The organism is Ensifer sp. EB106-03-01-XG145, assembly GCF_058792075.1.
The window spans coordinates 1-41,724 of record NZ_JBYTEC010000030.1; the positions used below are offsets into that span (position 1 = coordinate 1).

Below are 41,724 nucleotides of genomic sequence, written 5' to 3' on the forward strand. Positions count from 1 at the left end.
GATCACTTTCGCTTATCACAACGGCGACGAGGCCATTCTAAAGGCCAAACGGGAGACTTCTTCAACAGCCTGCTAGGGCAGGGAGGGCGTCGGTTCTCCGCCCGCATCCCCTTCGTGTAGTTGCCTACTTCGCGAACTTTTTGGCGCCGGCGACGCAGAGCACGATGGCGCCGGTCGCTGCCAGCATGCTCCAGCTTACGGGCTCTCCGAGGAGCGTCGCGGCAAGTGCCAGGCCGAAGAAGGGCTGCAGAAGCTGCAGTTGGCCGACGCCGGCAACGCCGCCGAGCGCGAGGCCGCGATACCAGAAGACGAAGCCGACGAGCATGCTGAACACCGAGACATAAGCGAGGCCCGTCCAGGCGCCATGAGTGACCATCGCGAAGGAGGAAGGCAGCGTGAAGAGCGTGAGCGCGAGCATGATCGGCAGCGACAGGACCAGCGCCCAGCAGATGACCTGCCAGCCGCCAAGCTTGCGCGAGAGGCTGGCGCCCTCGGCGTAGCCGAGGCCGCAGAGGATGATGGCGCCGAGCATCAGGAGGTCGCCGATGGGCGACGCGGCGAAGCCCTGTACCAGCGCGAAGCCCACCACTGCGGCGCTGCCGAGGGAGGAGAAGAGCCAGAAGGCCGGGCGTGGCCGCTCGCCGGCGCGCAGTACGCCGAAGATGGCCGTTGCCAGCGGCAGCAGGCCGACGAAGACGATCAGATGCGCCGAGGTGACATGCTGTAGGGCCAGGGCGGTCAAAAGCGGGAAACCGAGCACGACGCCGAAGGCGACAATCGCCAGCGAAACGAGATCGGCCCGCGCAGGGCGCGGCTGACGGAAGATGAGAAGCAGCGCGAGCGCGAGCAGGCCGGCGATCGCCGCGCGCGCCACCGTCAGAAACACCGGATCGAAATCCATCACTGCGACACGGGTCGCAGGTAATGATCCGCTGAAGATCAGCACCCCGAGAAAACCGCTCATCCAACCGTCTGCCGTCTTGTCCATCGCATTCTCCTTTTTCGTCTGTATCGGCCGCAGAGGGTGGTCTTTCCAGAGACAATACGGTACAGTTTCGCCAAACTGTAATGGATGTTTGGACAGTACGGATGACGATGCAGGAGCTTGGGATTGGCAGCGAAACGCTGCTTGAAGGCGTTATGGCGACGATCCGGCAGCGGATCTCGGGGCGCGTTCTCACACCCGGCGCGAAGCTTCCGTCCATCCGCGCCTTCGCCAAGACCATGCGCGTTTCCAAATCGACCGTCGTCGAGGCCTATGAGCGGCTGGTGGCGGAAGGCGTCATTCGCTCGAAACCGGGCGCGGGTTTCTTTGTCTCGGCGCCGCTGGCGCCCTTGTCGCTGGCCGAGATTGGGCCGCGGCTCGACCGGGCCGTCGATCCGCTCTGGGTGTCCCGCCAGGCGCTGGAAACGGGCGACAACGTGCTGAAACCGGGCTGTGGCTGGTTGCCGCCGAGCTGGATGCCGGAGACGGCAATCCGCCGCGCGCTCAAGTCCGCAGCCAGGCTGGAGGCGAGCGGGCTGACGGACTATGGAACGCCGCTCGGTCATCGGCCGCTGTGCCAGCTTCTGGCGCGACGTCTCGGCGAACATGGGGTCGAGGCGTCGCCTGATCAGATCATCCTGACGGAATCGGGAACGCAGGCGATCGACCTTCTCTGCCGCTTCCTGCTCGAGCCCGGCGATACGGTCGTGGTCGACGATCCCTGCTATTTCAATTTCCATGCCTTGCTGCGCGCCCACCGGGCTGAGGTGGTGAGCGTGCCCTATACGCCCTCGGGGCCCGATCTCGAAAAATTCGCCGAGGTGCTGACGGCGCATCGGCCGCGGCTCTACATCACCAATTCCGCTCTCCATAACCCGACAGGCGCCACACTCTCTCCTGTCGTCGCCCATCGGCTGCTCAAGCTTGCCGAGCAGGCGGGGCTGACGATCATCGAGGATGATATCTTCGCGGATTTCGAGCATACGCCGGCGCCACGGCTCGCCGCCTTCGACGGGCTCGATCGTGTCGTACAGATCGGCAGCTTTTCCAAGACCCTCTCCGCCTCGATGCGCTGCGGCTTCATCGCCGCGCCGCGCGACTGGATCGAAGGGCTCATCGACCTGAAGATCGCCACCACCTTCGGCGGGCCGAGCCTTGCGGCGGAGCTGGTTTTTTCGATGCTCAAGGATGGCAGCTATCGCAAGCACATGGAGGCGCTGCGCCAGCGTCTGGCCCGCGTCATGAGCGAGACAGCGGCGCGGCTCGGTGTCATCGGCATCAAGCCATGGATCGAGCCGCAGGCCGGGATGTTCCTCTGGTGCTGCTTGCCCGATGGTGTCGATGCGGCCGACGTGGCACAGAAGGCGCTGCAGCAGGAGATCGTGCTGGCGCCCGGCAACGTCTTTTCCCATGCCGGCACGGCCAACGGCTTCATGCGCTTCAACGTCTCCCAATGCGAGGATGAGCGGCTTTTCAAAATTCTGCCCCTGATCATGCGCCAATGCGGTGTCGGGCGCGCAGGCTGAGCAGACCGGCGTGCTGAAGGCGATTGCTCGTTTTAGAGGCAATCGCCGGCGATTGCTGGGGAAGGGCCGTTGATCTCAGCCTTGCCACTTTGCTTTGCCGCGGAGTTGGGCAGGTTTTGCCTATTTTTTGCGCAATTCGCTTCTTCCTTGCGCTGTAGCGTCTGCTCGCCGGGGCTCCTGCCTGCCGCCAAACGCAAATTTCTCTGGATTCTCGGCGCTGAATTCGAGTTGGCACGATTAATGCTTCTTAACGGGCATCGGTCGTCGGGCAGCCGATCTGGATTGCCCAGCCGCTTCGGAACCCAGCCATTCCTGGCGTCATGTGAGAGAACGAAATGACAAAGTTTAAGCTCGAATACATCTGGCTCGACGGTTACAAGCCCACCCCGAACCTGCGCGGCAAGACCTTGATCAAGGAATTCGATGCTTTTCCGACGCTTGAGCAGCTGCCCTTCTGGGGCTTCGACGGTTCCTCGACGATGCAGGCCGAAGGCAGCAGCTCCGACTGCGTTCTGAAGCCGGTTGCCGTTTATCCGGATCCGGAACGCAAGAACGGCGTTCTGGTTCTCTGCGAAGTCATGATGCCCGATGGCACGACGCCGCATCCGTCCAACACCCGCGCCCCGATCCTCGATGACGAAGGCGCCTGGTTCGGCTTCGAGCAGGAGTATTTCTTCTATCAGAACGGCCGCCCGCTCGGTTTCCCGGAAGCCGGCTTCCCCGCGCCGCAAGGCCCCTATTACTGCGGCGTCGGTTTCAGCAATGTCGGCGATGTTGCCCGCAAGGTCGTCGAAGAGCACCTCGACATCTGCCTGGCTGCCGGCATCAACCATGAAGGCATCAACGCCGAAGTCGCCAAGGGCCAGTGGGAATTCCAGGTGTTCGGCAAGGGCTCGCGCAAGGCCGCCGACGAAATCTGGCTCGCCCGCTACCTGCTGCAGCGCCTGACCGAAAAATATGGCATCGACGTCGAATACCACTGCAAGCCGCTCGGCGACACCGACTGGAACGGCTCGGGCATGCACGCCAACTTCTCGACCGAATACATGCGCACAGTCGGCGGCAAGGACTATTTCGAAAACCTGATGGCCGCTTTTGCCGAAGCCCGCGCCGACCACATTGCCGTCTACGGCCCGGACAACCACATGCGCCTGACCGGCAAGCACGAAACCGCTTCGATCCACCAGTTCAGCTACGGCGTTGCTGACCGGGGTGCCTCGATCCGCGTTCCGCACAGCTTCGTCAACAACGGCTACCGCGGTTACCTCGAAGATCGCCGCCCGAACTCCAAGGGCGACCCCTACCAGATCGCTTCGCAGATCCTGAAGACGATCTCGACGGTGCCGACCGACGTCGCAAAGCGCGAAGCCGCCTGATTTTCCCTTGCCCGGCGCATACGAGGGCGCCGGGCAAACTCGACTATGTCGTGTCTCTCGCGACGACAAACAAAAACGCCCTGCGGATTGCGGGGCGTTTTTGTTTTGGAGTGATACGTGTGTGGCTCTGAGCTTTAGGCCGCGTGCACGAAATGGTCGGGCTCCACCTCGCGGATCGTCTCCTGCCTCGCCGCCGATCTGCGGCGTGTTTCGTCGGCCTCGGAGGCGCTGACCTGCGCGTTCGGATCGTCGAAGCGGATGTCGGGGTCGGGAACGGCCGAGAGCAACAGCCTGGTATAGGGATGGGCCGGATTGTCGATGACCTTGCCGGTATTTCCCCATTCGACGATCTGGCCCGCATACATCACCGCGATATCCTCGGCGACATAGCGGGCGGTCGCGATGTCGTGGGTGATGTAGAGCAGGCCGAGGTTCATCTCGCGCTTCATTTCGCTGAGCAGATTGAGCACGCCGAGGCGCACGGAAACGTCGAGCATCGAGGTCGGCTCGTCGGCGACGATGACCTCGGGCTTTGCCGCGAGTGCGCGGGCGATGTTGACGCGCTGGCGCTGGCCGCCCGAGAGCTCGTGCGGGTACTTCTGCGCGACGATATCGGGATCGAGCTTCACTTGCCGCAGGAGCGCCTTGATCTCCTCCGCGATTGCGGCGCCCTTCATGTCGGGGCGATGCAGCATCAGCGGCCGCTTGAGATGATAGGCGATCGTGTGGGCCGGGTTGAGCGAGGCGAACGGATCCTGGAAGATCATTTGCACCGATCGGCGATAGTCGGCGATCTCCTTGCTTCCCGCTGAAACGATGGGCTTGCCCTTGAAGAGCAGCCGCCCTTCGCTCGGTTCGTATTCGCGCATGGCGATGCGGGCACAGGTGGTCTTGCCGCTGCCGGATTCGCCGACGACCGCAAGCGCCCGTCCGGCATGGAGCGAGAAGGATATCGAGCGCGCGGCACGCACGGCGCCCGGTCCGTTGCCAAAGGTCTTGCTGACCTTGTCCAAGGTCAAAATGGGTGCGGATGTGTCGGTCATCGAAGAACACCTCCATGCAGCGAGGGAAAGGAGGCCCAGAGCTTCTTCGTATAGTCGTGCTCCGGTGTCCGGTAGATGACGTCGGCGGTGCCCTGTTCGACCAGCTTGCCGCCCAGCATGATGCCGATGCGGTCGCAGAACTGCACCATCAGCCCGAGGTCGTGGGTGATGAAGAGCACGGCGAAACCGAGCTTGCGCCGGAGTTCGTTGATCCGCTGCAGGATTTCGCGCTGGACCACGACGTCGAGCGCCGTCGTCGGCTCGTCCATGACAATGAGGCGCGGATCGAGCGCCAGGCAGATGGCAATCACGATGCGCTGGCGCATGCCGCCGGAAAACTGGTGCGGATAGTCGCGCATCCGGTCCGGCGAGATATCGACGAGCCGCAGCATTTCTGCGGTGCGGTCGCGTGCGGCGGCCCGGCTTATGCCCTTATGCGTCTTCAAGACGTCGTAGAACTGCTGCTCGATGCGCAGCACCGGATTGAGCGAGTTCATCGCGCTCTGGAACACCATGGCCACCTCGCGCCAGCGGAAGTCGGCAAGACCTTTCTGGTCGAGATCGAGCACGTTGCGGCCGTCGAGCAGGATGGCGCTTTCCTTGCGGATCAGCGCCGGCGGCTTGTGCAGCCGGCTGATGGCAAAGGCGATCGTGCTCTTGCCGCAGCCAGACTCGCCGGCAAGGCCGAAGACTTCGCCGGGCGCAACATCGAAGCTGACGTCGTCGACGGCGCGGAAGTCGGTGCTCTCGCCGATGTAGTCGATGGTCAGGTTCCTGACCGAAAGCAAAGGCGCGGTCACAGGCGGCCCTCCCCGGAGCGGATTAGGGCCGACCAGCGGCCGAGCCGGTTGCCGGTGCGCAGCCGCGGATTGGCGATCTCGTCAACGGCGAAGTTGAGCAGCGACAGGCCGATGCCGAGGAAGGCGAGCGCGAAGCAGGGCGTCAGGATGTCCCACCAGGCGCCGACCGAAAGGGCAGAGGCCTTCTGGGCGCCATAGAGCATGGTGCCCCAGGAAACGACCTTGGGATCGCCAAGGCCGAGGAACTCGAGCGTTGCCTGGGTGATGATCGCAAAGATCACGCTGCCGATGAAGTTGATGCCGACAATCGAAATCAAGTTGGGGAAGATCTCGAAGGTCATGATGCGCCAGCGCGGCTCACCCATCATCTCGGCGGACTTCACATAGTCCTTCTGCTTGACCGAGAGCGTTTCGGCGCGGGTGACGCGTGCGCCCCAGGCCCAAGAGGTGCCGCCGAGGATGAGGGCGATGACCCACGGGCTCGCCTGGCCGATGAAGGCTGCAAGCACGAGCAGCAGCGGCAGGTTCGGGACGACGAGCACCATATTGGTGAAGAAGCTGATGACTTCGTCCACCTTGCCGCCGCGGTAGCCGGCGATGATGCCAAGCGCGGTGCCGACGGCGGTGATCAGGAGGCCGGCGCCGAAGCCGACGGCAAGCGAGGTGCGGGCGCCATAGATCAGGCGGGCAAAGACGTCCTGGCCGATGCGGGTGGTGCCGAGCCAATGCTCGAGCGACGGCGCCTGGTGCGGCCGGCCGACGCGGGCGCTCGGATCGTAGGAGGTCAGCAGCGGGGCGGCGATCGCCACGAGCAGAATGAAGGCGACGATCAGCGCGCCGACCATGGCCTTGCGATTGTGGATCAGCGGAAGGGAGGTTTTCATATCACGCCCTCTTCAGTCGCGGGTCGAGCAGCACATAGCTGATGTCGACGACGAAGTTGGCGACGAGCATCGTGGCGGTCATGATCAGAAGCTGTCCCTGGATGACGGGGTAATCGCGGGCGAGGATCGCCTGGTAGAGAATGTTGCCGAGACCCGGATAGTTGAACACGACCTCGGTCACCAGCGAGCCGCCAAGCACCGTGCCGATGGCGATCGCAAGGCTCGAAACGGTCGGCAGCAGCGCGTTGCGCGCGGCATACCAGAGCATCACGCGGGTGTCGGCAAGTCCCTTGGCGCGGGCCATGACGATATAGTCCTCGCCGAGCAGGTTGATCATGTTGTTGCGCATGGTCACGGCGAAGCCACCGGTGAGCACGGCGCAGAGCGTCAGCATCGGCAGGATGCCGTGATAGAGCAGGCTGCCGATATATTCGAGCGTGAAGGCCGGATCGAGCGCCGGGTCGGCGGCATAGCCGGTCGGAAACCAGCCGAGCGTGAAGCCGAAGGTGAAGACGACGATCAGTGAGGTGACGACGGCCGGCACCGAGGTCGCGAAGATCGCGCCGACGGAAACGATGACGTCGAACAGGCTGCCGCGTCGCCAGGCGGCAAGAATGCCGAGGAAGGTGCCGAGCGCGAAGCTTACGAGTGTCGCCGTGCCCATCAGCCCCACGGTCCAGACGAGCGCATTGCCGAGAACCGTCGTCACCGGCAGCGGGAAATACTTGATCGAGCGACCGAGATCGCCGCTGAAGATGCTGCCGAGATAGGTGAGGTACTGCTGCCAGAGCGGGCCGTCGACGAAGCCGAAGGTCAGTTTCAGGGCCTGCAGGCTTTCGGGCGGCAACTCGGCGCCGGCGCTCGAAAACATGATCTGCACCGGATCGCCGGGCATCAGCCGCGGCAGGAAGAAGTTGATCGTCGCCGCGGCGACGAAGGCCGCCAGGTAGAAGCACAGGCGGCGTAGCAGAAAGGCCATCGGGAACTCCATCGACTGCGGCCGCCGCATGTGGGCGTCAGGCGGCAGGGCTGTCTTTTTGTCGGACCGTCCGAACGAGCAAAAGCCAGGACGGTCGCGTGGCGGACGAAGGGCGTCCGCCGCTGTTTCCGGATCAAGACAAGGCGCCCTCCCGGAGCATCGTCCGTGAGAGCGCCGCACCTGCGATCGGGTTACTTCACCGGTTCAAGCGCCAAAAGGTGCAGGAGACGCGCCGGGTTGTTGCGGGTGATCGACGGGTTGACGAAGGGGTTTTCCGCCGTCGCCCAGCCCTTGAAGCGCTTGGTGTTGTACTGGTACCAGTTCGGGTTGTTGAATACCGGCATCATCGGCATGTTCTCGGCGACGATGCGTTGTGCCTTGTTCATCGCTTCCTTCTGCTTGATCGGGTCAGCGGTCTGGGTGAACTCCGTCAGCAGAGCCTCGACGTCCGGATTGAACCAGCGCTGCGCGGTGAAGCGGGTCTTGCCCTTGTCCGAAGCGCTGAAGGCGCGCTTGTAGGGGTAGTAGGGCGAGGCCGATGCCGGCAGGCTGTTGATCGCCGCGTCGAAGGTGCCGTTGATGAGGTTACCGGTCCAGACAGCCTCTTCCGGCGTCTCGATCTTGGCGTCGAGGCCGACCGCCTGCAGGCCTTCGACCGCGATCGTCACCGTGTCGATCCAGTCGGTCCAGGAGCTCGGCACAATGATCGAGAAGGCGATCTTGCTGCCGTCCGGATTGTCACGGAAGCCGTCGCCGTCCTTGTCGGCATAGCCGGCTTCGTCGAGCAGCGCCTTGGCGGCGTCGGCATCGTACTTGCCGTATTTACCGAAGTCGGCCGCAACCGACGGATCGGCCCAGCTCTTGTAAAGTTCGCCCATGCCGGCCGGGTCTTCGTTGAGCGTCGGATAGCCGTAGCCGGCGACGTCAACCATGGTGCCGCGGTCGAGCGCCATCGAGGCGGCGCGGCGGAACTTCACGTCGTTGAAGGCCTTACGATTGTTCTCGTTCGCGGTTTCCTGGTTGAACAGGAAGGCGACCATGCTGCTTGGCGAGTACCAGAAGTGATAGTGCTCCGGGTCCTTGGCGACATAGACGTTCTCGATATCCGGGATGAAGGAAACGCCCCAGTCGAGCGTGCCGGAGGCCGTCGCCGTCAGGATCTGGTTGTTGTCGGCGAGCTGCGGGAAGCGCACGCAGTCGATCTTCAATGTTGCGGCATCCCAATAATGCGGGTTGCGGCACTGGTCGTAGGTCTGGCCGGTAAAGCGCGGGATCTCGGTCAGCGGGCCGCTCCCGACGGGCGTCTCGTTGGCGAAGGTCACCGGCTCGACGATGTCCTTCCAGACATGCTCCGGAACGATCGGCAGCTGCGCCAGCTGCTCGGCTGCGAGCGAGCTCGGATTGGCGAGCGTGAAGCGCACGGTCTCAGCATCCACGGCCTCGACGCCGGTGATGAAGGTCCAGATGCTGACGAAATCAAGCGCCGGGAACTTCTTCAGATAGTCGTAGGTGAACTTGACGTCGGTCGCCGTCAGCGGCTTGCCGTCCGACCACTTCAGGTTCGGCCGAAGCTTGAACTCGATCGACTTCAGGTCGTCGGCAAGCTTGAAGCTTTCAGCCAGGCGAAAGACCGGCTTGTTGCCGTCGAAGCGGTTGAAGACGACCAGCGGCTCGTAGATGAAATCGAGCGTGCTCTGGCGCGCCGAGGTCTGATTGAACGGGTTGAAGTTGCGTACCCAGGTGGTCGCCGGCTCGATGTTGGCGGTGAGCACGGTCTGTGCCGCGGCCGGGCCGGCGATGAGGGCAAGCGCGGTGGCCGCGCCGAGAAGCGATTTTTTCACGGTAGTTCCCCTTTTGATTTTCGGATTGGTCAGGCGACGAGGGCGCTGTTGAACATGTCCTCGACTTCGGCATGGGCTGCGCGCACGTCGACCTTCAGCGTGCCGAGGCGCGCCTTCCCGGCGTCGATCCGCTTCTGGGCGGCGGCGGTCAGCGGACTTGCCGCCTTGGCTGCCGCTTCGCTTTCAGCGAGCGTGCCGTGGCTGTGGAGCGCAATGTCGAAACCGGCGTCGAGCACCTGGCGGACACGCTCTGGCAGCGTACCGCGAAGCGATTCCATGAAGATGCAATCGGAAACGAGAACGCCGTCGTAGCCCATGTTGTTGCGGATGACGTCGTGCATGACCGGCGAGATGGATGCCGGCAGCTCCTTGTCGAAAGCGGAATAGACGACATGGGCGACCATGGCCCAGGGCGTGTCGCGCAGCGCGACGAAGGGCTTGAAGTCGGTAGCGGTCAGCGTCTCGCGCGAAGCGTCGACGATGGGCCGCTCCTTGTGCGAATCGAGCGTCGCCCGGCCGTGGCCCGGGATGTGCTTCATGACCGGCATGTTGCCGGTCTCAAGCAGGCCATCGACTACCTCACGGCCGAGCGCTGCGATGAAGTCCGGATCGGCGCCGAAGGAGCGGGCGCCGATCACCGAGCTGGTGGTTGCAAAAACGAGGTCGAGCACCGGCGAGCAGCCGCTCGTGAGACCAAGTTCGCTCATCATCGTGCCCATGGCCTGGCTCGAAAGGCGAAGCGCCTTCTTGCCGAGGGCGAAATCGCGGCGGGCGAGCTCGGCGAACTCGCCGAAGGAGCGAAACAGCGGCCAGGGACCGGCGTCGAGATGCTGGACGCGGCCGCCTTCCTGGTCGGTGAAGACAGGGGCATCTTCGCGGCCAACCGCTTCGCGAAAGCGTTCGATCAGCGCCCTTGTCTGCGCGGGTTCGCGCTGGTTGCGGCGGCCGACGAAGAGCCCGAGCGGATTGGTCTCGCGGAACAGCGCGAACTCGTCATCCGAGAGCGTGGGATTGGGTATGCCGACAAAGAGGGCAAGCGGGTTCGAGGACATTGGGAGGCTCCGATAGTGGAAATTACTTGGAAGGGCGGCGCAGCATGCCCTGGTAGATCCCCTTGTCGGGGGCGGGGATCGGCACGGCGCCGACGGTCTTTGCATAGAAATCGATGGGGCCTGCATCGCCGATGAAGGCATAGGCGTGGCCAAGCGTCTTCATGGTATCGAGGCAGCCGGAAAGCAGCGCCACGCCGATACCCTTGCCGCGGGCTGCCGGATCGACGCCAGTTGGGCCGAAGAAGCCCGGCGCCGTCGTGTCATAGCAGGCGAAGCCGACGAGCTTGCCGTCGTCGACGGCAATCAGGCAGGCGATAGGCCGGCGAGCAAAGGCGACGGTCACCTCGCTTGCCCAGTTCTCGCTGAAATTCTCCCGCACCCAATCGATGACCAGGCGCATTTCCGGCGGCAAGGCGGGACGGATCGTCACCTTGTCGGTTTCGGTTCTTCGCTTGAGTTCGACCAGGATCGGCGAATACAAGCTCACCAGCATGTCAGGCATGTGCTCCTCCATATATTCCGTTATTAAGGAATTACTGCCTTTGTAATGCAATAGATGGAGCTAACGCGACCAGCTTGTCAATCGCCAATCGTCAGATTCGGGGTGCTATCCTCTTTTCGCGCGAGCAGACATCGACCGATGAAACGTTCCAGCGGTGCAGCCTACGGCCGCTTATCCCGGCCGGCCTCGGGGTGCATGGGTGCGGTAGCGGTGCCGGGAAAAGGGTGGCCAAAAGGGCCGAGTAAAGCGCGTCGCTCTGGAAATTGCACGTTTGTACAACTTTGTTCTGGGGTTGTTCGAAATATATCTTGATTTACAAAAACACTAAGTATGAATATTCGTGCGCTCATGAAGTGCATGCTTAAGAAGAGCTCGCCATTTTCGATCGCGACCAAGTATTTCCCGAGAAGAAAAGTATTGTTTTCCTGCATGGACGGCGCGCAGGGTCTTGTCCCGCTGCGTTTTTGGCTATTCCGCCGGACGCGTCAGGATGAACAGTGCAGGAAGCGCCATCGACGCCGCGACGATCGCAGCCAGCGTCAGGCTCGGATTGCCGAAGAAAACGAAGAGTCCGAAGCTAGCGGCCATCAGGCTGACCGCACCGGTCTTGGCGCGCTTGGAGATGGCGCCTCTTTCACGCCATAGCCGCAGCGAAGCCCCGAAGACGCGGTGATTAAGCAGCCATTGCTCCAATCGCGGCGAAGCGCGGGCGAAGAGACCCGCCGCTAAAAGCAAAAACGGAGTCGTCGGCAGGATGGGGAGGAAGGCGCCGATGATACCCAACCCGACCATCAGCCACGCAAGGCAAAGACAGAGGATGCGAAGGGCGGGATTCATGCGATGGCTCCGGTGAGCGTCATGCTTCGGATGTCTCGACGATCGGCGCCGTGGCCGTCTCTCTCGGCGGCCAGCGGCGAAGCGCCTCGGCCCCCAGCTCCGTCAAGGCATAGATGCCACGGTCGATCCGCTCGAACCAGCCATAGACGTTGCTGAGCAGGATCTTGGCCGCGTCCGGAGCGACTGCGCGAACGTCGCGCGGGCGCTGCTGGCCGCTCTGCAGGGCGGCCGCACAGGCAAGCGCCTGCTGCCGATAGGCGGTCATGATCGGCGAACGCGTGGCACCGCCGGCGGTCGGGTCGCCCTTGCGGCGGCGGTGCTCGCTGATCAGGCGCGACCGCTTCCTGTTGTTCTTGCGGGGCATCACCGCGGAGGCTGCGAGAATGACGTCGACCATGCCGTTGTCGGCGACAGCCAGCATGCCGAAGCCAAGCCTGCGGCAGAGATCGCGGAACCGGCGATCGCTCTCCCGCCCCTTGCCTTTGGCCGAGACACGGGCGGCGATCCATACCTCGTCTCCGGCGGTAGCGCGGTCGACGGCCTGCAGGATCAGCTCGAGATTGAAGCTCAGCTTGAGCTCGCAGATGACGACAAGCGGCGGCTCGTCATCGCTGAGCGCCACCATGTCGCAGCCGCCGATCTCGCCCTTGACGCTGTAGCCGCGGGTTTCGAGAAAGCTCTTGATCGGCTGATAGAGGGTCGTCTCCAAACCCGGGAATCCTGTTCTGGTCGAAATCGGGGAGGCTCAAGCCGTGACGCATCATTACGAAAGGAGACTAGCAGATAACTCCGATCGCCGGACTTGTCATCACGTCGCAGCAGCAAGGCGAGCTGACCTCGTTGCTCCGAGGATCCAACCGATGCAGTAGCAAGCTCGCTTCGTCCTAACCTTGTGTTGTGCTATTATTGTTGAATGGACGTCCTTTTCGGAGGCGTCGGGCATGCGAGGTTTTGACGACGGATGTTGCGAATCCTCACGCTGTTGTTTGTTTTGATCTCATCATTCGCGTTTCCAGCTTCGCCGCAGGCCGAAAACGATCGTGTTGCCTTGGTGCTGCATGTCAACGGCGCCATCGGCCCGGCCACGGCCGAATATGTCAGGCGCGGCTTGACGAAGGCGGAACAGCGCCGCCTTCCGCTGGTGGTCTTGCAGATGGATACGCCCGGAGGTCTCGACACGTCGATGCGCGAGATCATCCGCGCGATCCTCGCTTCCCCCGTGCCGGTTGCGAGCTACGTCGCGCCGAGCGGTGCGCGCGCGGCGAGCGCCGGCACCTATATCCTCTATGCCAGCCACATCGCGGCCATGGCGCCGGGAACGAACCTCGGGGCGGCGACGCCGATTGCGATCGGCGGTGACATGTTCGGTCAGGAGAAGGATGGCGATACCGGCAAGGAGGGCGGCAAACAGCCGGCGGTTCAGAACGCTGCCGAGGCGAAGCTCGTCAATGACGCCGTGGCCTATATCCGAGGACTGGCCGAACTGCGCGGGCGCAATGCCGACTGGGCCGAGAAGGCGGTGCGCGAGGCTGCAAGCCTCTCGGCCGAGGCGGCCGTCAGGGAGAAGGTCGTCGATTTCACCGCCACCACCGTCGCCGATCTCTTGAAGCAGGCAAATGGGCGGACGGTGCACGCGGGGCAGCAGGAGATCGTGCTCGATACGGCGGGGCTTGCCGTCGAGGACTTCGTGCCCGACTGGCGGACAAGGCTGCTTTCGGTCGTCACCGATCCCAATATCGCGGTCATCCTGATGATGATCGGCATTTATGGTTTGATCTTCGAGTTCCTGTCTCCGGGGTCGGTGGCGCCGGGCACCATCGGCGGCATCAGCCTGTTGCTTGGGCTCTATGCGCTTTCGGTGCTACCCGTCAGCTACGCCGGCATCGGACTGATCCTGCTTGGCATCGGCCTGATGGTTGCCGAGGCGCATTCGCCGTCCTTCGGCGTGCTCGGCGCCGGTGGCAGCGTTTCACTGGTTCTGGGTGCGGCAATCCTCTTCGACACGGATACGCCGGGCCTGCAGGTCTCCTGGTCCGTGCTGGCGGCGCTTGCCGTCGCAAGCTTCGGCTTCAGCCTGCTGGTCGCACGGCTGGCGTTCAGCTCACGCCGCCACGCGGTGGTGACCGGGGGCGAACAGATGATCGGCATTGCGGGCAAGGTCGATAGTTGGACAGGCGCCGCCGGCTACGTCATCGCCCATGGCGAACGGTGGCAGGCGGTGAGCACGGAAACACTGTCGAGGGGTGAGGACGTGAAGGTTGTCGGGCGCAAAGGACTGACGCTCGAAGTGGTGCGCGAAGGTCAAAAGGCATAGCGCTCCGCGGGTCCTATGGGCGCAGGCGAAAGCGTCCGGAATGGAGGAATGGTCATGGACATGTTTGGGAGCCTCGCTCCTCTTGCCGCGTTGTTGGTGCTCGTCATTCTCATTATCGCCTATTCGATCCGGATCCTGCGCGAATACGAGCGCGGGGTGATCTTCACGCTCGGCCGGTTCACCGGCGTCAAGGGGCCAGGCTTGATCCTGCTGGTGCCCTATGTGCAGCAGATGGTGCGGGTCGATCTCAGGACCCGGGTGCTGGACGTGCCGAGCCAGGACGTCATTTCCCATGACAACGTTTCGGTCCGCGTCAGCGCTGTGATCTATTTCCGGGTCATCGATGCGGAAAAATCGACGATCCAGGTCGAGGATTTCATGATGGCGACCAGCCAACTGGCGCAGACGACCCTGCGCTCCGTGCTTGGCAAACACGATCTCGACGAGATGTTGGCCGAGCGGGACCGGCTGAACGACGACATCCAGAAGATCCTCGACAGCCAGACGGATGCCTGGGGCATCAAAGTGGCGACCGTGGAAATCAAACATGTCGACATCAACGAGAGCATGATCCGCGCGATCGCCCGCCAGGCCGAGGCCGAGCGCGAACGGCGCGCCAAGGTGATCAATGCCGAGGGCGAGCAGCAGGCGGCCGCCAAGCTGCTCGAGGCTGCCGAGATCCTGTCCAAGCAGCCTCAGGCGATGCAGCTACGCTATCTGAGCACGCTCAACGTCCTTGCGGGCGAGAAGAATTCAACTGTCATCTTCCCGTTCCCCATGGAGCTCGGCCGCCTGTTCGGGCTAAAGGCCGACAAGCCGCCCGGTCAAACGTGAACGCCGCGAAGGCGCTCAGGCCGCCGCCGTTTCAAGATTGGCGACCTTCATGAGGTCGTCGACTGCGCCGGGCGCAGCCGCCAAGACCGGAGACCAATGCGTCAAAGCCTCGCCGCGCGTCGGGAAGGGCAATGTCCAGCCGCCGGCTTCGTTCACCAGGCAGTAGCCACCGAGGCAATCCCAGGCATGCATGTAGGGCTCGTAGTAGCCGACGAGGCGACCGGCGGCGACATAGGCGATCATCAGCGCACCGGAGCCGTTGCGCATGAAGTTGCCGCCATTCGAAAGCAGGCGCTCGACGATGGCACCCATCTCGCCGGGTTTCACCTGATCGTTGGCGCCAAGCCCGGTGACGGCGTTGCGGATCGTGCGCGTCCCGTCGAGGCGAAGCGGCTTGCCGTTCAGCGTTGCGCCGCGGCCCGTTGCCGCCGCATAGACTTCCTGATGGCAGGGCGCGTGGATCACGCCGATGACCGGCTTTTCCGCATGCACGACGGCGATCGAGACGCACCAGTTCGGCATGCCGTTGACGAAGGGCGTGGTACCGTCGATCGGATCGAGCACCCAGGTAAAGCCGGATGTGCCGTCGAGAAGGCCATGCTCCTCGCCAAGCACGCCATCATCCGGAAACGCGGCGGCGATCTTGTCGCGGATCAGGGTCTCGACGTTGCGATCGGCGATCGAGACGACGTCGTGCGCATCGCGCTTCGTTTCGATGACGAGCGTTTCCCGCTTCAGGAAATAATCGTAGGCGAGCCGACCGGCCTCCTCGGCCATGGATTTGGCAAGTGCGAACCGGGCGTCGAGGCCGGCAATTTCAGCAGTCATGCAAGTGTCCTTCTCGTATCCAGTTGTAAAAAATCATGCGTCAATCAAAGCGAGGCCCCGGTTGCGGAAACCGATCGCGACCTCCGTTGCCGGAGATAACATGTCCTCGACGGCCTGATCGACAACAAACAGGAGGCCGGTTGCCGTTTCGACCTCGTATTCGACATGGCCGCCGAGATAGGCAGCGCTGCTGATCGTGCCGGCAAGGGCTGCGCCCTTGGCCGGCGTCAGGGTCACCGCATTGGGGCGGACCGCGAGCTTGGCAGGGCCGGGCCGCGTGTTCCTCGACGGCAGGCGATGTTCGAGACCGCCGACGCGGATCGTCGCCTGACCGGCTTCGGCTGCCGTCACCTCGCAAGGAAGCACATTGGCCTCGCCCATGAAGTCGGCGATGAAGGTCGAGGCGGGCGTCTCGTAGAGGTCCCGCGGTGCTCCTTCCTGCGCGATCGCACCATCCTTCATGACGATGATGCGGTCGGACACGGCAAGTGCTTCGTCCTGATCGTGGGTGACATAGACCGCGGTGAAGCCAAGCCGCTGCTGCAGCTCGCGGATTTCCGTGCGCACCTTGCGGCGCAGGCGCGCATCGAGGTTCGACAGCGGCTCATCCAGCAGCAGTACTTGTGGTTCGAGCACGAGGGCGCGGGCGACGGCGACACGCTGCTGTTGTCCGCCGGATAGCTCGGCGGGAAGCCGCTGGCCGAGGCCGCCAAGGCCGACGAGTTGCAGGCCTTCCTCAGCGCGCTCGCGCGCCTCCTTCTTCTTGATGCCGGAGGATTCGAGGCCATAGGCGACATTGTCGAGCGCCGACATGTGCGGGAAGAGCGCATAGGACTGGAACACCATCGAGACGTCGCGCTCATTGGCCGGCAGCATGGTCACGTCCTTGCCGCCGATCAGGATCTTGCCGGCGGACGGGTGTTCGAGGCCGGCAAGCATGCGCAGTGTTGTCGTCTTGCCGCAGCCGGAGGGCCCAAGCAGGGTCACGAGCGTACCGGGTTCGATGGTGAGCGATAGGTCGTGAATGGCGGTGAAGCTGCCGAACTGCTTGCGCACGTTTTGAAAGACGACCGAGCCGGTGCGCGGGGTGCTCATGTGGGTGCTCATGCGGTTTTCTCCTGGGAGATGGTGGTGGCGGACGAACGCGCCGGAGCGGCACTGAGGACGCGGTTTTCGCGCCTCAGCTTGCGTTCGCCGACAAGCAGTTGCAGGCCGGTGATGACGGTGATCATCACCAGGATGAGGGCCGAGGAATAGGCGATCGCAACACCGAACTCGCCGTTTTCGACAAGGCCGACGATATAGGCGGTGGCCATGTTGTATTCGGCGCTGACGAGGAAGACGACGGCGCTGATCGAGGTGATCGCCCGGACGAAGGAATAGACGAGCGCTGCGACGATCGCCGGCCGCAAGAGCGGCAGGATGACCTTTCGCAGCGTCCGGAAGCTCGTTGCCCGAAGCGTCAGCGACGCCTCGTCGAGGCTCTTGTCGAGCTGGCTCATGGCCGCGATGCCACCGCGCACGCCGACCGGCATGTTGCGGAAGACGAAGCAGGCGACGAGGATCAGCGCCGTGCCGGTCATTTCGAGCGGCGGCAGGTTGAACGCGATGATGTAGCTGATACCGATGACGGTGCCGGGAATGGCAAAGCTCAGCATCAGCGCGAACTCGAAGACACCACGGCCGGCAAAGCGCTGGCGCACGATGAGGTAGGCGGTCAGCAGGCCCACGAGTGCTGTCAGGGGTGCTGCAATCAGCGAGATTTCCATGGTCGTCCAGAAGGAGTTCCAGGCAACACCGGTCCAGGCGATCGCGCCGTCGGCAAACGAGATCGAGAAAGCCTTGGCGTAGTGATCGAGGGTCAGCGAGTTGTCGAGGCCCCAGGTCTTCACGAAACCGCCGAAGAGGATCATGCCGTAGACGACGACTGTGAAGATCATCCACGGGATGACGACGGCGTGGACGCCGATCGACAGCGAGCGTGGAAGCGCGCTGTGGGCGCCGGAGTCGCCCTTGCCGGTAACGGTCGAATAGTTCTTGCCCGCAAGCCAGTAACGCTGGGCAAGGAAGGCCGAGAGCGTGAAGCAGAGCAGGATGATCGCGAGTACCGCTGCGCGGGACGGATCGTTCTGGGCGCCGACGACGGCGAAGAAGATCTCGGTCGAAAGCACGCCGTGGCTGCCGCCGAGCACCAGCGGGTTGCCGAAATCGGCCATGCTTTCGATGAAGCCGATGAGAAAGGCGTTGGCAAGGCCGGGTTTCATCAGCGGCAGGGAGACGTTCCAGAAGGTGCGCCAGCGATCGGCGCGGAGCGTCTGCGACGCCTCTTCCATCGACGGGCTGACGCCCTCGACGACGCCGATCAGCACGAGGAAGGAGATCGGCGTGAAGGAGAGAACCTGGGCGATCCAGATGCCGGTAAGGCCGTAGAGCCAGCGGCCGGGCTCGATGCCGAAGGCATCGGACAGAAACTCGGTGACGACGCCGGCGCGGCCGAAGAGCAGCGTCAGCGCCAGGCCGATGACGAAGGGCGGGGTAATGATCGGCAGCACCGTCAGGAGCCGCATGCCCTTCTTGAAGGGAAAGCGCGTGCGGGTGGCCACAAGCGCGAAGGCAAGGCCAAGGAGCGTCGAGCCTGATGCGGTCATCAGCGCCAGCCACAGGGTGCGCCAGGCGACGCCGCAGCGGCCTTCGCCGATGACGCAGCTCAAGCTCCAGATCGAGCCGTCCTGGATGTTGCGAATGAAACCGTCAGGCTTGAACGAGCCGTCGAAATCCTGCACGGACGCCGCGAACATGCTGCCGACCGGATAGAAGACGAAGACGATGACGAGGCAGACGAGCAGCGAAATCGCCGCGACGATGAAGGCGTCGCCCTTGAGCACGCCACGCTCCGCAAGCCCGAAGGCGAAGAGCAACACGAAGGTGAGTGCCGCGATCACGGCGCCGGCGCCCATCGAGGGTTGACCGTCGGAGAGAGGGCCGAACAGGGCCTCGGTGATCATCCAGGTCCAGCCGGTGAAACCGATCGCCAGTCCCTGAAGCGCGAGAAATACGACACCGGCGGCGCCGGAGATCGCGAGCACCAATCCGCGGCGGCCAGGGTCGCGGATAAAGCGTGCTGCCGCCGAGACGGCCAAGAGCAGAAACGCCACGCCAAGCCAGGCGCGGCCATGGGCGAAGATCTGTGCCAGGCCGGGGGCGACGGCGGGGTCGGATGGGAAGCTGGCGAGCCAGCCAAGGCCGAAGAAGCCACCTTCGATGCGATACCAGGGGACCAGCAGGAAAGCGGCCAGTCCGAGCCCGAGGGTGAGGTCGAGCCTGCGGTTGCGATGTTCCATGATGGTCCTCGCGTGAATTGAGATGAAAATGGAATGCCGTTAGGGCGCCCGATCAGATACCGGAGCCGACGAACTAACGTCTATGCCGGGGTGCCGGCCGGATCGCTTTTCCGGCCGGCCGATCCTGCGATCAGTTGGCGCTGGTGCCCACTTCGCGATCCCAGCGCTCGAGCAGCGCCTTGCGCTTCTCGGCGTCGCCGAAGGTGGCGAAGTCGTAGTCGATCAACTTGATGTCCTCGAACTTCGGCGCTTCCTTCGGCACTTCGGCCGACTTGTTGGACGGCAACTGGAAGGACTTGGCGTCCTTCATGCGCGACTGCACTTCGGGCTTCAGCGCCCAGTCATACCAGGCCTTGGCGCTCTCCAGATTCTTGGCGCCGCGGATGATCGACATGGAGCCGATCTCGTAGCCGGTGCCTTCGCAGGGCGCGACCGACTTGACCGGGAAGCCTTCGGCGGTCTGGGCCACCGCGTCGTGCATGAAGACGATGCCGAGGCCGGCTTCGCCACGCGCCGCCGCCTTCACCGGTGCGGAACCCGACTTGGTGTATTGCGCGATATTGCCGTTGAGCTTCTTCAGATAGTCGAAGGCCTGGTCTTCGCCCATGATCTGCACCAGCGAGGCAAGCGCAGTATAGGCGGTGCCGGACGAGTTCGGGTTCGCCATCTGGATCTCGCCCTTCAACGATGCGTCGAGCAGGTCGGCCCAGCACTTGGGTTCCTTCAGCCCCTTCTTCGAGAAGATCTCGGTGTTGTAGCCCCAGCCGAGCGCACCGGCATAGACGCCGACCGTGCGATAGCCCGAGCCTTCGGCCTGCTTCTTTGCCCAATCCTGAAGCTGATCCAGCATCGGCGACTTGTATTCGAGCGTCAGGCCGTCGGAGGCGGCCTGCAGATGCGGGTCGCCGGTGCCGGCCCACCAGATATCGGTCTTCGGGTTGCGGGCTTCGGCGCGGATCTTGGCATAGGTCTCGCCGGACGACAGGCGAACCATGTTGACCTTGATGCCGGTCTCCTTCTGGAAATCGCCGGTCATCTGCTCACAGATCACCACGTCTGCCGAGCAGATGAGGTTGAGGCTGCCGGCGGCTTGAGCCGGAAGCGCGGCGAGCGCCGTGCCGGCAAAAAGCATGAGGGAAAGGGTCGTTGTTTTCATTGGGGCATCCTCCTGTTGCCTGTTCTGAAGCTTGGCGTGAACGAGACACGGCGCTGCCATCGGCTGCCCGCCAGGCGGCACGTTCACGATTTCGGATTTGTGGTTTGCTGGAGCGAGATGAGGAAAAGTCCGTGCGGTTATCCGCGCCCATCCTGACCCAGTTTATGCGGCCCGGTCAGTTCGTCGCTGTGATCTCCGCGTCGAACCTTTTGAGCAAGCGACTTCGCTCTTCCGGCGAGCCGAAGGTGGCGAAGTCGTAGTCGACCATTTTGATCATCGAGATATCGGGTGCGGCGAGCGGCAGGCTCGAGCGCGCATTGGACGGCACCTGGTTCTGGCCCGAGGCCGCGCCGGTGCCCTGGCCCTCCGGGCTCAGCGCGAAGTCAACGAAGCTTTTCGCCGCCTCCAGATGACGGGCACCCTTAACGATGCTGACGGCGCCGATTTCGTAGCCAGTGCCCTCGCAGGGCGCGACGATGACGAGCGGCGAGCCAGCCTGCTTCTGGGTGACCGCGTCATGCATGAAGGAAATGCCGATCAGCGTTTCCCCGCGCGCTGCCGCTTTGACGGGGGCGGAGCCGGCGGTCGTGTATTGGTCGATGTTGCGATTGAGCGCGAACAGGAAACGGAAGGCTTCGTCTTCGCCGAAAAGCTGCACCAGGGTTGCGAGCGTGGTGAAGGCGGTGCCGGAGGAATTCGGGTTGCCGCTGCGGATGCGGCCGCGGTAGGCGTTGTCCGCGAGATCCTTCCAGCAGGTCGGGGCCGGCAGCTTCAGGGCATGCAAGAGGTCGGAATTATAGGCAAAACCGAGCGCGCCGGCATAGATTCCCGCCGATCGGCCGCCGGAAATGGCGAAGAAGTTTTTCGCCCAGGGCAGCATGTCGCGTTCGTGCGCCGGCTTGTAGGGTTCGAGCAGGTTCTCGGATCCGGCCTGCAGATGGGTGTCGCCGGTGCCGCCCCACCAGACATCGACGGTCGGCGCGTCTTTCTCGGCCCGCAGCTGGTTGAGGATGTCGCCGGTGCTCTTGCGGGTCATCGAGATTTCGAGGCCGGACTTCGTCTCGAACGCCGTCTTCATCGTCGCGCACCATGCTTCGTCGACACCGCACAGCACGGTGAGTGCCGGCGCCGTCATGCCTGTTGTGGCGGTGCACAGCCACAGGGCCACGCACCCGCCGATAGCGGTGATGCCTCTCACGATGTCCTCCCATTTGGAACGCTGCCGTCCCAATCTCCGCAGTCAGGATGTCGATATTCCCCGCCTGCCGCAATCGGAGAATGGTTACCGTTCTTACAGCCTTGGGCGCTCTCCGCCGGTTCAAAGTTACAAAGATTACAAATATGACAAATCACATAATGCGAGCCGCTTTGAACATTGGGACGGCCCCGCCTATGATGGGGGCGGGAGGACGTGCATGCTGAGTGACAGGATACGGATTCTGATCGTCGAGGACGATCCGGACATGGCGGAGCTTATTTCCGATCTGGTGGAGGCAGAAGGTTGGCTGCCCCTGACCGCGCCGTCGGCGGAAGCAGCAGCCAATGTCCTGGCGCGCGAGACGGTGCATCTCGTGCTTGTCGACCACAATTTGCCGGGCACTTCGGGCCGCACCTTTGCGCAAAGGCTGCGGGCCCGCACCAATATCGGCATCGTCATGGTGACGGCGGCAGGCAGTGCTGCGGACCGGGTGCTGGGTTTGGAGACGGCGGCGGATGACTACGTCGTCAAGCCGTTCGAGCCGATCGAGTTGACGGCGCGCATCAAGGCCGTTCTTCGTCGCACTAATCCCTCGTTCAAGCCGGAGCGGGAAAGCGAACGCGAGACCGAGCCGGCATCGATGAAGCTCGGCGACTGGTCGATCGATCTCAGGAGCCGCCGGGCGATTTGCCTGACCGATCCGTCGAGGTCGCTGACGAGTGCCGAGTTCGCGCTTCTCGAAATCCTCGCAGAGACGCCGAACATGCCGGTCGGCCGTGCGCAGATCCTCGACCGCCTCGGCGCCGAAAGCGACCGCTACATTGACCGCAACGTCGATGTGCTCGTGCTCCGGCTCCGGCGCAAGATCGAGCGCAATCCCGACCTGCCGCGCCATATCAAGACGAGACGCGGCAAGGGCTACGTGCTCGATACCGACGACGGCGAGCCGAAGTCGTGATCGTTCGCCCTTTTCTCTCGTCGATTGCCTTCCGGCTCCCGTTCGCTATCGCCTTCATCTGCGTGCTGGTCTTCGGCCTTGCGACGGTCGCAGTTTTTGGTCTGCAACGGGCGCGTGACGAGATGGCGGCCTACGGGCTGCAGGCGTTCACCAGCCTTGCCAAGGCCTCGCTCGTGTCGCGCCAGGTTTCCGATCTTGTGTCGAGCGCGCCGTTTCTGATGAACGCCACTTCGCCCTACCGGGTTTCGAGCGAAAGCCACTCGGTGGTCGCGCAGGTCGATGCGCTGTTGCGCGCCATGGCGCCGCAGAACGGCGATGCGGCGGTCAAAGGTTTTGCCAGCGGGCATATCGTCGAGCTTCTGGAGACCATCCGCACGCAGACGATGACGCTCGCCGGCGACGCGGAATCGGCGCAGCAGCACAAGGCCGAAGCGGCAGCCGCACTTGGCGAGATCGCGACCGGCAGCGGCATGGCCGATGCCGATTTCCGCCGCCGCCTCAATGGGATCGTGCAATCGGCATCCAACTCCGACAGTCTGTTCCAGCTCGGCGAATTGCGCCGCCGCTACATTGCCGAAACGGTGCCGCGCCTTGAGCATGCGGCACCCGATATCCGGGTCTCCGCCAACGAACTCGCGCCCTATGAACGGGTCTTCGAAGCGCAGACCCAATACCTCCTGGAGATGTTCGCCATTCGCGCGGCCGTCGCGCGATTGCACACCGTGTCGCGCGACCTCTCGCATGCGACGGAAACACAGAGCGAGGCCGTCGCCCGCGGCCTCAATGATGATCTCGTTTCGACCTCCAATGCTCTGAGCCGCCTGCTCGTCATCGTCGCCGTCGCGGCACTGCTCGTGCTTGTCATGGCGATCTTCTCCATTCGCTCGGTCATGCGCGTGTCGCGAGGCATCGTTTCGCTATCCAATGGGATGAACGCACTTGCGGAGGGGCGCCGGGACGTCGATGCGCCGACATACAAGGGGACGGAAACGGAGCTCGTCCGGCTGCTCGAAGCCTTCAGTGCCTTTCGCGAAAGCGTCGAGCGTGTTTCGCGGCTCCGACGTACGGCCGAGGCCGCCGCACGCACCATCCGCTCAACCTTTCGCAACATGAACGAAGGCATCGCGCTCTTCGATCCCAGCGGCAGACCGATCACGATGAACCGCCGCGTCATGGAGCTTGTCGGCTGGCCGGGCTCGGCAAGGAAGCTGCCGCTGCGCAATTTCGTGAGCCCGATGCCCGAGATCGACCCGGCTCTGCTGCCCGCCGATCGCGACGCGGGCACACTCGGCGACCGACTTGTCCTGCGGCATCGCTCCGACGCGGGCCGCGTGACAGAGGTCTCACTGTCGCGGCAGCCGGATCGCGGCATCGTGCTGCTGGCCAGGGACGTGACCGACATGGACCGGCAGGAGGCCGAAGCGGCAAAGGCGCAGCGGCTGGACGGCATCATGCGCATGACGCATCAGGTGAGCCACGAAGTCGGCAACATGATCGGCATCATCACCGGCAGCCTGGGGTTGCTGGAACGGGACACCGGTTTCAACGATCGGCAGAAGCGTCACATCGCCCGCATTCGCAAGGCCGCCGATCGCGGGCGCTCGCTTGCGAGCAGCATGCTGTCCGTCGGCAGCCAGCACCCGATCCAGCCGGGCGCGCTGGAGGTCGGCGCTGTGTTGCGTGGGATGGCGGACGTGTTGGAAATCGCCGTCGGCGAAAAATGCCGTCTCGCCTTCGAAATTGCCGAAGGCCTGCCCAACGTGCATCTCGATGCCGCCCTCTTCGAGCAGGCGATCCTCAATCTCTGCCTCAATGCCGTTGCCGCGATGCCTGAGGGCGGGACGATCCTGATCCGTGCTGCGGGAGTGGAGACCGATGTCGTTGTGTCGGTCACCGATAATGGGATCGGCATGTCTCCAGAGGCCGTGGACAAGGCGTTCGAGCCCTATTTCACCACGCGTGACGAGGAAGGTGGCGCCGGTCTCGGCCTCGCCGTTGTCTATGGCTTCGTCCGGCAAAGCGGGGGCGACGCCCGTATCCTGTCCCAGCCCGGGAGGGGAACGACCGTTGAGCTGATCTTTCCGAGCTGACATTGACATCGAGCGTCGGCGGCCTTCGGATTTTGCCTCCGAGCCATTGGACGGCGGCATCGATGCGTTCGCCATTGTCGGCGAAGACCGCCCAGAGCCACGTCATCAGCCACAGCATCAACAGCCAGGCGAGCACGACGTCGGAGAGGAAGTGAGCACCAAACACGATCCGGTTGAGCGAGAAGGCGAGGATCAGCGGGATGAGCGCGATGACCACCAGGCGTCGCCACGGAAGGGGCAGAAGCAGCGCGAGCGCTATGAGGGCAATCGCCGTTGCGGACTCGCCTGACGCGAAGGAACAGCTGCGCGAACAGGCGCTTGAGACCTGCCAGGCGGGCGTGAACGGCAGGGTGCCACCGAAATCCGTGATGTCGTAGGGGCGGGCGCGGCCGATCAGCCGCTTCAGGGCCTGGATGAGCAGCCCGGGGCCAATGGCGTAGAAGGTGAGAAAGAACAGTGCCTTGTGCGGCCGCAGCAATCGGCGGCGCGGTGCAATCGCCTGCATGGTCAACAGCGCCAGGACGCAGGGCAGAATGAAGAAGGGCAGGACGCGATTGAAGTCGCGAAGTGCCCTGAGTACGGGCTCCCGGGAAAGCGGGAAATCACCTGCCGCGGATGCGGCCCAGCGCGAAACGACGAGGTCGATGCCGGGAAAGGCCATGAAGACGAAGGCGGCACAAATGGTCAGCGCGCCGGCAACGGCGATGGGCTGATCTTCAACGCGGGCACGGGCTTGCCCAGCCCATTGACGCGGGCTCGCGCGCAACCATCGGATGCTGTTTGAAGATGTTACTGTGGAGGGAAAGAAGCTGGGCATGCCGGTCGCTCGTAGGTTGTCGGTGTGTGCGGGCCGGACATTTGCTTTGCTCTGTCAAGGCTAGGTGGAGGATCAGGGAGAGCTTGACGCGCAGAGCAGGGTGATTGTTGGCTACAGCTTTTGGTTGTCGCTGGCGGCGCCACCTATCAGTGTGCCGGACGCCTCGGTGCCGATTGTCAAGAAACAGCGGAGATTTGTCGGGGGCTCTATCCGGAAGGTCAGGTAAAGGGCGGCAGTGCTGCCCGGACGAATTGCAACTCGAATCTATTCAGCCCATAAGCTGCTGATCACAACATCGGGCCAGGGAGTTGCTTTATGGTCGACAAGGGTCTCATCCTTTTGGCGGAGGACGAGCCGGAGATCGCGCAGATCCTCGACGCCTATCTGGTGCGCGATGGTTTCAGGACGGTGCGTGCCGCCGATGGCGAGACGGCGTTGACGCATCATGCGGTGCTGTCGCCCGACCTGGTATTGCTTGACGTGCGTATGCCGAAGCTCGATGGCTTCGAAGTCCTCGCCCGCCTTCGACGTGAAGGCAACACGCCGGTCATCATGGTCACGGCTCTGGCCGAGGATCTCGACCGGCTGACCGGCCTGAGACTTGGGGCCGACGACTATGTGGTCAAGCCGTTCAATCCGCAGGAGGTGGTGGCACGCGTCAACGCGGTGCTCCGGCGCACCCGAAATGGTGCCGGCGCGACGGTGCTTCGCTTCGAGAATGTGGAAGTCGATCTCGATGCCCATGTCGCCTTCGTCGAGAAGAGCGGCCACCGCCACTCGGTGCCGCTGACGCTCAGCGAGTTCCGCATCCTGGCCCATATGATCCGCCGCCCGACGCATGCCTTCGACCGCGCCGACATCCTCGACGCCTGCCTGCCGGACAGCGATGCGCTGGCCCGCACGGTTGATACCCATATCGCCAATCTCAGGCGCAAGCTTGAAGATCTCGGCGCCAGCGGCCTCTTCAGCGCAGTTCGCGGTGTCGGCTATCGTTTCGTGGAGCCAAGATGAAGATCAGCCTCTCGCGCTTGCCGCTCGGCATTCTCACGGCCCTGGTGACGATCGTCCTGCTGATCATCAGCGTGTTCATCATCTATGCCGGCGTCGACTACATGGAGCCGCGGCTGGAGGCGCGGCTCTTGGAGCGGATGCCGCCGGAAGCGGCTCAGGCCTATACCGATTTCAATTCCGGCAAGCTGCCGAGCCAGGAATCGCTGCAGAAACTGCTTTCGACCATGCCCGAACTCGAGGAGTGGGCAAACTGGGAGGTGGACAAGATCATCCTCGGCTTCGGGGCGACCGCGGTGACCTTTTGCGGTCTCGCCGGCTACTGGCTGGCGCGCAAGATCAGCCGGCCGCTCGAGGTGCTCGCCCAGGCGACGCAAAACCTCAGGGCGGGCGATTTCGCCGTGCGCGTCGGATCGATCCGCAAGGGTGCAAAGGAGGTGGCAACGCTCGTGAAGACCTTCGACGAACTGGCGGCCGAGCTTGAAAACATGGAGAGCCGGCTGCGTTTCAACACGATGGCGGTGGCCCACGAGCTGCGCACGCCGCTGACGATCCTTCAGGGCAACCTTCAGGGCATGGCCGACGGCGTCTTTCCTCTCGAACAGGAGAGGATCCAGCAACTCTTGCTTCAGGTGGAGGGGCTTTCCGCCCTGGTCGAGGACTTGCGCACCCTTTCGCTCGCCGCCGGCCAGAAACTGGTGACGCAATGTCAATCGGTCGATCTCGCCGCCGAGGCGACCCAGGTTCTCGGCGCGTCCTGCACCTTGCTCGGCTCCGCCGGCATGTCGGTCGAAACGGCGCTGGAACCGGTCCGGGTCTCGGGAGATTCGCAACGCCTGCGCCAGGCTCTGCTGGCACTGATCGAAAACGCCACCCGCTACGCGGCAAGCGGCGGTGTGCTGCGGTGCGAGACGGGCCGACGCGGCGCCGACGAGGCCTTCATCCGGTTACTGGATCGCGGTCCCGGCCTGCCGGACGATGTCTCGACCCATTCGATCGATCTTTTCTGGCGCGGCGATGCCTCGCGGTCGCGGGCAACGGGAGGCACCGGCCTCGGTCTCTCCGTGGTGCAGGCGATCGCCAAGGCGCATGGCGGGCGGCTGGAATTCGCGTCCCGCGCCGGCGGTGGCGCCGTGATCACGATCGTCCTGCCGCGCCCCATCCCAGCCTAAGGCCCGGCGCCGGCAGTGCCGCTTCCTGGCGCCGAGCGCGGAGGGCGTCAGCTCCTCCGGACGTGGCGCCCGGCCCGCAGGTACCGCGCTCAATTGCCGACCACTTCTCCGCAAATCCTTGACAGTCTACGGGCAAACCGAGGCTGGCCGAATAATCCGGCCGGCAGAGTTTGCTCTCAAGGATTGCACCATGTCCCTGGAAATCAGGCAGGAATACAGCGCCGATCTGCGGTTGCCCGCTCAAGACAACACGACTTTTGGCGGTGAGCCGCTATCGTCTTCCGGACGCTCGGTTTCTGGGCCGGTCGTCAGGGATCGGTCGCAAGCCAAGGTATCGATCCTGGGTCACGTCCTGACGCTCGGCCTCCGGGTGAGCCTGAAACGTGCCGTCGTCTTTTCGATGCGATTTGTGCGCCACCCCTTGCTTACGGCGCGCTGGATCGCCTTTCTCGGCGAGTTCGGCGAACGCTATCGCCTGGGGCTGCCGCACGACGATCTCGTGCGCAAATCGATCCCGACCTTCTTCCTGAACGGTGCATCCTCGTCAGAGCGGCTCGACTTGATGCTCAATCATTTCGACGTTGCAAGCGAAGTCCTCTCGCGCCGCTCGCTGATGGCGCTCTGGCGCGGTGGCACGCTGGAGATGGGAACGGTCTCCGGTCGCAGCGAAAACTATCGCATTCAGCTGCAATTGGCGGATCATTGCGGTGCCCGCCACGAAGGCGCCTTTGCAATCCGGCTTCGTCGTCAGAGTGACGAATACACGCTTTGCACAGTCGGTTTCGTCTTCGTCCGCTGTAACGACGATACATACAGCCTTGCGATGGGCGGCATGCAGGGGCCGAAGGGCGAAGACGCGAAACGAGCGCTGATAACGGCAACACGCGATCTTGGCGGTCTGCGCCCCAAGGATGCGGCACTGCTCGTCCTCCAGGGGCTGGTGGCGGAAGGCCACACGGCCTCAATCCATGCGGTTTCGAACGAAAGGCATGTGATCAATCGCCGTCGCCTCAAGCGACGGAAGATGATGATGGCTGATCTCGATGCCTATTGGTGCGATCGTGGTGGGGTGCCGTCCGAGCCCTTCGGTTTCCGTCTTCCCGTTGCCGACGGCAAAGCTGCGCCCGAGGGCAACCGACGCGACCAGAGTAAGCGGGCGTTTCGCGACATCGGCGCCTGGTTCTATTGAACCGGGCGCATTTCGCCCCCGCCCCTCGGCTTTCTTTGGCGGCCTATGCAACGAACGGTAGGCGCATTTCGAATCATGTATGCTGCTGGAGATTGGCCTATGGCGACCGTTGCCGCTGGGAAGAAGAAACCGCTTTTCACCGGAGGCTGCCTCTGCGGAGCAATCCGCTTCGAGGCCAAAGGGGCGTCCGGCAAGCCGCACACATGTTCGTGCAAGATGTGCCAGCGCCATTCGGGCGCGCTGACGGTGGCGTGGGTCGAATTCGACAAGGACGTGATTGCGTGGACCGGTCCGGGCGGCGCCCCTTCGGTCTACCGCTCGTCCGACTATTCCAGCCGCGCCTTCTGCCCGGCCTGCGGCAGCAGTATTGGGGCGATCGACGATGCACCGGTCGTTGCCTTGCTGCTCGGCATCTTCGACAAGACGAATTCCGCCGACTTGATCCCGACCGGCCACAGCTACCGCTCCGCACGGCCCAAGTGGTGGCACGTGGAGGCCGTGAAGCCCGCGACTTGATGAGAAACGCGGCCAGGCTGCGCCAACTGTTCTAGACCAACCCCTTGGCGGCGGCGGCGATGGCGATGATGCCGAAGGCGATCAGGACCAGGCCGGAAAGGCGCGACACCCAGGCGACGAAGCTGTCCGGCAGCCGTGTCCGGGCGATCGCCACCCCGCCGCTTAGGAAAAACCACCAACCGAGCGAGCCCAGGAAGACGCCCACGACGACGATGGCGGCGCTCAGCGCATCGCCTGCTTCGGCAAGGCCGAGGCCGGCAAAGATCGCAGCGAAGGAGAGGATTGTCGCCGGGCTGGTCATCGTCAGGAAAAAGGTGGCGATGGTCGTGCGGACGAGATCGCGTCCGCCGACGTCGGCCGCGGCCGTCACCGGTTTCGGCCGCAATCCGCTCCAGCCGAGCCAGATCATGAACAGTCCGCCGGCGAGGCCGAGCGGCGTTGCGATCATGGAAAGCACCGCCGCAAAGGCGGCAAAACCGATCGCGGCAAGGGCTGCATAGGTGGCATCGGCGGCGGCTGTTCCCAGCCCACCGGCGACGCCCGCCCAGAAGCCGCGCTCCAGCGTACGGTTGATGCAGAGCGCTCCGATGGGGCCGAGTGGGGCCGCGACCGCGAGACCGACCAGGAGGCTTTTTCCAAACAGCAACGTAGACATGGGCATAGGGCTCCGGCCGCACCATGCTCAATCCATCCAGATCAAGGATGGAACATGTGCGGCAGTTCAAAAATGTTTCAGCAGTCTTTACGCGTCCGTTCAGGCGCGCGGCGCGGTCGTTGCCAGGCTTTCCCGCACGGTCGACAGCGCGATCACCGTTTCGCTTCGCGCCAGGAACCGGCGTCGCTTCAGTTCGGCAAGGAACGGCTCAAGGTCGCCGAGCGACGGCATCCGGACCTTGACGCAATAGGACCAGGCGCCGGTGACGTGGTGGCATTCGGCCACGGCCGGATGATCGGCCATGAAAGCGCGGAACGCCGCCTCGTCCGCATCGGGCGCCAGGCCGACCCAGACGAAGGCAAGCACGTCGAGGCCAAGCGCGCGATGGTCGACTTCAAGCGTGAAGTTTCGGATCACGCCATTGGCGACGAGCCGACGAATGCGCTCGTTGACGGCGGAGGGCGAAAGCTCCACCGCGGCGCCGATGTCGGTCAGCGACCGCCTTGCGTCTTCAGCGAGAATTTCGATGATTTTTCTGTCTACTGTATCCACTGCCAATTAATACGTGGAATTTTGTAAGTTGTACAGAGGATTTTTTGTAAAATGATGTGCTTGACCGAGGAAACGCTGGCCGGGTGATTTACTCGATGTCCTTTAGTGACCGCCCATTCTGCCGGATGACGAGATGGAGCGGGTGATCGCCCAGATGCGCAGCATGAGCTACGGCCTGGCGCCCGATGACGAGGGCGTCAACGACGTTGCCCGTCCAGGCGCTGCGGTTTGCGGCGCCGCCCGAGACTTGCACGAACTGCCTTGTTCGTCCGTTGTCGCAAAGGTATCAGGAAGGTTCAGTGCGACGGATGCAAGGAGCGAGGTGCAGCCCATGTCGAACGACCATACGTCAAAGCCTGGCGTCCGCCTGACATTTCCCGGTTCAATCCTGGTGATGGGTGTGTCTGGTACCGGCAAGACCTCGGTCGGTGAGGCCATCGCCGTCGCCTGCGGTTACCGTTTCGTCGAGGGCGATGCGCTGCATCCCGAGGAAAACATCCGCAAGATGTCGGCGGGCATTCCGCTCAGCGATGCAGACCGCTGGCCGTGGCTGGAGGAGATCGGCCGGCAGCTGGCATCGGGTGATGCGCCTATCGTCGTCTCCTGCTCGGCGCTGAAGCGCAGCTATCGCAATCTTCTGCGCGAAGGTGCCGGTAAGCCCGTCGCTTTCGTCTACCTGCACGGCGATCGCGACGTCCTTGTCGGGCGGATGCAGCGCCGGACGGGACATTTCATGCCCGCCTCGTTGCTCGACACGCAGCTCGCGACGCTGGAAGACCCTGTCGGCGAGCCTTTGACCGTGACTGTCGACATCGCTCCGCCGCCGCGGGACGTGATCCATGCTGCGCTCGCTGAGCTTGCCCGACTGGACGCCGCGGACGGCCGCTAGCGCCCGAAGTAGCTCCGGTCAGTTCCGGCAGCCACCATCGGATTTCCTGGAGCGGCTCAACGTGGCCGAGGCGCGTGCCCGATTGGTGAACGCCTCCCAACTCAAACAATATGAGACCGTGATCTCGGTCGCCGCCAGTTCGTCGAGCCTTCTCAGCTGCTCGGAGGTGGATGTGCTCTGGCATGTCGCCCAGGCCTTGGCCGAGACCTCAAGGCCGCGGTTTCCGCGACCAAGTCGCGACAGAGCCAGGGGCGGGTTGAAGAGTTGCAGACGGCCATTCTGGCCGATCGCGCAATCGCGGCCTTCGACGCGGAGCGTTACGGCGAGGCGATCCCGTTTCTCGACCAGCTCGGGCAGATTTCGAGCCGGCGCCAGGACCTCATGGTGCTGCGCAGCTATGCATATATGAATCTCAAGCGCTATGACGAGGCGCGGCGCATCTTCGAGGCACTTGCGGCCACGGGCAATCGCGATGCCATGCAGGGCCTGGCGGCCATTGGCGATACCCAGGAAATCTGGCCGAACAAGAACTGACCCGCCGCCATCTCTAAACCAACCGCAGGATTCTCAGTCGGTTTCCGAGCGGGCGATCCATGCCGGTAGCGGCAGCGCGAGCGCCCGGTGACCGCTTCACGCACAGGATGCAATCGGTGGGCGCCTCCGGATTTTCATATCGTGCTTGGCTTCGCCCCTCTTTGGAAGGAAATTAGCGGAACGCGGTGCTATCGTCCGGCCATGTCGCGGCGTTGATATCATTGCATTCGCCGCGATCCGCGTAGAGGATGGAGCGTTATCGTACGGCCGCTGTGGGAGGAGACCGCGCGGCAGGCACGATGGGAGGATAAACATGTTTCAGGGCGGATTGAGCTTCGCACTTGGCGAGGACATCGACGCATTGCGCGAGAGCGTGCGACGCTTCGCAATGGACCGCATCGCGCCATTGGCGGATGAAACCGATCGCAACAACGCATTTCCGATGCAGCTCTGGCGCGAGATGGGCGAACTCGGCCTGCTCGGCATCACCGCTGGCGAGGAGCATGGCGGTGCCGGCATGGGCTATCTCGCCCATTGTGTGGCGATGGAGGAGATCAGCCGCGCGTCGGCCTCGGTCGGCCTCAGCTACGGCGCCCACTCCAATCTTTGCGTCAACCAGATCAACCGCAACGGCAATGACGACCAGAAGGCGCGTTACCTGCCGAAGCTGATCTCCGGCGAATTTGTCGGCGCGCTTGCGATGTCGGAGCCCGGCGCCGGCTCGGACGTCGTCTCGATGACGCTGAGGGCCGACAAGCGCGGTGACCGCTATGTGCTCAACGGCAACAAGATGTGGATCACCAATGGCCCCGACGCCGACGTGTTCGTCGTCTATGCCAAGACCGATCCGGCGGCCGGTCCGCGCGGCATCACCGCATTCCTGGTCGAAAAAGGCTATGCCGGATTTTCCACCGGCCAGAAGCTCGACAAGCTCGGCATGCGCGGTTCCAACACCTGCGAGCTGATCTTTAAAGACTGCGAGGTTCCGGAGGAAAACGTGCTCGGCACCATCGGCGGCGGCGTCCGCGTACTGATGTCTGGGCTCGACTACGAGCGCGTCGTGCTTTCGGCCGGTCCCCTCGGCATCATGGCCGCTTGCCTTGATGTCGTCGTCCCCTATCTGCATGAGCGCAAGCAGTTCGGCCAGGCGATCGGCGAGTTCCAGCTGATGCAGGGCAAGCTCGCGGACATGTATGTGACGGCGAACGCGGCACGCGCCTATGTCTATGCGGTGGCGGCGGCGTGCGATCGCGGCGAGACGACGCGCAAGGATGCGGCGGGTTGCATACTCTACGCGGCCGAGAAGGCGACGGCGCTCGCGCTCGAGGCGATCCAGGCGCTTGGCGGCAACGGTTATACCAACGACTACCCGGCGGGTCGTCTGCTGCGCGATGCCAAGCTCTACGAGATCGGTGCCGGCACCAGCGAAATCCGCCGCATGCTGATCGGCCGGGAACTGTTCACCGAGACGAGCTAGAGCGGGATGAGACGAAAGCGGCCGAACTCGATCCAATGAGGACCTCATGACCGTTCTGAAATCTCACATCTCACCGTCCTCCGAAACGTTCAGGGCCAATCAGGCGGCCATGGCCGAGGCGATCGTGACGGTCGAGGAGGCCGTGAAGCTTGCGGCCGGCGGCGGCGGCGATGCCGCGCGCGAGCGCCATGTCAGCCGCGGCAAGCTTCTGCCGCGCGACCGGGTGGCCAATCTCATCGATCCCGCAACGCCGTTCCTCGAAGTCGGCATGACGGCCGCGCACGGCATGTACAATGGCGATGCGCCGGCGGCCGGACTGATCACGGGCATCGGCCGGGTGTCGGGCCGCGAATGCATGATCGTCTGCAACGATCCGACGGTCAAAGGCGGTACCTACTATCCGCTGACGGTGAAGAAGCACCTCAGGGCGCAGGAGATCGCCGCGGAAAACCATCTGCCGTGCATCTATCTCGTTGACTCCGGTGGCGCCAATCTGCCGAACCAGGACGAGGTTTTCCCGGACAGGGATCACTTCGGCCGGATCTTCTACAACCAGGCCAACATGTCGGCTGCCGGCATTCCGCAGATCGCTGTGGTGTTGGGATCGTGCACGGCCGGCGGCGCCTACGTGCCGGCGATGTCCGACGAAACGATCATCGTCGAGGGCCAGGGTACGATCTTTCTCGCCGGCCCGCCGCTCGTCAGGGCGGCGACCGGCGAGGTGGTCTCGGCGGAGGATCTCGGCGGCGCCGATGTGCATACCCGCCTTTCCGGCGTGGCCGATCACTTGGCGCGAGACGACGCCCACGCGCTGGCGCTGGCGCGTCGGGCTGTCGCCGCGCTCAACCGGCACAAGCCGCTGTCGGTCGAACTCGCGGCATCTGAACCGCCGCTCTACGATCCGCACGAAATTGCCGGCATCGTGCCTTCCGATCTGCGCACGCCCTACGATATCCGCGAGGTCATCGCCCGCGTCGTCGACGGCTCCCGTTTCGACGAGTTCAAGGCGCGCTACGGCACGACGCTCGTCTGCGGCTTCGCCCATGTCCATGGCATTCCGGTCGGCATCATCGCCAACAACGGCGTGCTGTTCTCGGAATCCGCACTGAAGGGCGCGCATTTCGTCGAGCTCTGCGCTCAGCGCAAGATCCCGCTCGTGTTCCTGCAGAACATCACCGGCTTCATGGTCGGGCGGAAGTACGAGACAGAAGGCATCGCCAAGCACGGCGCCAAGCTGGTGACGGCGGTGGCGACGGCGCGGGTCCCGAAGGTGACCATGCTCGTCGGCGGCTCCTTCGGCGCGGGCAATTACGGCATGTGCGGCCGCGCCTTTTCGCCGCGCTTCCTCTGGACCTGGCCGAACAGCCGTATCTCGGTGATGGGCGGCGAACAGGCGGCCGGCGTCTTGACGACCGTGCGCAGCGAGGCGCTGAAGCGGGCGGGCACGCCCTGGAGCGAAGAGGAGGAGGCGCGTTTCCGCCAGCCGATCCTCGATCTCTTCGAGCGCCAGAGCCATCCGCTCTATGCCTCGGCAAGACTTTGGGACGACGGTGTCGTCGATCCGCGCAAGACGCGCGATGTGCTGGGCCTGTCGCTTTCGGCAGCGCTCAACGCGCCGATCGAAGACACGCGCTTCGGCCTCTTCAGGATGTAGGGATGAACTGATGAAGCGCGAGAACATCAACGCCAAGAATGCACCTCAACCGCGCGGCGGCTATTCGCAGGCCGTGTGCCTTGAAGATTTCGAGCGCCTGCTCTTTGTCAGCGGCCAGGTGCCGCTGACGGCCGAAGACGCATTGCCGGAGGGTTTCGAGGCGCAGGCGCGCCAGGTCTGGGCGAACATTGACGCCCAGCTGACGGCGGCGGGTATGACGAAGTCCGATATCGTCAAGGTGACGGTCCTGCTTGCCGACCGCCAGTACACCATGGCCAACCGTGCTGCCCGCCAGGAATATCTGGGCGCGCTCGCACCCGCCATGACCGTGGCGATCGCCGGCATTTTCGATGCCGGCTGGTTGCTCGAAATCGATGTGATCGCTGCGCGATAGGGGCCGAGGATGCCGATGTTTTCCAAACTCCTGATTGCCAATCGCGGTGAGATCGCCTGCCGGGTGATGCGCACCGCCAAGCGTCTCGGCATTCGTACGGTCGCCGTCTATTCCGATGCCGATGTCGGTGCGCTGCACGTGGCGCTCGCCGACGAAGCGATCCGCATCGGCCCGCCGCCGGCACTCGAAAGCTATCTGTCGGCCGAGCGCATCATCGCTGCCGCACGCGCGGTCGGTGCGGATGCGATCCACCCGGGCTATGGTTTTCTCTCGGAGAATGCCGATTTCGCCGACGCCGTCGAGGCGGCCGGGATCACCTTCGTCGGGCCATCCGCGCGGGCGATCCGCGCCATGGGGCTGAAGGATGCCGCCAAGGCGCTGATGGAGCAGTCCGGTGTGCCGGTCGTCCCCGGTTATCACGGCGAGCGGCAGGATGCGGACTTTCTCGCGAACGAAGCCGTGAATGTCGGTTATCCGGTGCTGATCAAGGCACGCGCCGGCGGCGGCGGCAAGGGCATGCGGCGCGTCGACAGCGCCGCCGAGTTTCCAGCCGCGCTCGAGGCGGCGCGCCGCGAGGCGGAAGCCGCCTTCGGCGATGGCTCGGTGCTGATCGAGAAATACCTGACGAAACCCCGGCACATTGAAGTCCAGGTCTTCGGCGACCGGCACGGCAATATCCTGCACCTCTTCGAGCGCGACTGCTCGCTGCAGCGCCGCCACCAGAAAGTGATCGAGGAAGCGCCGGCTCCCGGCATGACCGCAGAAGTGCGGCGCGCCATGGGCGATGCTGCGGTTCGCGCAGCCCAGGCGATCGGCTATGTTGGCGCCGGCACAGTCGAGTTCATCGCTGACGTGACGGACGGGCTCTGGCCGGACCAGTTCTATTTCATGGAGATGAACACCCGTTTGCAGGTGGAGCATCCGGTGACGGAGGCGATCACCGGTATCGATCTCGTCGAGTGGCAGTTGCGCGCCGCCGCCGGCGAAGCGCTGCCCAAACGCCAGAGCGAGATCGGCATCGACGGCTGGGCGTTCGAAGCCCGCATCTACGCGGAGGACCCGTCACGCGGCTTTCTGCCGGCGACCGGGCGGCTGACGACGCTGAGCTTTCCGGAAGATGGCGTGCGTGTCGATGCCGGTGTGCGGCAGGGCGACCGGATCACGCCATTCTATGATCCGCTGATCGCCAAGCTGATCGTTCATGGCCCGAACCGATCGGCAGCGTTGGCAAAGCTAGAAAGCGCATTGAGGGCGTGCCGCATCGGCGGCACGGTTACCAATCTCGATTTTCTGGCGCGTCTTGCCGCCGAGCCGGATTTTCGCGCTGGGCATCCCGATACCGGCCTCATCGACCGTTCCATCGATCAGCTCACGGCAACGAAGGCGCCAAGCGACGCGGCGCTGGCACTGGCGGCGATCGTCTCCACCGGCGCCTTGCTGCCGGATGGATCTGCCGATCCATGGTCGTCACTCGGCCATTGGCAGATCTGGGGCGACGCCAGCAGGAACGTCACGATAGAGCACGCAGGCGGCCGGGCGATTGTGACGCTCGCCGCCCGCGGCCGCGACCAGTTTGCGGTCCACACCGGAACTGCGGCTCTGCCCGTGGTGATCCTCGACCGGTTCACCGATGGCGCCCGCGCCGAAATCTCCGGCGCGCAGCATGAGTTCCGCTTCCTGCGCGAAGGCGAGCAGATCACCCTGTTCCTCAACGGTGACACTTATGTCCTGCGCCTGCCCGACGCGCTTGGCAGCGGTCATTCGAGCGAAGTGGCCGACGACGAGGTGTCGGCGCCGATGCCCGGTATCGTCAAGCTCATCCGGGTCCGCCCCGGTGATACGGTGGAAAAGGGGCAGGCGCTTGCCGTCATGGAAGCAATGAAGATGGAGCTTACGCTGTCCGCCTCCCGTGCCGGCGTGGTCGAGAGCGTACTGGTCAGTGAAGGCGAGCAGGTGAGCGCCGGCGCCGTGCTGGTGATGCTCCAGGCGGAGAGCGCAGAATGAGCGGAGCGGTGCCTGAGCATGTGACGATCGTCGAAATGGCGCCACGTGACGGGCTGCAGAATGAAAGCCGTATCGTTGCGACTGCCGACAAGATCCACCTCGTCGATCTGCTATCCGACTGCGGCTATGAGCGGATCGAGGTGACGAGCTTCGTCAGCCCGAAATGGGTGCCGCAGATGGCCGACGCCGCCGAGGTGATGGCCGGCATTGTCAGGCGACCCGGTACGCGCTATGCCGTGCTGACGCCCAATATGCGCGGGCTTGAGGGAGCACTTGAAGTTGGCGCCGACGAGGTGGCGATCTTCGCCTCCGCTTCCGAAACCTTCTCGCAGAAGAACATCAATTGCTCGATCGCCGAAAGCATCGCGCGGTTTCGCCCGATTGCCGACGCCTGCCGTGAGCGCGGGCTTTTGCTGCGCGGCTATGTCAGTTGTGTGGTCGAATGCCCCTATGAGGGTGCGATCGCGCCGGCCAGTGCCGCGCATGTCGCCGGCTTGCTCGATGATCTCGGCTGCTACGAGATCAGTCTCGGCGACACGATCGGTCGCGGCACACCGGAGGCGGTCGATGCGATGCTGGCGCTGGTGCTGGAGCGCATTCGGTCCGAGCGGCTTGCCGGACATTTCCATGATACGTCCGGCCGCGCGCTCGACAATATCGCCGTGGCGCTCGACCGCGGTTTGCGGGTCTTCGATGCCTCGGCCGGCGGTCTCGGCGGATGTCCCTATGCGCCTGGAGCGGCCGGCAATGTCGACACACTCGCCGTCAACGCCTTCGTCACCGGCAAGGGGTTCTCGACTGGCCTCGACACGGCGAAGCTCGAACAGGCCGCCGCTTTCGCGCGGACCTTGAGGACAAGATCATGACCCTCGAAACGATCCGGATCGCGACCGACGCACGCGGCGTCGCGCGGCTGACGCTGGCACAACCGCAGAAGCACAACGCACTGTCGGCGAAGATGATCGGCGAATTGACCGAAGCCGCTCATTCGCTTTCGGACGATCGCTCGGTCCGGGCCGTCATACTGGAAGCCGAGGGCCGCAGCTTCTGCGCCGGCGGCGATCTCGGCTGGATGCGTGAGCAGTTCGATGCCGATCGGGCGACCCGCATCGCCGAAGCGACGCGGCTGGCGATGATGTTCAAGGCGCTGAACGAGATCGCCAAGCCGGTGATCGGCCGCCTGCACGGCAACGCCTTCGGCGGCGGCGTCGGCCTCATGAGCATCTGCGATGCGGCCGTCGCTTCGGCCGACGCCAAATTTGGTTTGACCGAAACGCGCCTCGGCTTGATCCCGGCCACCATCAGCCCCTATGTCGTCGCCCGCATCGGCGAGGGCAAGGCGCGGCCGCTGTTCATGTCCGCCCGCCTTTTCGGTGCGGAAGAGGCGCGGGCCCTGGGGCTCGCCACGGCCGTTGCTGCGGTCGATGCACTGGACGCAGCGGTCGAAACGGAGATCGAACCCTATCTGGCAGTGGCGCCCGAGGCGACCGGGCGGGCCAAACGGTTGGCCCGTTCGCTTGGACCATCGATCACCGGGGACACCATTGCCGCGACCATCGAGCAGCTTGCTGATTGCTGGGAATCCGACGAGGCCCGCGAAGGTGTCGGCGCTTTCTTTGACAAGCGCGAGCCATCCTGGCGGCAATAGGCCTTCCTTGAAATGGGCGCCTTTTGAGCTTATTTTGATTGCATGATGATCAAAAAGGGCTCGGATTCTGCCATGGCTGCTGTCAGTTTCAATGTTTCTGCCGCCCACTACGGCGAGAGCCACTCGTCCTTCCTCTCCGCAAGGCTGGTCGCCGATCGCCTCGGCGTGACGCTTGCGGAGCTCGCGAAGTTGATCGGGGTCGCGCGCAACACGCTGACGGCGAAGTCCAGCGCCCGCAAGGTCGATGCGGCGTTAAGCAACGTCGTGCGCATCCTCGCCATGGCCGGCGAGATGGCGGGGGACGACAGCCGCGCGGTGATCTGGTTCAAGCACCAGCCGATCCCCGGCTGGGCCGGCAAGACGGCCTATGACCTTGTCGGCCAAGGCAAGGCCGACAAGGTGCTCGCCTATCTCGAGGCCGTGCGTTCCGGTGTCTACGCCTGATGGCGGGAGGCGAGCCGGTGCGCCTGTGGCGCGCCTATGTCCCGCGCTGGGCACATGCGCCGCTCTCCGGTGAGGGTGCTGCGCGCTTCGGCGGGCGGTGGAATCCAGTTGGGACGCCGACGATCTATGCGGCCCGCGAACTCTCCACTGCCTGGGCGGAATATAATCAGGGATTCGTTCAACACCCGGCGCTGATCGCGCAGCTCGAGCTGCGCTATGCGCGGCTCGCCGATCTGACCGCGGCGGATGAACTGGCCGTGTTCGGTGTCACCGCGGATATCCACCGTTGCGAATGGCGCGACGCGCTTGATCGAGGTCACGTGCCGGAGACGCACCGCCTGCAGGCGGAGCTCAGCGCCCAAGGCTTCGCTGGCCTGATTTATCCTTCGTTCATGTCGCCCGGCGGCACCTGCGTCGCGCTCTGGCACTGGAACGAAGGTGAAGGCCCCGAGCTGAAGGTCATCGATCCCGAGGGGCGTCTGCCGAAGACACCGGCTTCCTGGCTCTGAAGCCGCCTCTCTGAAAGGCGCAACTCCGGACGGAAAACCGCTTCACACTTTTCCTGGAGTTGCTTCAGAGCACCTTGCCGGGATTGAGGATGCCGTTCGGATCGAGCGCGTGCTTGATCCGCCGCATGAATTCGAGCTCGGCGGGGCTGCGCGAATGGTCGAGAAAATCGCGCTTCAACGTGCCGATGCCGTGTTCGGCCGATATCGAACCTTTGTAACGTCGTACGATCTCATAGACGATGCCGTCGACAATGTGCGGCGTTTCCGCGTCACTGTCCGATTGCGAGAAGGCGATGTGCAGGTTGCTGTCGGCGACATGGCCGAAGAAGGAGACGTGGGCGGCCGGGAAACGCGCGGAAAGCGCCTTGCCGCATTCCGCGGCGAAGCGGCCGATATCGCCGATCGGCAGGCTGACATCGAGGTTGATCAGCGCGGGCAAGAGTTGGTCCATCGCGTGGCCCTCGCGGATGTTCCAGAACGAGCGGCTTTCCTTCTCCGATTGGGCAATCAGCGCGTCGCTGATGATGCCGGCTTCGAGCGCTTCGCCGAGAAAGGCTTCGAACGCACCGCGCTCGCTGTCGTCACCCAGGAGATCCTGTTCGACGATCACGGCGAAAGGCGGAATTTCATCAAAAAGCTTCTGCTTTTCGGCCTCGGCGTTGAAGCGGAAATAGTTCTGCCACATGGCCTCGAAGGCCGAGAGCCCCGGCAGGCGGCGCTGGCAATATGTGAGGAAGGCAACCACATTATCAAAGCTGTCGAGGGCACAGAGCGCCGTCAGCCGGCCGGCTGGCAGCGGCCGCAGACGGAGGACCGCGTGGGTGATCACGCCGAGCGTTCCCTCGGAGCCGATGAAATACTGCCGGAGATCGTAGCCGGTGTTGTTCTTGATCATCTTGTTGAGCGACGAGATGACAGTCCCATCGGCCAGCACGACTTCGAGGCCGAGCACGTTGTCGCGCGTCACGCCATAGCGCAGCACACGGATGCCGCCGGCATTGGTGGCGAGATTGCCGCCGATCTGGCAGGAGCCGCGGGCACCAAGATCGATCGGCAACAGGAAGCCGGCCTCTTCTGCAGCGCGCTGCGCCACCTCGAGCGGCGTGCCGGCGCGCACTGTCATGGTCCCGGCCTGCGGGTCGATCTCCTCGATACCGGTGAAACGTTCGAGCGAAATCACCACCGCGTCGCTGCCGGCATTGGCGCCGCCGGCAAGCCCGGTCAGGCCGCCCTGGACTACAACTGCCTGGCCGTTCTCGTTGCAGAGGCGGAGGACTGCGGCGATCTCTTCGCTGCTTGTTGGTCGGATAACGGCCTTCGGGAGTTCGCGGCCGGTCAGGCTGGCGTCGCTGCGGTGGCGTTCGCCAATCTCGGTTCCGGTCAGGACGATGTCGCCGAGGGCTTGTTTCAGGTCGTCGACGATCGTCATGCGCTTCTCCCGTTTCCGCGGCAATGGTTTGCCGCGGGCGTCCCTGCTTAGCGCATATCGAAGCAAACCGAAATCGGCCGACGAAGCTCAGGCGCGCTTCGTCGGCGGGTGGCCGGTGAGATCAGGTGCCCGTCCGGGCAAGCTCGAAGGCTTTCGTTTCGGCGCTCTCCTCGGCTTCTTGCTGCTCGGCCCTTGCCGGTGCGGTCGTTGCGGCCTGCTCTGTGTTGTCTCTGAAGAGTTTCCACTTTGTCGGCCGGAAGGCGATGCGGCTGTGGTCGCCGGCGGCGGC

37 protein-coding genes and 2 pseudogenes are annotated in these 41,724 nt (G+C 63.9%); 20 read left to right on the forward strand and 19 right to left on the reverse strand.

The genetic code is table 11. The features are described 5' to 3' along the window. Positions 1-124: 124 nt before the first annotated feature. Positions 125-988: a DMT family transporter gene (locus AC3WWH_RS31680; protein WP_058323136.1), complete on the reverse strand. Its 864-nt coding sequence runs from the start codon at positions 986-988 to the stop codon at positions 125-127. A gap of 80 nt (positions 989-1,068) precedes the next feature. Here AC3WWH_RS31680 and AC3WWH_RS31685 point away from each other — a divergent pair, with 80 nt between their 5' ends. Continuing rightward, a complete protein-coding gene (locus AC3WWH_RS31685; RefSeq protein WP_058323135.1) occupies positions 1,069-2,511 on the forward strand; it encodes an aminotransferase-like domain-containing protein in 1,443 nt (480 codons plus the stop codon). Positions 2,512-2,846: 335 nt separating this feature from the next. Next, positions 2,847-3,887, forward strand: coding sequence for a glutamine synthetase beta-grasp domain-containing protein (locus AC3WWH_RS31690; protein ID WP_057255488.1), 1,041 nt, complete (start codon positions 2,847-2,849; stop codon positions 3,885-3,887). 134 nt (positions 3,888-4,021) lie between these two features. On the opposite strand, the gene AC3WWH_RS31695 is transcribed toward AC3WWH_RS31690, so the two are convergent. From AC3WWH_RS31695 to AC3WWH_RS31735, 9 genes are all read right to left on the reverse strand, one after another. Further along, a complete protein-coding gene (locus tag AC3WWH_RS31695) occupies positions 4,022-4,930 on the reverse strand; it encodes an ABC transporter ATP-binding protein (RefSeq protein WP_113398836.1) in 909 nt (302 codons plus the stop codon). Beyond that, positions 4,927-5,730: an ABC transporter ATP-binding protein gene (locus AC3WWH_RS31700; protein WP_492377477.1), complete on the reverse strand. Its 804-nt coding sequence runs from the start codon at positions 5,728-5,730 to the stop codon at positions 4,927-4,929. Before AC3WWH_RS31700 ends, AC3WWH_RS31695 begins: the two co-directional genes overlap by 4 nt. Next, positions 5,727-6,614: an ABC transporter permease gene (locus tag AC3WWH_RS31705; protein ID WP_058323132.1), complete on the reverse strand. Its 888-nt coding sequence runs from the start codon at positions 6,612-6,614 to the stop codon at positions 5,727-5,729. The genes AC3WWH_RS31700 and AC3WWH_RS31705 overlap by 4 nt, the downstream gene beginning before the upstream one ends. Position 6,615: 1 nt before the next feature. After that, positions 6,616-7,593 carry an ABC transporter permease gene (locus AC3WWH_RS31710; protein ID WP_058323168.1) on the reverse strand — a complete coding sequence of 326 codons (978 nt, stop codon included), beginning with the start codon at positions 7,591-7,593 and terminating at the stop codon, positions 6,616-6,618. 191 nt (positions 7,594-7,784) lie between these two features. Continuing rightward, on the reverse strand, positions 7,785-9,434 hold the full coding sequence (locus AC3WWH_RS31715) for an ABC transporter substrate-binding protein (protein ID WP_058323131.1): 1,650 nt from the start codon (positions 9,432-9,434) through the stop codon (positions 7,785-7,787). Positions 9,435-9,463: 29 nt separating this feature from the next. Continuing rightward, complete coding sequence (locus AC3WWH_RS31720) at positions 9,464-10,486, reverse strand: glycoside hydrolase family 3 protein (RefSeq protein WP_113398838.1); 1,023 nt, start codon at positions 10,484-10,486, stop codon at positions 9,464-9,466. A gap of 22 nt (positions 10,487-10,508) precedes the next feature. Further along, the gene (locus tag AC3WWH_RS31725) at positions 10,509-10,988 is read right to left on the reverse strand and encodes a GNAT family N-acetyltransferase (RefSeq protein WP_113398839.1); all 480 of its coding nucleotides are present in this window, start codon (positions 10,986-10,988) and stop codon (positions 10,509-10,511) included. Between the two features lie 468 nt (positions 10,989-11,456). Continuing rightward, on the reverse strand, positions 11,457-11,825 hold the full coding sequence (locus AC3WWH_RS31730) for a YbaN family protein (protein WP_058323128.1): 369 nt from the start codon (positions 11,823-11,825) through the stop codon (positions 11,457-11,459). Positions 11,826-11,844: 19 nt separating this feature from the next. After that, positions 11,845-12,534: a DUF2161 domain-containing phosphodiesterase gene (locus AC3WWH_RS31735; protein ID WP_058323127.1), complete on the reverse strand. Its 690-nt coding sequence runs from the start codon at positions 12,532-12,534 to the stop codon at positions 11,845-11,847. A 252-nt stretch (positions 12,535-12,786) separates the two neighbouring features. Here AC3WWH_RS31735 and AC3WWH_RS31740 point away from each other — a divergent pair, with 252 nt between their 5' ends. Both AC3WWH_RS31740 and AC3WWH_RS31745 read left to right on the forward strand, forming a co-directional pair. Next, positions 12,787-14,139, forward strand: a complete 1,353-nt coding sequence (locus AC3WWH_RS31740; protein WP_058323126.1) for an NfeD family protein — start codon at positions 12,787-12,789, stop codon at positions 14,137-14,139. Between the two features lie 54 nt (positions 14,140-14,193). Further along, positions 14,194-14,973 (forward strand): slipin family protein, encoded by a 780-nt coding sequence (locus AC3WWH_RS31745; protein WP_058323125.1) that lies wholly within the window; start codon positions 14,194-14,196, stop codon positions 14,971-14,973. Between the two features lie 15 nt (positions 14,974-14,988). Here the strand turns inward: AC3WWH_RS31745 and AC3WWH_RS31750 are convergent, their stop codons facing one another. From AC3WWH_RS31750 to AC3WWH_RS31770, 5 genes are all read right to left on the reverse strand, one after another. Then, positions 14,989-15,801: an inositol monophosphatase family protein gene (locus AC3WWH_RS31750; protein WP_112947880.1), complete on the reverse strand. Its 813-nt coding sequence runs from the start codon at positions 15,799-15,801 to the stop codon at positions 14,989-14,991. A 33-nt stretch (positions 15,802-15,834) separates the two neighbouring features. After that, positions 15,835-16,896, reverse strand: coding sequence for an ABC transporter ATP-binding protein (locus tag AC3WWH_RS31755; RefSeq protein WP_058323167.1), 1,062 nt, complete (start codon positions 16,894-16,896; stop codon positions 15,835-15,837). An 8-nt stretch (positions 16,897-16,904) separates the two neighbouring features. Next, the gene (locus AC3WWH_RS31760) at positions 16,905-19,142 is read right to left on the reverse strand and encodes an ABC transporter permease (RefSeq protein WP_058323123.1); all 2,238 of its coding nucleotides are present in this window, start codon (positions 19,140-19,142) and stop codon (positions 16,905-16,907) included. Between the two features lie 130 nt (positions 19,143-19,272). Then, a complete protein-coding gene (locus tag AC3WWH_RS31765) occupies positions 19,273-20,298 on the reverse strand; it encodes an ABC transporter substrate-binding protein (protein WP_058323122.1) in 1,026 nt (341 codons plus the stop codon). 175 nt (positions 20,299-20,473) lie between these two features. Then, positions 20,474-21,496: an ABC transporter substrate-binding protein gene (locus AC3WWH_RS31770; protein WP_492377478.1), complete on the reverse strand. Its 1,023-nt coding sequence runs from the start codon at positions 21,494-21,496 to the stop codon at positions 20,474-20,476. 217 nt (positions 21,497-21,713) lie between these two features. Between AC3WWH_RS31770 and AC3WWH_RS31775 the strand changes: the two genes are divergently transcribed. Continuing rightward, positions 21,714-22,454: a response regulator transcription factor gene (locus AC3WWH_RS31775; protein WP_058323120.1), complete on the forward strand. Its 741-nt coding sequence runs from the start codon at positions 21,714-21,716 to the stop codon at positions 22,452-22,454. Next, complete coding sequence (locus tag AC3WWH_RS31780) at positions 22,451-24,544, forward strand: two-component system sensor histidine kinase NtrB (RefSeq protein ID WP_492377479.1); 2,094 nt, start codon at positions 22,451-22,453, stop codon at positions 24,542-24,544. The genes AC3WWH_RS31775 and AC3WWH_RS31780 overlap by 4 nt, the downstream gene beginning before the upstream one ends. Before the next feature lie 85 nt (positions 24,545-24,629). On the opposite strand, the pseudogene AC3WWH_RS31785 reads toward AC3WWH_RS31780, so the two are convergent. Then, a pseudogene (locus AC3WWH_RS31785) lies at positions 24,630-25,361 on the reverse strand (phosphatase PAP2 family protein); the annotation flags it as partial. A gap of 315 nt (positions 25,362-25,676) precedes the next feature. Between AC3WWH_RS31785 and AC3WWH_RS31790 the strand changes: the two are divergent. The 4 genes from AC3WWH_RS31790 (at position 25,677) to AC3WWH_RS31805 (ending at position 29,246) form a co-directional block, all read left to right on the forward strand. Continuing rightward, on the forward strand, positions 25,677-26,372 hold the full coding sequence (locus AC3WWH_RS31790; RefSeq protein WP_058323118.1) for a response regulator: 696 nt from the start codon (positions 25,677-25,679) through the stop codon (positions 26,370-26,372). Then, the gene (locus tag AC3WWH_RS31795; protein WP_492377480.1) at positions 26,369-27,541 is read left to right on the forward strand and encodes an ATP-binding protein; all 1,173 of its coding nucleotides are present in this window, start codon (positions 26,369-26,371) and stop codon (positions 27,539-27,541) included. Before AC3WWH_RS31790 ends, AC3WWH_RS31795 begins: the two co-directional genes overlap by 4 nt. Before the next feature lie 190 nt (positions 27,542-27,731). Continuing rightward, a complete protein-coding gene (locus tag AC3WWH_RS31800; protein WP_492377481.1) occupies positions 27,732-28,730 on the forward strand; it encodes a DUF535 family protein in 999 nt (332 codons plus the stop codon). Between the two features lie 99 nt (positions 28,731-28,829). Further along, positions 28,830-29,246, forward strand: a complete 417-nt coding sequence (locus tag AC3WWH_RS31805) for a GFA family protein (RefSeq protein WP_058323116.1) — start codon at positions 28,830-28,832, stop codon at positions 29,244-29,246. 31 nt (positions 29,247-29,277) lie between these two features. On the opposite strand, the gene AC3WWH_RS31810 is transcribed toward AC3WWH_RS31805, so the two are convergent. Both AC3WWH_RS31810 and AC3WWH_RS31815 read right to left on the reverse strand, forming a co-directional pair. Then, on the reverse strand, positions 29,278-29,901 hold the full coding sequence (locus tag AC3WWH_RS31810) for a LysE family translocator (RefSeq protein ID WP_058323115.1): 624 nt from the start codon (positions 29,899-29,901) through the stop codon (positions 29,278-29,280). 99 nt (positions 29,902-30,000) lie between these two features. Further along, entirely contained in the window at positions 30,001-30,453 is a 453-nt protein-coding gene (locus AC3WWH_RS31815) for an Lrp/AsnC family transcriptional regulator (protein WP_058323114.1), read from the reverse strand. A gap of 331 nt (positions 30,454-30,784) precedes the next feature. On the opposite strand from AC3WWH_RS31815, the gene AC3WWH_RS31820 reads away from it, so the two are divergent. From AC3WWH_RS31820 to AC3WWH_RS31865, 10 genes and pseudogenes are all read left to right on the forward strand, one after another. Continuing rightward, the gene (locus tag AC3WWH_RS31820) at positions 30,785-31,342 is read left to right on the forward strand and encodes a gluconokinase (protein WP_058323165.1); all 558 of its coding nucleotides are present in this window, start codon (positions 30,785-30,787) and stop codon (positions 31,340-31,342) included. A gap of 198 nt (positions 31,343-31,540) precedes the next feature. Further along, positions 31,541-31,876 (forward strand): annotated as a pseudogene (locus AC3WWH_RS31825) (tetratricopeptide repeat protein); the annotation flags it as partial. Between the two features lie 313 nt (positions 31,877-32,189). Beyond that, on the forward strand, positions 32,190-33,353 hold the full coding sequence (locus AC3WWH_RS31830; RefSeq protein ID WP_058320701.1) for an isovaleryl-CoA dehydrogenase: 1,164 nt from the start codon (positions 32,190-32,192) through the stop codon (positions 33,351-33,353). 46 nt (positions 33,354-33,399) lie between these two features. Beyond that, a complete protein-coding gene (locus AC3WWH_RS31835; protein ID WP_492377482.1) occupies positions 33,400-35,007 on the forward strand; it encodes a carboxyl transferase domain-containing protein in 1,608 nt (535 codons plus the stop codon). A gap of 10 nt (positions 35,008-35,017) precedes the next feature. Continuing rightward, positions 35,018-35,401 carry a RidA family protein gene (locus tag AC3WWH_RS31840; protein WP_058320699.1) on the forward strand — a complete coding sequence of 128 codons (384 nt, stop codon included), beginning with the start codon at positions 35,018-35,020 and terminating at the stop codon, positions 35,399-35,401. 15 nt (positions 35,402-35,416) lie between these two features. Beyond that, positions 35,417-37,405, forward strand: coding sequence for an acetyl/propionyl/methylcrotonyl-CoA carboxylase subunit alpha (locus AC3WWH_RS31845; protein WP_058320698.1), 1,989 nt, complete (start codon positions 35,417-35,419; stop codon positions 37,403-37,405). Continuing rightward, positions 37,402-38,271: a hydroxymethylglutaryl-CoA lyase gene (locus AC3WWH_RS31850; RefSeq protein ID WP_058320697.1), complete on the forward strand. Its 870-nt coding sequence runs from the start codon at positions 37,402-37,404 to the stop codon at positions 38,269-38,271. Before AC3WWH_RS31845 ends, AC3WWH_RS31850 begins: the two co-directional genes overlap by 4 nt. Continuing rightward, a complete protein-coding gene (locus tag AC3WWH_RS31855) occupies positions 38,268-39,053 on the forward strand; it encodes a crotonase/enoyl-CoA hydratase family protein (RefSeq protein WP_058320696.1) in 786 nt (261 codons plus the stop codon). The genes AC3WWH_RS31850 and AC3WWH_RS31855 overlap by 4 nt, the downstream gene beginning before the upstream one ends. Before the next feature lie 72 nt (positions 39,054-39,125). Beyond that, on the forward strand, positions 39,126-39,497 hold the full coding sequence (locus tag AC3WWH_RS31860) for an antitoxin Xre/MbcA/ParS toxin-binding domain-containing protein (protein ID WP_058320702.1): 372 nt from the start codon (positions 39,126-39,128) through the stop codon (positions 39,495-39,497). Further along, positions 39,497-40,006, forward strand: a complete 510-nt coding sequence (locus tag AC3WWH_RS31865) for an RES family NAD+ phosphorylase (RefSeq protein ID WP_058320695.1) — start codon at positions 39,497-39,499, stop codon at positions 40,004-40,006. Before AC3WWH_RS31860 ends, AC3WWH_RS31865 begins: the two co-directional genes overlap by 1 nt. Before the next feature lie 64 nt (positions 40,007-40,070). Here AC3WWH_RS31865 and AC3WWH_RS31870 read toward each other — a convergent pair whose 3' ends face one another. Then, entirely contained in the window at positions 40,071-41,435 is a 1,365-nt protein-coding gene (locus tag AC3WWH_RS31870; RefSeq protein ID WP_058320694.1) for an FAD-binding oxidoreductase, read from the reverse strand. Positions 41,436-41,724 lie beyond the last annotated feature (289 nt).

Coding starts and splice junctions, on each gene's coding strand:
- AC3WWH_RS31830 (WP_058320701.1), top strand. CDS start 32,190: ATGTTTCAGGGCGGATTGAGCTTCGCACTTGGCGAGGACATCGACGCA.
- AC3WWH_RS31730 (WP_058323128.1), bottom strand. CDS start 11,825: ATGAATCCCGCCCTTCGCATCCTCTGTCTTTGCCTTGCGTGGCTGATG.
- AC3WWH_RS31685 (WP_058323135.1), top strand. CDS start 1,069: ATGGATGTTTGGACAGTACGGATGACGATGCAGGAGCTTGGGATTGGC.
- AC3WWH_RS31695 (WP_113398836.1), bottom strand. CDS start 4,930: ATGACCGACACATCCGCACCCATTTTGACCTTGGACAAGGTCAGCAAG.
- AC3WWH_RS31845 (WP_058320698.1), top strand. CDS start 35,417: ATGTTTTCCAAACTCCTGATTGCCAATCGCGGTGAGATCGCCTGCCGG.
- AC3WWH_RS31840 (WP_058320699.1), top strand. CDS start 35,018: ATGAAGCGCGAGAACATCAACGCCAAGAATGCACCTCAACCGCGCGGC.
- AC3WWH_RS31725 (WP_113398839.1), bottom strand. CDS start 10,988: ATGCCTGACATGCTGGTGAGCTTGTATTCGCCGATCCTGGTCGAACTC.
- AC3WWH_RS31850 (WP_058320697.1), top strand. CDS start 37,402: ATGAGCGGAGCGGTGCCTGAGCATGTGACGATCGTCGAAATGGCGCCA.
- AC3WWH_RS31705 (WP_058323132.1), bottom strand. CDS start 6,614: ATGAAAACCTCCCTTCCGCTGATCCACAATCGCAAGGCCATGGTCGGC.
- AC3WWH_RS31680 (WP_058323136.1), bottom strand. CDS start 988: ATGGACAAGACGGCAGACGGTTGGATGAGCGGTTTTCTCGGGGTGCTG.
- AC3WWH_RS31870 (WP_058320694.1), bottom strand. CDS start 41,435: ATGACGATCGTCGACGACCTGAAACAAGCCCTCGGCGACATCGTCCTG.
- AC3WWH_RS31795 (WP_492377480.1), top strand. CDS start 26,369: ATGAAGATCAGCCTCTCGCGCTTGCCGCTCGGCATTCTCACGGCCCTG.
- AC3WWH_RS31720 (WP_113398838.1), bottom strand. CDS start 10,486: ATGTCCTCGAACCCGCTTGCCCTCTTTGTCGGCATACCCAATCCCACG.
- AC3WWH_RS31710 (WP_058323168.1), bottom strand. CDS start 7,593: ATGGCCTTTCTGCTACGCCGCCTGTGCTTCTACCTGGCGGCCTTCGTC.
- AC3WWH_RS31755 (WP_058323167.1), bottom strand. CDS start 16,896: ATGAGCACCCCGCGCACCGGCTCGGTCGTCTTTCAAAACGTGCGCAAG.
- AC3WWH_RS31790 (WP_058323118.1), top strand. CDS start 25,677: ATGGTCGACAAGGGTCTCATCCTTTTGGCGGAGGACGAGCCGGAGATC.
- AC3WWH_RS31740 (WP_058323126.1), top strand. CDS start 12,787: ATGTTGCGAATCCTCACGCTGTTGTTTGTTTTGATCTCATCATTCGCG.
- AC3WWH_RS31820 (WP_058323165.1), top strand. CDS start 30,785: ATGTCGAACGACCATACGTCAAAGCCTGGCGTCCGCCTGACATTTCCC.
- AC3WWH_RS31835 (WP_492377482.1), top strand. CDS start 33,400: ATGACCGTTCTGAAATCTCACATCTCACCGTCCTCCGAAACGTTCAGG.
- AC3WWH_RS31865 (WP_058320695.1), top strand. CDS start 39,497: ATGGCGGGAGGCGAGCCGGTGCGCCTGTGGCGCGCCTATGTCCCGCGC.
- AC3WWH_RS31690 (WP_057255488.1), top strand. CDS start 2,847: ATGACAAAGTTTAAGCTCGAATACATCTGGCTCGACGGTTACAAGCCC.
- AC3WWH_RS31745 (WP_058323125.1), top strand. CDS start 14,194: ATGGACATGTTTGGGAGCCTCGCTCCTCTTGCCGCGTTGTTGGTGCTC.
- AC3WWH_RS31860 (WP_058320702.1), top strand. CDS start 39,126: ATGGCTGCTGTCAGTTTCAATGTTTCTGCCGCCCACTACGGCGAGAGC.
- AC3WWH_RS31765 (WP_058323122.1), bottom strand. CDS start 20,298: ATGAAAACAACGACCCTTTCCCTCATGCTTTTTGCCGGCACGGCGCTC.
- AC3WWH_RS31760 (WP_058323123.1), bottom strand. CDS start 19,142: ATGGAACATCGCAACCGCAGGCTCGACCTCACCCTCGGGCTCGGACTG.
- AC3WWH_RS31775 (WP_058323120.1), top strand. CDS start 21,714: ATGCTGAGTGACAGGATACGGATTCTGATCGTCGAGGACGATCCGGAC.
- AC3WWH_RS31810 (WP_058323115.1), bottom strand. CDS start 29,901: ATGTCTACGTTGCTGTTTGGAAAAAGCCTCCTGGTCGGTCTCGCGGTC.
- AC3WWH_RS31800 (WP_492377481.1), top strand. CDS start 27,732: ATGTCCCTGGAAATCAGGCAGGAATACAGCGCCGATCTGCGGTTGCCC.
- AC3WWH_RS31750 (WP_112947880.1), bottom strand. CDS start 15,801: ATGACTGCTGAAATTGCCGGCCTCGACGCCCGGTTCGCACTTGCCAAA.
- AC3WWH_RS31805 (WP_058323116.1), top strand. CDS start 28,830: ATGGCGACCGTTGCCGCTGGGAAGAAGAAACCGCTTTTCACCGGAGGC.
- AC3WWH_RS31855 (WP_058320696.1), top strand. CDS start 38,268: ATGACCCTCGAAACGATCCGGATCGCGACCGACGCACGCGGCGTCGCG.